The sequence below is a fragment of the Pontibacter toksunensis genome (genome assembly GCF_042686245.1).
Classification (GTDB): Bacteria; Bacteroidota; Bacteroidia; order Cytophagales; family Hymenobacteraceae; genus Pontibacter; species Pontibacter toksunensis.
The window spans coordinates 57,672-115,342 of sequence record NZ_JBHUOX010000006.1; the positions used below are offsets into that span (position 1 = coordinate 57,672).

Here is a 57,671-nt window from a genome sequence, read left to right on the forward strand (position 1 = left end):
TGGCTTTCTGCTTCATATCATAGATGTCTGCCATGGCTAGGTACAGATAGTCCCAGGTGGTGGTGTAATCTGATACCTGATAAGTGTCTGTTGATGCGCCAGCCGAAGGATTTGCCAGGTACTGCACAAAATAGGAGGTGATGTTCGCCACCCGCTGGCTGTTAAGACCAGTTTTCTGAGTGGTGGTGGACAGCATGGTTGCCAGTGGAGGATTGTTCACCAGGTTTGGGTTCTCATCCAGGTCAAAATAATCCTCACAACTCTGCAAGCCGAATAGCGCTCCCATCATGATAAAAGCGAAGGTGTATCTGAAAATCTTTTTCATATATCTTTCCATTAGAATCCAAGGTTAAGGGTGAACAGGTAGCTTTTTACCGCTGGGTATGTAAATCCGGCGAAGCCATCCACGCTGCTTCCGCTGGGCGATGAGCTGCTTTCTGGGTCATACCCGGAGTAATTCGTAGACAGCCACAGGTTGTTACCTGTAAGCGACACGGAGGCATTCCTGATAAAAATGCTCTCGAACCACTGATTGGGAAGGCTATAGTTCAAGGTCAGGGATCGTAAACGCACCCAGGAGGCGTCTTCTACAAAATTTTCTGACACGCCCCGGTGCAAGTTGCGGTAGAAGCCGTTGCCATAGTTTACGCCGTCAGGACCTACTCCCTGTCCAAGCCAGACCGGTTTCGTATTCGGAGTGCCATCTGCCAGTACGCCTTCAAACACGATCACATCATTACGGTTCTCCGTGTAGTCCGCTATGCCAAAAGCAGAGAAGAAGTTGTCCATCTGGTTATACTTCTCCTGGCCTACACGGGCATCAATTAAACCAGTCAAGCTCAGGTTTTTATAAGTAAAGGTGTTAGTGAAACCTGCAATCCAATCGGGTTGCGAGTTCCCTAGAACTTTTTGGCTTGTTGCACCTGATGCCCGAACCGGAAAGCCATCCTCTCCGATAACGATGGGCCTGGATTCGTCTAAATAAAGCGGGTCTTCCTCTTCACCAGGCCCGTAGTAACGCTTGTAATGGGTGCCGTAGATATTGCCATAAGGTTCCCCAGGTACCAGGTTCATGGTGACGGTAGAGCCAAGATAACCGAATTGTGACGCATAAGGAATAGTCTCCAGCCCTTCACGTATACTCAGGATTTTGTTGCGGTTAGCAGAAAAAATCAGCTTTGTGTCCCAACTGAAATCGTTGGACCTGACTGGAATTGCGTTTAACACAACTTCAATGCCTTTGTTGCGCATCTCACCGGAATTAACGGAGGCTTTTATAAACCCTGTAGAGTTAGCAATATCAATGTTGAGGATCTGGTCTTTGCTCAGGGAATAATAGTAGGTAAAGTCGAAGCCTAGCCGGTTATCCAGGAAAGACATTTCGAGTCCTGCTTCATAGGTGTTTGTAAATTCCGGACGGAGATCTTCGTTGCCTAATAGCTCAGACCTCGTGTAGCCGGTATAGCCAGTTGGAAAATCTGTATAAGGGGCGAAGCCGGAGGAGGTAGAGTAAGGAAGGGCATCTTTGCCTATCTGAGCATACGATAGCCTTAGCTTGCTTTGGTTAATGAAAGCAGGAAGCTGCAGGTGCTCTGAGAATGCATAGCTGAGGCTTGCTGAAGGGTAAAAGAAGGAATTGTTAGGCCGCTCCAGCGTAGAGGTGATATCATTTCTTCCTGTCAACGTCAGGAAGAGGAAGTCTTTATAATCAACAGAGAATTCTCCGAAAATACCCATCAACCTGTACTCCTCCTCTTCCTGCCGGGAGGACAGGAACCTTGCATTCGTCAGGTTAAAGTAATCAAATACCGCAAGCTCACGGCCCTCTACGCCAAAACTCTTTATCTTCCTGTCATACAGCTCGTGGCCGAGCCTCAAAGTTGCATTAAAATCTTCACCGAAAGATTTGTTCAGGGTAGCAATAAAAGTGGAGTTAAATGCTCTGAATTTAGACGTGTACTCGCGCACAAAGCCTTGTCCATTGTCTTCGTATACACGCTCATCGGCAAACCCACGTGGTCCCGGCGCTGTACCGGTACGATCATCATTGTACGTGTCCAGACCTATACGGTAGCTGAAATTAAGCCAGGTAAGAGGAGAATAGCCAAAACTTAAACCACCGATGAACCTGTTTACATCGTCCTCCAGCAGGTTAGTGGCTGCACCGTAGATCGGGTTGTTGTTGCCGTAGGTGTTCATGGTGCCGTCTGGTTTTCTGAAGTCCGTTACATCCCAACGAGGTGACCAGTAGCTGAGGCTTTCGCTGAAGCGGTCTGCGTTATAGCGATTTCCGCCGGAGTTTGTATAGTTGAAATTGGCGCCTGTCGTGAACTTATCACTTATTTTAACTTCTGTGTTCAGTCGGGCCGAGATGTTTTCATAGTCGGTGAATGGCAGCACACCTTCATGCCGCAGGTGTGAGATAGAAGAGAGGAACGTGATAGTTTCGTTTCCGCCGGCGAAGGACAGGGAGTTCCTGAATTGGTGGCCTGTTTCGTAGGCGTCCCGGAAATGGTTGTATAATTCAGCCGGGTGTGTCGGGTCAATCTGCCGTGCCTCTGCCACCGTTGGTCCCCAGGATGGCCAGAAGCTCTCCGGGTCATATTTGCCTCCAAATCCTTGGGTGTAGGTGTCCTGTATATCAGGGAATTTGTTTACCTCTTCAAAGCCGGCCGTGCTGGTGAGGTTCACACGAAGGCGCCCCTGCTCTCCTTTCTTCGTAGTAATTACCACCACGCCATTGGCCCCTCTCAGGCCATATAATGCAGTGGCCGCACCACCTTTCAATACGTTGATACTTTCAATATCATCCGGGTTCAGGTCGGCGAGCCTGTTGCTCATGCCCCGGAGTTCTGCGCCTTCTCCGAAGGTGGAGGTGGAGTTGTCCATCTGGATTCCGTCGATGACGAAAAGGGGCTGGTGAGGCCGGGATGGGTCAATGGAGTTAATTCCCCTGATCCGTATGTCAGTTCCCTGGCCGGGAGCGCCTCCTGTACTGGAAATAACGGCTCCTGCCACTTTGCCCTGCATTGCATTCAAAACGTTTGGCTGACGGTGCTGTGTTAGTTCTTCAGCTTTCACTGACTGGGCGGCATAGCCCAGAGCCTTCTTCTCGCGTGTAATACCCAAGGCAGTTACCACCACCTCAGAAAGCTGCCTGGAATCTGTTGCCAGGCTCACATTGATGACGGACTGGTTTCCTACCATCACTTCTTTGTTTTCGTAGCCCAGGTACCGGAATACCAATACAGCATCGTTGTTTGGTACCCTTATCTGGTAATTTCCATCAGCATCGGTGGTGGCGCCGGTGGTGGTTTCTTTCACAGTCACGCTAACGCCCGGCAGGGGTATACCATCTGCTGCGCCCGTGACTCTGCCGGTAATAATGCTCTCCTGAGCAAAAGCCGTGGTCACCCAGCACACCAGCAAAAGAAATGTATAGATTTTTTTCATAAGGAATAGAGTTAGACATGGAGGTAAATAATGTTACTTATATTTAAAAATTTCAATGTATGAAGGCTTCAGATGTCAGCCTCAAATAACAGAGCAGCTGAGTGAGATAAGGGTGAGACGGCTGATTGCTTTTGCTTTCAGCTCGCTGTATCTCATAGTAAGTGCAGTGGAATATATTCATTTAATATGTTAGTTGCTAGGATAGCGATATAAAATAATACTGTACTCACATAAAATACAACTGCAAAACATACTTACCCTGGGGATAACTACGGCTGCTTTTCCGGAGAAAGTGAGCTCGACCAGATGTGTAGAGGGATTGACTATCAAGGGGTACTAAACATGAACAGCGGATGCGTCAAATGGCTTCTGCCAATTGGTCTTAACCTGAACTGTTGGCAAACCGTCAGATTTTTAGCACATTTAGATAGTTATTCCTGTACAAGGCCCTATCCACACACCCATCATCCATGAAAAAAAAGTATCTGTATTGCTTCTATGCTAGCCTCGTCTTTCTGCTTCGAAGCGTTACTTCCCAGGCGCAGGACTTTACACTGGAGGCAGTTCGGAGTTATCCTTTCCCCAGTGGCCTGACAGCATCCGCGCCGGGGTCCCGAATTGCCTGGGTGTTTGATGAACAGGGCAAGCGCAATGTGTGTGTGGCAGAGGGCCCGTCTTTTGAACCACGCAAGCTCACTGAATACTACCTTGATGAGGGGCAGGAGATTACCAGTTTGTCTCTTTCGGCAGATGGCAAGTGGGTGGTATATGTAAGGGGAGGAGAGCACGGGGCCATTTGGGACGAAGGTGAAACGGTGAACCCCACTTCTGATCCTGTGCCACCTAAAGTGCAGGTATGGAGCATGCCTTTTTCAGGAGGAGAGCCAATACTTATAGGCGAGGGAGATGACCCGGCCATTTCTCCAAAAAGTGACAGAGTCGCCTTTATCAGAAACGGGCAGGTATGGGAAGCACCTTTGGATGGAGCAACCGAGGCAAAAAAACTATTTACAACACGGGGCACGAGCAGTTCCCTGGAGTGGTCGCCGGACGGGAAAGCGTTGGCTTTTGTCTCGAGCAGGGGAGGTCATGCCTTTATAGGAGTATACACCGACAGCAAAACCCCTCTTAACTGGATAGCACCTTCCTTTCACAGGGACCGCTCCCCACGATGGTCTCCGGATGGTAAGAGAATTGTGTTTGTGCGCACACCGGGCACAGGTGGCGCACCTGAAACCTATCTTGAGATGCACCACAGGCCCTGGGCCATCTGGACTGCCGACGTAGCCTCCGGAAAAGCGTCGCAGCTATGGCAAGCACCGGAAACGTTGGCGGGTTCTGTTCCAAATACGCATGGAGGTATCAACTTACATTGGGCTGCGGAAGACCATATCGTGTTTCTTTCTTACCACGACGGATGGCCGCACCTTTACTCTTTACCGGCATCAGGTGGGAAGCCGTTACTGCTGACAAAGGGGGAGTTTATGGCAGAACATATTCACTTAAGCCAGGATAGAAAATGGCTGCTGTTTAGTGCGAACACCGGACCTGACAAAGCAGATATAGATCGCCGGCATGTGGCACGTGTTCCGGTGGACAAGGCGGAGATGGAGGTGCTGACACCGGGGAAAGGACTGGAGTGGTCTCCGGTGTTAACGGGTGATGGTAAAACAGTAGCCTTGATAACTGCCACAGCGCAGCGGCCGCCGCTTCCTTCTGTCATGGCTTTTAGGAAGGGCTACATACAAGTACTTGCCGAAAAACATATACCTGCTTCCTTTCCGCAAAAGCAACTGGTAACGCCGCAGCAGGTTACCTATAAAGCGCCGGACGGTGTCACCATTCATGCACAGCTATTCCAGCCAAAAGGTGGAGCCGCTAAAAAGCCAGCTATTGTGTATGTGCATGGCGGCCCGTCGCGGCAGATGCTCTTAGGATGGCACTATTCCGACTACTACGCCAACGCTTACGCGATGAACCAATACCTCGCCAGCCTCGGGTTTGTGGTTCTGTCGGTGAATTATCGCCTAGGCATTGGGTATGGACATGCCTTTCATCATCCTGAAAAGGCAGGGCTCACCGGTGCTTCTGAATACCAGAACATACGGGCAGCGGCCACCTGGCTGGCAGCACAGCCGCAGGTGGACGCCGATCGCATTGGCGTTTACGGAGGTTCCTACGGCGGCTACCTGACTGCACTGGCATTAGGCAGGGATTCTGATTTGTTTGCGGCAGGCGTGGATATACACGGAATGAGCGACCGCACCGCAGGACGCACCACCGATCTGGTAGCACCAGATCGGTATGAGCGGGCACCGGATGCTGCGCTGGCTTCCAAAGTAATGTGGGAGTCTTCCCCGGCTTCCTCTGTCAGCACCTGGAGGTCTCCGGTGCTTCTTATTCATGGAGATGATGACCGCAATGTATCGTTCAGCAACAGCGTTGATTTGGTAAGACGCCTTGAGGCGAAAGGTGTTCCTTTTGAAACCCTCGTACTGGTAGATGACACACACCATTGGATGACCTTTTCTAATGTGCTGAAAGTAGGTAATGCCACCGCAGCGTTTTTCCAGCGGAAACTGCTGAAGAAGGAGCCGGGAAAGCGGTAACGAGAACCAGATGGTTGCCGGTTAGCAATTAATGCCTAAATTAGATAGAAACGAACACCCTCTATGAGACAGAACTTACCAAAGGTGCTTTTTCTGCTGCTGGCAGGCTTGGTGGCTGCCTGCTCTTCTAACCCTTATGCCGCTACGAACAGGGCACATAAAAAGCAGGTGAAGGCATACACAAAGGCGCTGCGTTCTTTTCCTGCATCCAACCCTGAAGCGGAAACACTGCAGCAGGGAGATTACTGGGTGGGCACCACCAACTTCAGTATGCGCAGGCCAAATTATGTCGTCATCCACCATACCGCTCAGGACTCAACAGGCGAGACACTAAAGACTTTTACGGAGCCGGCCACACAGGTAAGTGCCCATTATGTGATTGGAAAAGACGGTAAAGTGTATCACATGCTGCACGATTATTTGCGGGCCTGGCACGCCGGTGCCGGCAAATGGGGCAACAACACCGACCTTAACTCCTCCTCTATAGGTATAGAGCTCGACAACAATGGCGCTGAGCCTTTCACGGAGGCACAGATTAACAGCCTGCTGAAAGTGCTGGCTATTTTGAAGAAGAAGCACAGTATCCCGGCAGCTAATTTTATCGGCCATTCCGATATAGCACCGGTCCGGAAGGTAGATCCGAACCAGACATTCCCCTGGAAGCGTCTCGCAGATAACGGGTACGGGCTGTGGTACGATGAAGGAGTTCTGGATGACTATTTCCTGCACGCTGCAAAACTTTCACAGGACACGACAGCTGTTGATAGTACTGCTACGGCAGACAGTATGGCAATGCTGGACAGTGCTAATTTCGTAGCGCCTGAATTTTATCCGAAGCATTTTAACCCGCAGGAGGCACTCCGGATTATAGGTTATGATGTGCAGGATATGGAAGCGGCTATCAGAGCCTTTAAGCTGCACTTTATACAGACAGACATCACACCTGTGCTAACAGAGCAGGACAAAATAGTGCTGTACAATTTATATAAAAAGTACCTGTAACGGCTACTTGAGCTACTATATGCTAACTAAAAAGCTTCTCTATTCAAACCTCCGGCATTATACCCTTGCATGTGTATGTGCTTTCCTGCTGCTGGGCTGCAGTGCTTCCAGGCCTGCCACCAAGGCTGCTGCCCCGTATGGGCCGGCAGAAATTAAGCGGCAGGTGGAGGAGTCGGAGGTGCTGAAGCAGCGCTTTGTGGGTTTTGCCCTGTACGACCCGGAACTAAACCAGATGGTGGTGGAGCACAATGCTGATAAGTACTTTGTGCCCGCCTCTAATACCAAACTCTTTACTTTCTACGCCGCATCTAAAATGCTGGAAGACTCCATCCCGGCGTTGAAGTATGCAGTGCGGGGAGATTCGCTGCTGTTCTGGGGAACCGGCGACCCTACCTTCACCCACATGGATGTGAAGAACACCATTGCCTATGATTTTCTGAAGCACCGGCCGGAGAAGCTGTATTATATCGAGGCACCTTTTGCCAGTACGCCCTTCGCCGTTAACTGGGGCTGGGACGACTATAACTATTATTATCAGCCGGAGCGTAGTGTCTTTCCCATACATGGCAACATCGTTAAGTTTGCCCGCAAAGACTCCAGCCTCTATACCACGGCACCTGCCTCATTCAAGGCAATTGTAAAAGCAGATACACTGGGTGTTTCCGAGAGCGGTAATTTTGTGCGGGAGTGGCGCACGAACGATATAACATTTTATCCGAAGCAGGCCAGAGCTGATTTTTCTGTAGAGGTGCCCTTCATCACTTCGCCTGAAATGACGGTACAACTCTTAGCCGATACCCTGAACAGACCCGTGGAGTGGCTGAAGCAGCCTGTGCCGCAAAATGGGCAGACGCTGTATGGCTTGCCAGCGGACACCGTCTTCAAACGCATGTTGCAGGTCAGTGACAATTTGCTGGCAGAGCAACTCATGGCACTGGCGTCAGGCACTATCTCTGACACCATCTCTGTAGAACGCGGCATCGACTACGCCGTTAAGAACTACCTGACAGACCTGCCGGATGCCCCTGTGTGGATTGATGGTTCGGGCTTGTCTACTAAAAACTTGTTTACTCCGCGCAGCATCATTGCCCTGCTGCAAAAGCTGCGGCAGGAACGAGCTGATGAGCGTTTATTGCCCCTGTTAGCAACTGGCGGCAGGCCCGGCACTTTCCGTAATATCTATAAAGCAGATGTTCCTTTTGTCTTTGGAAAGTCGGGTACACTGTCGCATGTGCACAACCAAAGCGGCTATATTATTACGAAGAGCGGAAAGCTGCTGCTCTTTAGTTTTATGAACAACAATTATACGGCGCCTACGTCCGAAATCCGTGAAGAGATGGTGCGCATTATGACAAAAGTGCATGAGAAATACTGAGAGGAAGCTATTGATGATAAGAAGTCAGGCTTACTCACCTCAGTTGTGGCTTTAAGAATTAAAGTGCATATTTTCCCTATCCTAAATAAAACTATGATGAAACTGACCATTCGTGATTTCAACCTTCCCCTTAAACATACCTTTACCATCTCCTATGACTCGCGGGATGTACAGGAAACTATGATTGTGGAATTGCAGCAAGGGCAGTTCAGGGGCTATGGCGAAGCGACCAGCAATCCGTATTACGGCTTCACCATAGAGAACATGGCCGAGGCCCTGGAAAACGTTCGGGAGCAGGTTGAGGCAGCGGAACTGAAGAGCCCCGAGGCATTCTGGGCGCAGATGCAGCCTTTGCTTTTCGATAATCCTTTTGCCCTTTGTGCCCTTGATATGGCTGCTAATGACCTCTTTGGTAAGATGCAAGGCAAACCACTCTATAAAATGTGGGGACTCGATGCTGACCAGATGCCGCTCACTGACTATACTATCGGTATTGACACTATTGAAAACATGGTGAAAAAGCTAAAGGAATGCCCATGGCCCATTTATAAAATAAAGCTGGGCACGCCGGACGATGTCGCGATTGTGAAAGAGCTGCGCAAGCACACGGATGCTGTGTTTCGGGTAGATGCCAACTGTGCCTGGGGCGTGGCAGAAACAATTGAGAATTCGCATCAGCTTAAGGCACTGGGGGTAGAGTTTATAGAACAGCCTATGAAGGCCGACGATATGGAAGGCATGAAGGAAGTTTTCCAGCGCTCCGCGCTGCCGCTGATTGCAGATGAAAGCTGCATTACGGAAGATGACGTGAAGAAGTGCCACGGTCATTTTCATGGCGTAAATGTGAAGCTGGTAAAGTGCGGCGGCCTGACACCTGCCCGACGGATGATAGCAGAGGCAAAGGAATTAGGTATGAAGGTCATGGTGGGTTGCATGACGGAGTCCACTGTTGGTATCTCCGCTATCGCACAGCTCTTGCCACTGCTGGACTATGTAGATATGGACGGCGCCCTTTTGCTGCGGGAGGATATTGCCAGCGGTGTTACCATCGAGTACGGTAAAGTAAGCTATAGTACAGAAAACGGAACAGGAACTACGCTGCTTGCCTAATGTCAGACTCCGAACGTGTTCATGCTGACCACATGCCGGGGCGTACTTTAACGCTCAACGGTGAGGAATACCTTTACTGCAGCGGCACCTCTTACCTCGGCATCTCCTGCAATGAGGCGTTTCGGGAGTGTCTGGCAGAAGGGATGCAGCAGTATGGTACTAACTACTCCAGCTCCCGCCGTTCTAATCTTCAGCTGAAAGTGTACGAGGAGACGGAGCGTTATCTGGCAGCGTATACCGGGGTAGAAGCAGCCTTAACCATGTCTTCCGGCTTTCTGGCGGGCCAGTTACTGGTGCAGACACTGCAGGGCAGTGGACATTTTGTATATGCGCCCGGTACACATCCGGCGCTGTGGCGTAGTCCGACAGATGCACCGGATGCTGCACAGGAATTTGAAGAATGGGTAGACTGGCTGCTGCGAGAAATGCCCGCCATGCAGGAGCAGCACATCATACTTTTTTGCAATTCACTTGACCCGCTGCAGGCCCGAAACTATTCCTTTGATTGGCTGACTTCTCTGCCTCCTGAAAAACAGGTGACGCTTGTTATCGACGACTCGCATGGTTTTGGTGTAACCGGAAAAAACGGAGCCGGTATTTATAGGCAGCTGCAGCAGGTGCCACATGTTCGCCTGGTAGTGGTGACCTCTTTTGGCAAGGCTTTTGGCATTCCGGCAGGCGTTATTCTGGGTAACGAAAAACTAATATCGCTGCTGAAAACAAGCCCCTATTTTGGGGGAGCTTCACCTGCCGTGCCAGCTTACCTTTTTGCCTTTAGCCGTTGCCAGTCTGTTTTTGCGGAAGCCCGGCAGCAGCTGCTCTTCAACATCACATACTTTCGGGAGCGGCTCGAGCGGCCTGAGATGTTTAACTTCTTTGAACACTACCCCGTCTTTAGCACGCACAGAGAAAGCCTTTGCTCCTTCCTGCAGCAAAACAAAGTGCTTATCTCCAGCTTCCGTTACCCGACCCCCAACCACGAGCCTGTTACGCGGGTTATCCTGAACAGCCTGCATACCCAGGAAGACCTGCAGCGCCTGACCGACCTTATCAATAAGTTTAGCGCTGCACCCACCTAAGAGAGAACAAGTCTTCTACAACCATACTTATGCTGCTGAAAGGACTGCAGGCATTCAATTCTTCTGATTCTACACCAAACTATATGGAGCAAGTCTCTGAACAAACACCCCTTATTACGAACGATGCCGTTGTGCTTGGCATCCTGGTGCTCATATTAGCTTTTGTTTTTAAAACATCCTCGAGTAAGCATCCTTTCTTTAGTAAATTCTATTCTGTCGTACCGTCTGTTTTAATGTGCTATTTGATTCCCAGCCTGTTTAATTCCTTCGGTGTGATATCCGGAGAGCAATCAGGCCTGTACCATGTCACGTCGCGTTACCTGTTGCCAGCCAGTTTGGTTTTGTTTACCGTTAGCCTGGACCTAAAGGAAATCTGGAAGTTACGGCACAAGGCAGGGGCCATGTTTATAACAGGTACTATCGGTATTGTGATTGGGGGCCCGCTGGCGATTCTGATTGTATCTACTTTTGCCCCGGACATAGTGGGAGGAGCAGGGCCCGGTGCAGTATGGCGTGGCTTAACCACCATTGCCGGCAGCTGGATTGGAGGAGGCGCCAACCAATTGGCCATGTTCGAAGTATTTCAGCCTGACCCGAACCTCTTCTCTGCCATGATTGCGGTGGACGTGATTGTAGGGAATATCTGGCTGGCGGTGCTACTGTTCGGAGCGGGCAAAGCAGAAAGGCTGGATGCGTTTTTTAATGCAGACAGCACTGCTGTGAATGACCTGAAAAACAAGGTAGAGAAGTACAGGCTCAGCATCATGCGTATTCCAACCGTGCCCGACACCATGATGGTGATAGGAGTAGGCTTGGGCATTACAGGCATCTCACACTTTTTGGCAGATTTAATTGCCCCCTGGATTGAAACGAACGCACCCTACCTCGAGCAGTTCAGCCTGACGTCCGGCTTTTTCTGGCTGGTGGTTATTGCTACGCTTTTTGGCGTAATGCTGTCTTTCACGAAGGCCCGGGAACTGGAAGGGGTAGGGGCTTCCCGAATCGGCTCCGTTTTCCTGTACCTGCTGGTCGCCACCATTGGTATGCAAATGGACATTACCGCAATTGTGAGTCAGCCCGGCCTGTTCCTTGTAGGCTTTATCTGGATTATCATTCACCTGGTGCTGCTCGTTATCGTTGCCAAAATTATCAAGGCACCTTTTTTCTTCCTTGCTGTGGGGAGTGAGGCAAATATTGGTGGAGCGGCATCGGCACCTATCATTGCCAGTGCTTTTCATCCTGCGCTGGCCCCGGTAGGTGTGCTGCTGGCTATTTTTGGGTATGCCATCGGGACCTATGCAGCCTATATTTGCGGTATCCTGATGCAGATGGTGGCCCCGTAGCAGAAGAATGAACTGCTTGCCCTAAAGAATTCGTTAGAGCTTTGAATAAACTTCTTTCCCTTATGCAAAAGAGCCCGTTTATACTCCTGTTGTGCTTTCTTATGTCCTGTGCTGCCGGCAATTCTACGCTGCAACCTCAAACGCAGGAGACGGTTTCTACAGTACAGCCTCATATTGATGCGGTGCGACAGCAGTATGCTCCTGACAAGCGCGTTGCGCTGTTCCAGGTGGAGCAGCATGGCAATGTGCTTCGTGGCGAAACCAACATGCCTGAGGCGAAGGCGGCACTCTTGGAAAAGCTTCAGGGTACTGCTTATGTAGACAGCATACAGGTACTTCCGGAGGCCGGGCTGAATGGAATGCACCAGGCCGTGGTTACCATTTCGGTCGCCAACCTGCGCTCACAGCCAAAGCACTCGGCCGAACTAGCCACTCAGGCCACGATGGGTACACCCCTGCAGGTCTGGAAAAAAGACGATGGATGGTACCTGGTGCAGACGCCGGATAAATACTTGGCATGGGTAGACGCTGGTGGTATTACTTTGATGAACACCTCCAACTTTGATAACTGGCAGCAAGGCAGCAAACTGCTTTACACAAGCCCGTATGGCTTTGCCTATGCTATACCTGATGCCAAAGGAGCCACCGTTTCTGATTTAGTGTATGGCGATGTGATGCTGTTGCAAAACCAAACACAGGATTTCTATGAAGTCACCTTTCCGGACGGACGCAAAGGCTTTGTACCTGCCAGCAGTGCCGTAAAGTATAAAGATTGGGTTGCCAGCCGCAAGCCAACGGAAGAGAACCTGGTACAGACCAGCAAGGGTATGCTCGGCGTACCATACCTGTGGGGCGGTACTTCCTTTAAAGGTGTAGACTGCAGTGGATTTACAAAGACCGTCTACTTTATGAATGGACTAGTACTGCCGCGTGATGCGTCACAGCAGGTACATCTCGGAGAACTGGTGGATACCTCAGAAGGCTGGCAGAACATGCGCCCGGGCGATTTGCTTTTCTTTGGTGTTCCTGCCAAAGATGGCAAACCAGAGCGCGTGGTGCATGTGGGCATGTGGATTGGCGGAGATCAGGAGTTTATCCATTCTTCCGGAAAAGTGCGCGTCAGCAGCATGAACCCGGCCTCTCAAAACTTTGAAGAAAGCGAACTGAAGCGTTTTCTACGGGCAAAGCGCATTTCTCCACAGGAAACACTGGACTTACGGACTGCTTCACTTTATGAGTAGTTTTTATTTTTATATTACAGGTGTTGCTTGTCCTGAAGTTGGTTTATAAGCAAGTATAACAAAAGAGAAGCTGCAATTGTATTTTATCTAAAAGCTAATTGCAGCTTCTCTTTTGTATGCCGCTGTTGTGTGTTTTTATTAAAATTAAGATTCTCATTTTTGTCATCCTGAAAGGATCTTGTGGGTTGATTGTCGGTAACTTACAAGATCCTTTCAGGATGACAAAAATAAAGAACTTCTATTCCCCTTACTTATTTCAGTTAAGAGAACACTGCAAGAGCAGGCCTATCCAAGCTGTTCAGCCTTCTATAGCCTCAAATCAGAATGCAGCCTTTGTATTATATCCTACCTTGCCCTCTTAATGGAAGAAAAGATAAGCGATAAAGATAGCGGCAATCACACCAGCTAAATCTGCCAGGAGGCCACAGGTAAGGGCATACCTTGTTTTGCGAACACCGACAGAGCCGAAGTAGACAGCCAGCACATAGAAAGTAGTCTCCGTGGAGCCCTGAATAGAGGCAGCCAGGCGTCCTACAAAAGAATCTACGCCATAGGTGTTCATGGCCTCCACCATCATGCCACGAGCCCCGCTGCCGCTCAAAGGCTTCATAAAGGCAACAGGTAAAGCTGGCACAAAATCAGTGTTGAGTCCCGCGGCGGCAAAGAGGAAGCCCAGCCCGTCCACCAGCATATCCAGTGCGCCGGAGGCCCTGAACACTCCGATGGCCACGAGGATGGCCACCAGGTAGGGGATGATGGTGATGGCCACGGAGAAACCCTCCTTTGCACCTTCAATAAAGGCCTCGTACACGTTCACCCTCCGTATCAAAGCCAGCGCGATGAATGAGACGATGATGGTGAATAGTATCACGTTACTGGCCACCATCGAGATGACGCTAATCTGCTCCTGCGGGATGGTGCTGAAGTAGTAGATAAGCCCGCCAATGAGCAGCCCCAGCGTGCCCAGGTAAGCCAGGATGACGGGGTTGAGCAGGTTGATGCGCTGGTAAAGCGCCACGGCTATCAAGCCGGTTATGGTAGAAAAAAAGGTAGCCAGCAGAATAGGAATGAAGATGTCAGAAGGGTCGGCGGCTCCCAACTGCGCCCGGAACACCATGATGCTGATGGGGATGATGGTCAGGCCGGAGGTGTTGAGCACCAGGAACATTATCTGGGGGTTGGAGGCAGTGTCCTCACTGGGGTTGAGCTCCTGCATTTCTTTCATGGCTTTCAGGCCCAGTGGCGTGGCGGCGTTGTCCAGGCCCAGCATGTTGGCCGAGAAGTTCATCAGGATGGAGCCGAACACGGGGTGGTTCCTGGGGATGTCGGGGAAGAGGCGGTTGAAGAAGGGGCCGACGATGCGGGCGAAGATGGCGATGATGCCGCCTCGCTCGCCCACCTTCATGAGCCCCAGCCACAGGGTCATCACCCCCGTCAGGCCCAGCGATATCTCGAAGCCCAGCTTGGCGTTGTCGAAGGTGCTGGTGACCAGCTCCTGGAAGATGTCCACATCCTGGAAAAAGACAAGCTGGAATAAGGCAATGCAGAAGGCAATCAGGAAGAAACCTGCCCAGAGGTAATTTAGGACCATGCAAAAGAGGGTTGGTAGGGAATAAGCTTGTAAGTTACAAAGCCATTCTTCATAAAAAAACCGGTAACTTTAGAAGTAAAGCCACCGGTTTTATACTTTTTCTCTTGCGGGTGTGCCCGGTTAGTCCAAGACTTAGCAGGATAGCATGTTTATCTGTTATAGCACCAGGCCATGAAAAGGAGTTGGTAAGGCACCCTGCAAATCATAAACAAAACCATTCACAATGGCATACTTTACCTTTCCTCCCGCATCTTTCAGTACAAAGTTCGCATCGCCATACAGTTCCAGTTCATGGTTTACTTTTTTGGAAAGAGACGTAACATTAAGTGGCAGCTTTACAGGATTTACATTGGCGGAAGAGAGTTTCTCTACCCGAACGGTTGTATAGCCCTCCGAAAGTAACTCTTTCGCACGTTCTGGCGTCAAAGCGGCTGTACTTTTGAACGGCTTACTGTAAACTTTACCTGGCACCAAGGTTAGGCCTTCGCCATCTACATCCTTATACCCGTAAAAAACGTTCATATCCCCAATCTCCTGCACGCTGGCACGCTGGTAAAATCCTTTATCATTAGCAGATGGAACCTCATCCTGCATAATGCCCACGTCCAGGAGTATGTTCTTGTCATGATTCGAATAGCGTACATTCCGCACCACCACGTCAAACAGGTAGCGCTCGTTTTCCGGTATCTTAAAATAGTCTTCCAGTGCATAGTTGGTGTAACCTTCACCCGCTATCAGGTGCAGTGCGGAAACAATGGATGCAAAATTGAGCTGGCGGATTTTCTGCTTTTCCGGGTCGTCCTGGTAGCCGCCGGACTCAATGAGGATGACACTGGTGCCCCACTTCTGGATGTTGTCCCCAAAGGCCCGTGGCTCGTGCTCATCTGAGTACTTTGCTATCTGGCCCGGGATTAACTGCTGCAGCGCTTCGTTCATGCCTACGATGGTGCGCATCGCCCTTCCACGTACGGTGTCTACAGTCTGTGCATAATCGAAGGCGGGTGCAAGAAAGGAAATGGTGGCCGGTTTAGAGGTAGTGCCAACTGTGTAATAGCGGCTCTGGTCGTGCAGGTTAAACCCGAACTCCGGGTTCAGGCTATCGCGCAGGCTTTTGAGCAGGCGGGCTTCCGGGCTTTGTAACCGGAGGGCATCACGGTTCAAGTCAATATCCAGGGCATTCCGGCGCTGGAACTGTTCTGCTCCGTCCGGGTTTAGCATAGGCACGATGTAGAGGGTTGTATTTTGCAGTATCTGCTGCCGTACAGTATCCAACTGGTCTGACCCCTGCAGGAAATTAAACAGGTCAAACAAAGCCATGGTGGCAGTAGACTCATCGCCATGCATCTGCGACCAGAGCATCACTTTTATTTTCCCTGTGCCGGCTTTCACCATATAATTATCCCGGCCTTCCACAGACTTCCCCACTACCTGCACATCAAACAAGGGGTTCTGCTTCAGCTTTTCCAGAAGCGGAACAATGTCCTGGTGCTTAAACCGCCGGTCTTCCAGGGCAGGTTGTTTGTAAACAGCATGTTGTTGGTAGGCTTGCTGCGCAACCAGGGTGGAGGGCACAGTCTGGCACTGCGCTTCTAAAAGTGTCATAAACAGGAGTAAAAGAAGATGAAGTTTCTTCATAAGGCCATAAGTCGGATGGCTCTATTTTACGACAATTTAGTAAAGTTGCTCATGTAACAGCAGCACTATAGCCATTCTTTCACAAAAGCACGTGCAAGAAGGCTTCTGCCATTGGCATACATATTATCCGGAGGCTTTGGAAGAGTCAGGAAGGGGAAACCGGGAAACAGAGATTCCTGCCCGGCTTTAAAAGCTGGTAGCGTGGCCGCTGCAGCATCTCAGTTTCTTATGCTGTTTCGAGCTCTGATATGTCTATCATCTGCAGGTAAGGCTCCAGGTGCACAGCGCTTCTGAAACCAATGGTGTAGGTGATTTTATCTGCCTGCGGACTATACCACACTTCAACAAAGAAGCTCCCCATGTGATAGAGAGCCACGTAGTAGTCCTCCTCCGAGCGGATAGCCAGAAATGTGCCATGTACCCAGACTGCTTCTGCTTTCAGGTCTGAGGTCATGTAATGGAAGTCATTTAATTTCATGACAGCGATATACTTATAGTGTCTGTTTTATAAAGGTTAAAAAGGTAAGCGTAAACCGAAAATGTAAGCTATTATCTTAAAGTAAAATGTATCAGGCCTTGGCTGGGGCTGCCGTTCCCTTCGGGCAAGGTGAAAACTTTATACAGTGAAAGTGTCTCCTGTACCTGAAGGTATGCTGATTAAGAAGGTTTTACGTGTTTCTATAGAAATAGTTGAATATTCATCGTTCTTTATATTGCAATTGCAGCAATATCTGGAAACAACATGCAGAGCAGCTTAGGAAATACAACAGAAGCGTTGCCTGCGTCTGTGAAAATGCGCTGCCCCACCTCATGTTTCTTCGGCTCCTGTTTTGAACAAGTTGTGCAGTAAAAAGTATAAGCTCAGGACAAACAATACTACATGAAGCGAAACAATATGAAATGGGCTTTAGGAGTTCTGGCACTGGGTGCTGCGGGGCTTGTGCTGCTGGATTCCCTGTTCCTGGAGAAATACTTTTTTGAGGTAAAGCCGTTTGATATCGGAAACAAGAGCCGCGGCGGTAAAAAACTCAGGATTCTCCTCCTGACTGACCTGCATTTTAGGCATCATCTATTCCCTTATTACCGTAAGCTGGCTGCAAAAGTAAACCAGCTGCAGCCAGACCTGCTTTTTGTTACAGGCGACACCCTCGACTCGACGGGCATTATAAAGCCTATGGATGAGTTCTTCAGCCTGCTGGACCAGCAAATACAGAAAGTGGCCATACCCGGAAATAACGACTATAAGGCCGACAGAAGCCTGGAGCACCTGAAAGCAGCTTATGAAAAGCATCAGGTTGATTTCCTTGTGAATGAATCAAAAGCTTATTCGGTGCAGGGTACCCGGGTGATGGTAACAGGCTTAGATGATTTCATTGAGGGAGAAAGCCACTTCAAAAAAGTAGTAAAGGAGGTAGGCAGAGAAGAGCATCACCTGCTGCTGGTTCACAGCCCGCTCCAGCAGGAGGCGGTTAAAGAGAAGATAACGCAAATCAATAGGGAGAGAAGTGCTGCGGACCAGCTTAACATCCGCTATGTTTTTGCCGGCCATACGCACGGTGGGCAGATTCGGCTGCCGGGCTATGTGCCGGTGCTGCCCGGTATGTCAGGCGATTATGTGAATGGGTGGTATAACGACAGTGCACCCTTCCTGTATGTGTCAAGAGGTTTTGGTGCCTCCACCATTCCCATGCGTTTTGATGCCCGGTCGGAAGTCACGCTTTTTAACTATTATACCTGATTTCTCAGATAGGAAATGAAGTATATTTCCCGTGGAACGAATGGGAGGCGTTTATAAAATCCCAGTGGATATTCATTGTTGCAGCCGGTTGAATAACAGGTGAAAATGTGGTTACTTTGCAGCCTTATGCAATTGTCCATCACATCATTGAACTCCGGCAGTAACGGGAACTGCTACTACATCGGGAACGGGAAAGAGGCTGTTTTAGTGGATGCCGGTATATCCTGCCGCGAAACAGAGAAGCGGATGAAGCGCCTGGGGCTTTCGATGAGTAAGGTGAAGGCCATTTTTGTTTCGCATGAGCACTCTGACCATATCCGAGGCATACCGGTGCTGGCGAAAAAGTACCAGCTTCCGGTCTTTATCACCCCCGGCACCCTGCAAGGGTGCCGGCTGGATTTTAATGGTGTTACAGTTTGTTCTTTTCAGGCCCATGAGCCGGTGCAGATTGGAAGCCTTTCCGTTACAGCTTTTCCGAAGTTTCACGATGCTGCAGATCCACATAGCTTTATCGTGGGCTACAAGGGTATAAAAATCGGTATTTTTACAGATATCGGTGCGCCTTGCGATCAGCTTATTTCGCATTTCGTGAAGTGCCATGCGGCCTTTCTGGAAGCCAATTATGACGAGGAGATGCTGGACCGGGGCCATTACCCTTACTACCTGAAGCGGCGGATAAAGGGAGGCAGAGGGCACTTATCGAACAGGCAGGCGCTGGCGTTATTCGCTGCCTACAAGCCATCTTTCATGAGTCATGTGCTGCTTTCCCACCTGTCAAAGGATAACAATTGTCCTCACCTGGTAAAGGAGCTGTTCACCACGCACGCCGACGGAACAGAGGTTATTGTGGCATCCCGCTTCGAGGAAACACCGGTCTATAACATCGTATACGCAGCGGGTGCCCCTGTAAAAGCCGTTGTGCAACAGGGGAAACAAACCAGCTTGTTTGACGTGCTGATGTGAAATAAGCTAAAGCAACAAGCTTTTCCTGTTGACTTAGAGCTATGCCTCTATGGGTAGCTGCTCTTTTACAAGTACTTCAGCTTTTATGTTAAACAATGAAATGATATCAAACAGGTTCTCCTGTATATAAGACAGTATAGCTCTTATAAAAAGTAAAACACTAGTCATTTCCATAGCTTCCTCCACTATAACGCCTATGTTATAGGCTATTTTCTGGCTTTGGTACCCATCAGCTATCAGGTAACCGGTTATAGCCTCTACACCCGCAGACCCCAGCACAAAAATGACTCCTGAAGTTATGATGCGCATTCTCGTTGTAGTCGGTAAATGGAATAAAAATTTCAAGAAAAATGCACTACTCAATGCCGCGCATGCCGTTATCAGAACACCGGTAACAAAATGATTAGGCCCTGAAAACTCCAGCAGTTGCATTATATAGTCGTGTACAATTACTTCATGCAGGCTTATGTTCTCGTCTATTGACAAGAGTAAAAAACCAATCGACAATAAGCCCCAGTGTTTCCAGTATTTATCTGCCACACGTTCTTTTAATTTACATACCAGTGCTAACAGAGCAGATGCTATTAACAGGTTTATTGAAGAAATATAGGCGGGCAGAGTAGTCTCATTATCCATATTAAATTTCATCCATAAGCCGTCTCCTGTCAGGTTGCTATTTATATACATGGCACCTCCCCTTACAAGAGCCATGAAAATGCAAAAGCCAATAAGTGCGCCTAAAATGCGGATAATGGTAGTGGTGTCAAGTCTAAATGTGATAATAGAGTCCCCTTTCATATAATATCTGATTGTTGATCTTTCTCAGGCTTTGAATTTATCAGATCTTAAAAAATGTAGTTTCCGAGTCATACCTGATTGCTGCTTTACCTGGCTGCCGCTTTGGCTGCTGAGCAATGGACCGTATATAATAAATGATGTTTATTTTTGCTGCCGGCTATGATGGCAGACTCTGAACAGTATAAGGCTATACTTGAAGGTGAATGAAATTTGGCATCAGTTATGATTTAACGCTGTACCTTTGCAGAGGCTTTCGCTACAACAAAAGAATATAAAATACACAGCTTATAGAGGATCCTTGGTTATGTTAAATCTTTACTTTTAATATTATAAAATTGTTGTGAAGTTTTAGAGAAAATGTAATTCAGACTCGATTTAATAAGAATAAAATGAAAGATACTCCTAAAGCATTGCTGTTCGACCTGAACGGAACCATCATTGATGATATGCATTATCATGCCGAGGCATGGCATCATGTTCTGACAAAAGATTTGGGTGCCGATCTTACCTGGGATGAAGTAAAGGTGCAGATGTATGGTAAAAATGAGGAAGTGCTTGCCCGTATCTTCGGGGAGGATCACTTCTCTGATGAGGAAGTCCGTAAACTGTCTTCTGACAAGGAAAGCTATTACCAGGAGGCGTACAAGCCGCACCTGAAGCTGATAGACGGCCTGCACAATTTCTTGGCAGAGGCAGCCGCACATCCTGTTAAAGTAGCCATTGCTACAGCCGCTATCACCGGCAACGTAGACTATATAGTGGATAACCTGGGTATACGGCAGTACTTTGATGAATTTGTAAGTGCGGATGACGTGGAAAACAGCAAGCCAGACCCGGAAACTTTCCTGAAGGCTGCTGAAAAACTACAGGAAAAACCAGAAGACTGTGTTGTGTTTGAAGACTCCGCCAAAGGAGTGGAGTCGGCGAGAAATGCCGGCATGAGGTGCATCGTTATTACCACCGCCCATCCTAAAGAAGAATTTGAGGAGTACGAAAACGTAATCGGCTTTATTCAGGATTATAATGATCCTTTGATCAAGAACTTCTTTCAGAAAGACGATAAGTAAAGAGCCTATTTTTATCATAAAACAGGAAAGCAGGCTGTTGGGCCTGCTTTCCTGTTTTATGAAGGTATCAATTAACTCTTGTTTAGCTGGTAGTATACTTCGCTCCAGCGCAGTTCGTTCTGTAACTGGCGCAGGCGAGTCTCCTTGTCAATAGTCACACACTCTATACCGGCAATGTCAGCAAAATCTTGTAGCTGCTCTGCTGTCAGGTTCTGGCTATAGCAGGTATGGTGGGCACCGCCGGCCAGAATCCAGGCAGCGCAGCCTGTTTTCATGTCAGGAAGTGGTTTCCAGAGCACGCGTGCCACTGGCAGGTTAGGTAAATCATGCTGCGGTTCCACTGCCTCTACTTCATTCACCAGTAAACGGAAGCGGTTACCCATATCTATGATAGAGGCATTCAGTGCCGGACCACCGGCCACGTTAAACACCAGGCGCACCGGATCTGCTTTGCCACCTATACCCAATGGGTGCACTTCGCAGGAAGGCTTGCCGTTGGCAATAGACTCATCTATCTCCAGCATGTGCGAGCCCAGCACCAGTTGGTTGTTCGGGTCGAAATGGTAGGTATAGTCTTCCATGAAGGCGTTACCACCTTTCAGGCCGCTACCCATCACTTTCATGGCTCTTACCAAAGCAGCTGTTTTCCAGTCGCCCTCACCGGCAAAGCCATAGCCCTGGCCCATCAGGCGCTGGGCAGCTATACCTGGTAACTGCATCATACCGTGCAGGTCTTCGAAGGTATCGGAGAAGCCCTTGAAGTTGCCATCCTCCAGGAACGAGCGCAGGCCGAGCTCGATCTTAGCCGCATCACGCAGGTTCTGGTACTGCGCACCGCCTTTGCGCAGCGATTCCATCACGGCGTAACGCTCCTCGTACTCCTGTGTCAGTGCATCTACTTCGCGGTCGCTGATTTCGTTGATTACTTTTACAAGGTCACCGATACCATAGGTATTCACGGAGAAGCCGAACTTCATTTCTGCCTCTACCTTGTCTCCTTCGGTAACGGCTACATAGCGCATGTTATCACCGATGCGGGCAAACTTTGCGCCCTGCCAGTCGTGCCAGCCACAGGCCACACGGCTCCAGGCGCCAATCTGCTCCTGTACCGATTCCTCTTCCCAGTGCCCCACCACTACCTTGCGGTTAATGCGCATTCTGGACACCATAAAACCAAACTCGCGGTCGCCGTGTGCACTCTGGTTCAGGTTCATGAAATCCATGTCGATGGAGTTCCACGGAATGTCGCGGTTAAACTGCGTATGAAGGTGCAGAAGCGGCTTCTTTAGTATTTTCAAACCGCCAATCCACATCTTGGCAGGGGAGAAGGTGTGCATCCAAGCCACAACGCCCACACAGTTCTGGGCCACGTTTGCATCCTGGCAGATACTGTAAATCTCCTCTGTTGATTTTACTACAGGTTTAAAAACAACCTGTACCGGAATTTGAGCTGCCCGTCCTAAGCCATCGGCAATCTGCTGGGAGTGTTCTGCTACCTGGCGCAGCGTCTCTTCTCCATATAAATGCTGGCTGCCTGTCACAAACCAGATTTCGAATTTTTTGAGGTCTACCATATAAATAAGTGTGTTTTTAACAATAATCAGTTAGGTTAAAAAAGAAGGCGCTGCTTCAAAAACGTGCAGCGCCTTCTTTGGTTATTCTTACTTAGTACCAGAAGAAGTAGTATAGCAACCCGATGATGAGGATGATACCGGCTGCCCCTATATTAAACGGTGTTCCCGTGTTGAATAGTACCGGGTCCGAAACAATCGCTTTTTTATCAGCTACTGCCATTTTAGCATTTGTATATAGAATAATGCCCAGCATGATGAACAGAACCCCCAGGAAATAAGCCGACTCTACTCCTAAATACGTGTACTCACCGGAAAGCACTGCCGTTAAAATAAAGGTAATGATGCCAAGCGCGAAGAAGAAGTAAGAATAACCTGCAATCTTTCGCTGCCTTGCCGGCTCAGGAAGCGCGATGCTTACCCTGTGGCCTTTCTCCATAAAGGAAATAACGGAGGCGATAACACATAGTATGATGAACACATAGCCCATACGCATCAGGAACGGCATATCAGGCGCTGTCACCTTGAAAAGAATACCAGCTGGAATGGTGGCAATGGCAGTCCAGAGGGCAGCGTTAGGCGTAATCTGCGTCCAAAACAGTCCCATGCCAAACACAACCAGCACACCTGGATAAATATAACCGGTATACTCCTGTATGTACTGGAATACCTGGTCAAGAGAACTGAGCTGAGGTGCCACAGTCATGGCAATCAAAAGCGCTACTACTGCCACCACACGTCCTGCTCTTACTAACTGTCGCCCAGATGCATCCGGCTTAAAGTAAGGGCGGTAAATATCCATGGTAAAGATAGTAGAGGTACTGTTTACCATCGAAGCCAGTGAGGAAACGATAGCTGCAGCCAACGCGGCAAAGGCAAGGCCTCTCACGCCGGATGGAACGAAGTTCTTCAGTAACCATGGATAAGCCTGGTCAGACTTCTGAATGGTACCAACAGCATCTGCCGTCGTGCCAAGGGCAGCCGCCAGTTGCTCCGGCGTATACTCGTTTATCAATACATAAGCCGCAATACCAGGTATTACCACGATAAAAGGCATCAGAATTTTCAGGTAGCCAGCGAAAAGAAGACCACGCTTTGCCTCATTGATGCTCTTGGCTGCAAGACCTTTCTGGATGATGTACTGATTAAAGCCCCAGTAGCCCAGGTTGGTAGCCCACATGGCACCAACGATAACAGCTACGCCTGGCAAGTCTTTAAAAGCATCTCTTACACCACCGTTGCCATCAGGTACCATAATGTGTCCTTCCGGAACAATGAGGGTAAAGTGCTCACGGGCGCTTGTATACAAATTACCTAAACCGGCAAAGATACCTTCTCCGGCTCCTACGGCGTCCAGTGCCAAGAATGTCGTTACAAGGCCTCCGCCAATCAGTACCACCACCTGCACAACGTCTGTCCAGGCTACTGCCTCCAGACCACCGTAAATAGAGTAGATTCCGGAGAAAAGCAGCACGCCAATGATACCGTAAATAAGCGGAACGCCCATCATCTGCTCCAGCGCCAGCGCACCAAGGTAGCTCACAGAAGTCAGGTTCACGAACACGTACACCAGCAGCCAGAAAACAGCAAATGCCGTACTCACACCGCGGTTAAAGCGCTCGTTCAGGAACTGCGGCATGGTATAAATGCCCCTCTCGATGAAAACAGGCAGGAAGTATTTTGCCACTATAATAAGGGCTACAGCTGCCAGCCACTCATAAGCCGAGATGGCCAGACCGATGGCATAACCGGAGCCAGAGGTTCCGATAAAGTGCTCAGCAGAAATGTTAGCGGCGATAAGGGAGGCACCAACGGCCCACCAGGTAAGGGACTTATCTGCCAGGAAATATTCCTGGGCAGTCTTTTCAGTACCTTCTTTTGTTCTCGATACCCACAGTCCCATGAAGAGAATGACGATGGCGTACGCGATGAAAATTACGTAATCAAGTGTAGAAAATCCGACGGTCATTTAATGGTGGTTTAGTTTGGAACCCTTAATATAAAGGAATTATATTTTTCAGGAATATACTTAGGCTATATATTATAAAAGACTCCTGCTATTGGCCATAGTAGGAGTCAGGACCGTGCTTGCGCTCGTAATGCTTTTTAATAAGCGAATCCTGCAAGCGCGGCACATCCCCTCTTATTTGCTCCGTCAGGTAAGCCATACGAGCCACCTCTTCCAGTACCGCACTGTTGTACACTGCCTTCTTTGCCGTTTTACCCCATGTAAAGGGGGCATGGTTTCCAACCAGCACCATCTCCACTTCTTCGTAACTCATTCCTTTCTCCTGCAGGTAATTCATTATCTGGAAGCCTGTCTCATACTCATAGTTACCCTGTATCATCTCATCGCTCATCGGCGGGGCGCACGGAATGTCTACGGTATTATGGTCGGCGTGCGTGGTGCCGTATATCGGAATGTCGCGCTGCGCCTGTGCCCAGGACGTGGCATAGGTAGAGTGGGTGTGCACGATGCCGCTTATCTTCTCCCAGTGCTTGTATAGCACCGCATGTGTCTTGGTGTCTGAAGAGGGTCGCAGGTTGCCCTGCACGGTGTTACCATCGAAATCCACAATCACCATGCTGTCCGGTGTAAGGTCCTCATAGGGCACGCCGCTCGGTTTGATGGCGAATACGCCGAGGTCTCTGTCTGCGGCGCTTACGTTACCAAAGGTGAAGAGCACGAGACCCAGCTTCGGCAGCTGCATGTTGGTTTCGTATGCTTCTTCTTGTATATGTCTGTACTTGCTCATTATCTAAGATGGGTTCTATCTCACTACTTTTTCCTGAACATCAGTAGGTGCCGGCTTTTCAGGTGCTATCTCTTGCTCAATCAACGCGCCATGTGTTTTGTACTGCTCGTACCGCTCAGCATAGATGCCGGTGCGCTCCGGGTTTGGGTGATATTCTGCATCAAAGCCCTGGCCCATAGCGGCCATAGCGTCCTCTACACGCGGGTGAATGCCGGCTGCTGTGGCGGCAAACATAGCAGCTCCAATCGCGCAGGTCTGCTCCGAGCGGTGAATACGAATCGGCATGTTCATAACGTCTGCCATCATCTGCATGATGAACGGCGATTTACGGGCCACACCGCCCAAGCCTATCAGCCCTTTCACCGGAACGCCCTGCTCTTTGAAGCGGTCAACGATGCTTTTAGCCCCAAAGCAGGTGGCTTCTACCAGTGCTCTGAACACACGGGGAGCATCGCTTCCTAATCCTAAGCCCAGTATAGCGCCTTTCAGCACCTGGTTGGCATCCGGTGTGCGGCGGCCGTTAAACCAGTCGATGGCAAACTCACTGTCCTCTGTTAGGGGCAACTGCTCAGCCTGTTTCGTTAGCTCCGGAATGATTTTATCTGATAGCTCCTGAATAAGCGCACTGGCCGTTTCAGGGGAAATGGTCTCGGACAGGGAAAGCAGGTTCTGTACCGGCCACAGGAGCAGTTTCTTAAACCACGCGTACGTGTCACCGAAAGCAGACTGTCCCGCTTCAAGGCCCATCATACCCGGAATAACTGAGCCGGGCACCTGCCCGCAGATGCCGCGCACAAGCGTGTCTTCCACTTCTTCTATAGGGGCTACAAGCATATCGCAGGTAGAGGTTCCCATTACTTTGCTGAGGTAGTAAGGCTCAATCTGTCCTCCTACGGCTCCCATATGGGCATCAAATGCACCTACGCCTACCACCACGTCCGTAGAAAGGCCCAGCCGGTCTGCCCATTCCTGGCTCAGCTTGCCGGCAGGTTGGTCAGAAGGATAAGCATCTTTGAAAAGTCTGTCGGTGAAGCCTGCCAGCAGCGGGTCCAGGGAAGAGAAGAACTCTTCCGGCGGTAATCCTCCGAACTCTTTTGCCCACAGGGCTTTATGGCCGGCAGCACATACGCTGCGCTTCATTTGCGCTACATCGTTGCCGCCCATCAGCAGGAACGTCATCCAGTCGCAGTGCTCTACCCAGGAGTAGCAGGCATTCCGCACCTCCTCATCCACGCGTAGTATGTGCAGCAGTTTGGCCCAGAACCACTCCGAAGAGTAGATTCCACCCACATATTGCAGGTAGTTTGTGTCGAACTTAATGGCATGCTCATTTATCTGCTCCGCCTCCTTCACAGAAGTATGGTCCTTCCAGAGGATGAACATGGCGTTCGGGTTGCTTTCGAATTCTGGTAAAAGCGCAAGGGGAGTACCTGATTTATCTACCGCAACAGGCGTAGAGCCCGTAGTATCAACGGCGATGCCTTTCACTGCAGCGGCCGGTACTTTATCTCCGGCTTTGGCAAGGCACTCTTTAACGGTACGCTCCAGCCCTTCCACATAGTCCAGCGGGTGCTGCCGGAACTGCTGTTTTTCGGGTACACAGAAGCGCCCCTCTTTCCAACGGGGATAATAATAGACAGAGGAGGATACTTCCTGCCCGTTCAGGGCATTTACGAGAACGGAGCGTACGGAGTCTGTGCCGTAATCTACCCCTATTACATATACATCTTTGCTCACTTGCCTGGTGTTAAATTAATTTTGTGTCAAATTAACACTTATAATGAAATAAAAAAACTTTTAGATCTTAATCCTGTCAAACAAGCTGTATCAGGCGGTCAGGAATTTTTCCGGGTTGGGGATGAACTTTAGGAAAGCCTGGAAATCGTCTATGTATTTGTTCTGATCCAGCTTATAGTAGAAAGCCCCTTTCTTGGAGTTCTCTTTGTCCTTTTCCTGTTGTTTCACAAACAGCCCGGTAGACAACAGCTTGCGGTTAAAGTTGCGCTTGTCGAAGTTGGTGTCATACAGCCCTTCGTATAGTGCCTGTAGCTGTGGGAACGTAAACTTCTCTGGTAGCAGCTCGAACAGGATAGGGTGCAGGGCTGCTTTGTAGCGGAGCCTGTTCTTGGCCATCTCCACCATCTGGTTGTGGTCAAATATAAGCTCTGGCATCTCGTTCAGAGAAAACCACTCCGCATGATACTCTTTGCTTAGCTGCTTCTCATATTTCTGAATATCCACCAGTGCAAAATAGGTAACGGCAATGGTTCTTTCTACCGGGTCGCGGTTTGGCTCACCGAAGGTGTGCAACTGTTCCATGTATACGTTCTGCAGGCCGGTTAACTGTTTCAGAATGCGGTCGGCAGCATATTTCAGGCTCTCGTTAGGCTGAACAAAACCACCCATTAGGCTCCAATGCTTCTTCTCTGGCGCAAAGCCCCTCTGTATAAGCAAAAGCTTGTACTGTTCACCGTCGAACCCAAAAATGATACAATCAACGGCTACCAGTATTCTCGTCTGGCCTTGATATTTGATCATGTATAAAGTTTTTGCAAAGAATTAAATCCGGCTTTATCTAAATGATGCTTTGTAAAGAGTCGTGACCCATAAATCGTAAATTAAGGACAATATAGCTATAAAGTTCACAAATGAAAACCGTAACAGCTCCCTTTCCAAAAAGCAAGTGTATGTTTGACTGTTTTTGCCCCCCCTCCAGCCCCTGTAGTTGTAGCAGTATACCACGGGACTCCTATAAATGAATATGGCAGGCATCACCAGCCCTGCCCTCACGCTTTATTAGCAGGGGCAACAGTAGTTTTATGAGAGGCATACAAGGCTATTCCCCTTGTTTATGCCAGTAGGTGTTTAACCTAAATTGTGGTCCTGTTGATGCTGGTTGCCTGATGAAGGTGATACTGAGGTATTTGTTAAGTTTTTCCCTGTTACAATCCGGTTCATAACCCGATACTAACTCCTCCTCATTTGGCCTGAAAGGAACTTGTCTGAAGGGTGCCTATGCTTATGCTGCCCGGTAGATTAAGATGGACCTCTGGATAACAGAGCAGAAGTTAAGCTAAAGGAACCTTGCCTTGCTATACCGGAAACCTGAAACATTAATGAAAGCCGTCCGTTCATTGGCACAGCCTTGCAAAAATATTACCTGCAGGAGATAGGGTAGTAAGATGGGATGATAAGAGGCACATACTGCTGTGGGTAGTTAACTGCTATAGCATCCGCTGTTTATACAATTGAAATTTTCAGGGAACATGCAGCATCATACTTTTCTTCTCCAAATTAAGAATATCTTTAAGTTCTGGAACTTCACACATAAACAATGAGAATCAAAAAAGCTGTCATCACCGCGGCTGCCCGTGGCGAGAGGTTGTATCCTGTTGCCGATACCATTCAAAAAGCCATGCTTCCGATCATCGACATCGACGGGCTGCATAAACCAGTTATTCAGATCATCGCGGAGGAGGCTTTCGCCAGCGGTATTGAAGAGCTATGCATTATTTGTGCCCCGGGGGATGGCGAGCGTTATATCAGCGCATTTGCTTCGTTGCGGGATAACCTGGTGAAGTCCTATAAAGGGGTGGACTGGGCGAAGGAGGAAGCTGAAAAAATAGATCAGTTGCTGAGCCGTATTCAGTTTGCAGAGCAGGAACAGCCCTTAGGATATGGACATGCCGTGTACTGCGCCCGCGACTTTGTAAACAACGAGCCTTTCCTGCTGCTTTTAGGGGACTACCTGTATGTGTCTAACCTGCTGCAGAAACGATGTGCTGCTCAGCTGGTAGAGCTTGCCTCGCAGGAGAATTGTTCGGTGTCGGCGGTAAACCCGACCATTGAGCACCAGATCGGCCGCTACGGTACGCTCACCGGCAAACAGTTGCCCGGCAATACAGGCGTGTACCAAATCGATAAAATATTAGAGAAACCCTCTCTGAGTGTGGCAGAGCTGGAGCTGCAGACACCGGGCCTGCGGGTAGGCTACTACCTGTGCTTTTTCGGGATGCACGTTTTCACCCCTGCAATATTTGATATACTCGAGCAGCATGTAGCCCGGGACGGCAGCAACATTCTGCTGACACCGGCGCTGCAGGAACTTGCAGAAAATGACAAATACCTGGCACTGGAAGTGAAGGGGAACCGCTATGACCTGAGCAAAAAGCTTGGCTGGCTGCAGGCGCAGATTGCCCTTGGCCTGGCAGGTCAGGCACACGACGAGACGCTGACGTCGATGGTGGACCTGCTGGCCGAAGCGAACAGCCGGAAAGCCCTTTAACCATCAAACTGCAGACGGTAAGAACCCACTCCTCTCTAAGGTGGAGTAGTTAAAAAGGCTGAGTGTAATCAACAGCTGCAACTATCTGCAACCCGAAATTAAATAAAACTGCCTGCTGCTACCCTTAGCTCAGCGAGAACTAAAATGCTGCGAGAATAAAGCAACATGAATATCTTTATCCAAACTATTACTTCTTCGGATGCTGCCGTACGCAACCGTTCCTTCTTTGAGATAAGCAAAAAGCTTTCTGCCCGGGAATTGCTGGCGGTACTGCGCGAATTAGATGTTTTCCGGAAGACCACTCCGAACCTGTACGAGAAGGTAAGGGCCATCCTCTTTCTATATGCCGGCTTCCGGTTCTTCCTGATGCAGGCAAAAGAAACGCCGGCCGTCGGTAAGATTTCCTATGCCGGTTTTGAGGACCTCCTGGGCCGGCGCTTCGAGCATGCCATTGGTACTTTCCTGCACGAACTGGACAAGCATGGGCCGAACGCCTCCTTGTTCAGTGCGCTGGCAGATGCTTACCACCAACTGTCGTTCCAGATTCTGGCAGACCAGGTGCGGAAAAGCGTGCGATCCAGCAAGGGAAACCAGTGGATGTTCCGGGTGGGGCACCAGGAGGAACACCCGGTTCGCATTCATCCAAAGCTGTTGGAGCGGCAGGACAACTCGCTCTTTTACCCCATCCTGCACGAGCACACCTCTGTGCGCATGGACCTGACCCACAGCGGCTGGTCTGATATCTTCTTCCTGGGAATGGATTACCCGGAAGGGGCAAGGGTTATCAACGTATCCATCAACCTAGGCGTTTTTGGCCGTGATAAAGACATTCGGCCTCCGCTACACAGTTATGTTCGTGTTATTCAGGAGCCGGTCCTGCGCCTGACAAGCATCGACCTGAACACAACAAAAGACATTCATGACCTGGCCGACCTGTTCAACTTCGGAAATGATTACCTGAGCCTGGTAAAAGCCGGCGTCATTGCGTCCGGACTGATTCCGCCTTCTTTTGAGGGAACAAACCAGTCGTTGCCTGAGATACTCGCTCGTATCGTGTCACCGGGTATGGGCATTGAGCTCGTTACCAAAGTAAACGACATTCCAAAGGGCTCCCGATTTGCCGTTTCTACAAACCTGTTAGGCTCCATCATCAGCCTGCTCATGCGTGCCACCGGCCAGACACAGAAACTGGAGGGCGGCCTGGAAGAAAGCGAAAGACGTTTGGTGGCGTCTCGCGCTATACTTGGAGAGTGGATTGGCGGTTCCGGTGGCGGCTGGCAGGACTCCGGCGGCGTATGGCCGGGTATTAAAGCCATACAGGGTACCTTTGCGCAGGAAGGCGATCCGGAGCACGGCATCAGCCGGGGTACGCTGCTGCCGCGCCACCGGGTGCTGCAGGGCGAAGAAGTGCACCCGGAGATTGCTGACAAAATCATGAACTCCCTGGTGCTGATGCATGGGGGTATGGCTTCCAACGTAGGGCCTATCCTGGAGATGGTAACGGAAAAATACCTGCTCAGGGGAGAGAAAGAGTGGGCGGCCAGGCAGCAGACAAACCAGATATTCGATAACATTCTGGGAGCCATTCGGGAGGGAGATATTCAGAAGCTGGGCGCTAATACGGCCCGCAACTGGGAGCAGCCCATCAAAACAATTATTCCGTGGGCCTCCACCTATTTTACAGAGCAGATCATCGCCAAAGCCCAGAAAGCGTTCGGGGAGGATTACTATGGCTTCTTGATGCTGGGGGGTATGTCTGGCGGCGGTATGGGCATGTTTGTGAACCCGGAGAAACACGAGGAGTATAAGACAGGTGTGCTGGATATCCTCCGCCAGACAAAGCACGAGTTGTCTGACTCATTGCCGTTCGCGATGGAGCCGGTGGTGTATAACTGGAGCATCAATGACGAAGGTACATGGGCGACGCTGCACGAAGGAAACGAGGCGCTCATGCCGGAGCAGTATTATGCCATCCATGTCTCGGAGCTGGTGCGGAAAGACCCTGCTACTGTTTCGTACATCCGCCGTGCCGAGATGGACCTTTTTACAACCTACTGCGAAAAAAATAACCTGGCGTACCCGCTTCTGCGCACCATCATCAGCAACCTGTTCAAAGTATCTGACCCGTCCTCGCAAGGCAACCGCAGTTTGGAAAATGAGAAAGCAGACCGCATAAAGAAGGAAAACGGCTTCGACTACATTCAGCACGAAGACATCCGGGAAGAGCTGCAGAAAGGACGCATTGGCTTATCGCGTAACCGTTTGGCTGCCGAGACTTCTATTGAAGATGTGCGGCCTGAGGATATTGTGCACCTCGAGGAACTGATCGCTACTGAACGGACCGGTGAAGAGGCCATCAGGGCTGGCAAAGTAGCCGTTATGAGCCTGGCAGCCGGAGTAGGAAGCCGCTGGACCAAGGGGGCCGGTGTGATCAAAGCACTCAATCCTTTTGTGGAAATAGAAGGGGAGCACCGCAGTTTCCTGGAGATACACATGGCCAAAACGCATAAAGTGGCGGAGAAGTACGGCGTTAAGATACCGCACATCGTGGCCACCTCTTACCTGACCCAGGCACCTATCCGGAAAAAGCTGGAGAAGACGCAGATCTTTGGCTACGATGGCTCCATCTACCTGTCGGAAGGCCGTTCGATTGGCCAGCGCTTTGTGCCGATGGAGCGCGACCTGCGCTTTATGTGGGAAGAGATGCCGCAGGAAACGCTGGACGAGAACAAGCAGAAGGTGCGGGACGCCGTGCGGCAGAGCATGATCAACTGGGCCAAAGCGAAGGGAGAGGGCACGGATTATACCGATAACATTGCCGCACAGCGCTTCTCGCCGCTCGGCCACTGGTACGAAGTATCAAACCTGCTGCGAAACGGCACCTTGGCACAACTCCTGCAGGAGCAGCCGCAGCTACAAACCATCATGCTGCACAACATCGATACCCTGGGGGCGGATGTGAACCCGGCTGCTTTGGGGTATCACCTGGAGTCGGGGAATGCACTGACGTTTGAGGTGGTGCCCCGCCGCATCGAGGACAGGGGAGGCGGGCTGGCTCTTGTGAATGGCTACATACGTTTGCTCGAAGGCCTGGCACAGCCGCGTGAGGAAGACGAACTGAACCTGAGCTACTATAATTCCATGACAACCTGGATACAAATCGATCCGCTATTGAAGCTCTTCGGGCTGACACGCGCTGACTTACAGAAAGGAGATGAGTCGCAGCTGGCTAAAGCCGTCAGAAGCGTTGCACAACGCATACCTACTTATGTGACCATCAAAGATGTGAAATACCGTTGGGGGCACGGGCAGGAGGACATTTACCCGGTAGCGCAAATAGAAAAGCTCTGGAGCGATATGTCTGCCCTGGCTGATGTAAAGTGCGGCTACATTGCTGTGCCCAGGTACAGGGGCCAGCAAATGAAAGATCCCGCTCAGCTGGACTCATGGGTAACAGATGGAAGCAAAGCCTATGTTGCCTCATTAGGCACTTTTGCTTCTGAGTAGTTCAAAGCTTTGCACCATATAGTTTCTGAACTAAAAGCATCAGCAAAATAAAAGCAAAGGCGGGAGTAGTTAAACTCCCGCCTTTTTAGCTGTTAGACTGTTTTATCAATAGTACAACCCGGTAACCGAGTATAATCACGGCCGCCGGAAGGGCCAAAAGTTTCATTATTTTAAAAGGATCCATATCATTATAGTTTATTTCTTTGATACGGAACAGCCTTTTAATTGGATTGTTTTTTCTTCCTGCACAATATAGGTAACTTTCAAGGGCTTTCGCATGCTTAGAGCATCATTCAAACCGCTTTTTCTAAAGCTCTTTCCATTTTGTCCAAGCTGCCGTAGACTTAGCTTATCCAACGGTTCATTAGCAGCCTTTTCCATCTTATCTTCCTTCTCTCTAGGCCGAGCGGCCTCGTCCGGGCATCGCGCTGTGTAAAGAAGCTGCCGGGGGTAGGGGCCCCCTATTCGCTCTGCTCGGGCTGCTGTGCAAGCTCAGCACCGCCACATTTACAATAGAGGGCCCCTACCCCCAGGCGCTCAACTCAAAGACTGGAAACGCTTTCACTTCGTGCTGGCAGTTTTGTAGTAAAACATTGGCTATGGAAAAAGCCCTTGGCTGAAAAAGGAAGCAGGCTCCCATCCTTGGACAAGGAGGGGCAGGGGTGGTTGGACCCGGTGCATCAGAAAAAAAGAAGGTACTTTGGAGTTGGCATAATGTGATATGATCAAACATTTTATTTGAAGTAGCCATAAAATTAGAACAGCCTCACAACTTTTTGTAGTTGTGAGGCTGTTCGCTTTACAATTATTTTGCTAAACGGCTACGCTGGTATCATTTCTTTCAGTTCGCTCACTACTTTGGTCATAGAGGCTTTGGCGTCGCCGAAAAGCATGAGGCAATTCGGATAACCGAACAATTCATTCTCGATGCCGGCATAACCTGCACTCATACCGCGCTTACAAACAATCACGGTGCGGGCTTTGTCTGCATTCAGCACGGGCATACCATAGATGGGACTGCCGGGGTTGGTGCGGGCTGCGGGGTTCACCACGTCATTGGCACCAATAATCAGGGCGATGTCCGTATTCGCGAATTCATCGTTTATCTGGTCCATCTCAATCAGCTTGTCGTACGGCACGTTGGCTTCTGCAAGGAGCACATTCATGTGCCCGGGCATGCGGCCTGCCACCGGATGTATGGCGAATTTAACGGAGGTTCCCCTGCGCTCCAGCATGTCCGAAAGCTCCCGCACAATATGCTGCGCCTGTGCAACGGCCATACCATATCCTGGTACAATAATAACAGAAGAGGCTGACTCGAATAGCATAGCTGTTTCTTCCACGCCCACCTCTTTTACCACAATCTCTTCACCACCTTCAGCAGACGCCGACGAGTTCGTCTGTCCAAAACCGCCAAGCAGTACATTTACCAGCGAACGGTTCATTGCCTTGCACATAATCTGGGTGAGGATAATACCGGAAGCACCCACCAGGGCACCTGCTATTATGAGCACCTGGTTGTTGAGCACAAAACCCGTGGCGCAGGCGGCAATACCGGAATAAGAGTTAAGCAGGGAAATGACCACCGGCATATCGGCCCCACCAATCGGGATAACCGTGAGCACACCGAGTAGTAAAGCGATAAGTAATACACCCATCATCCAGAGTTCCACGTTTGGCTCCAGCACCACGAGTACAGACAGTGCAATGGCCCCAAAAAACAGGATAGCGTTGAGCGCATGCTGCCCGGTAAACATAATTGCTCTGCCGTTGATCAGGCCTTTCAGCTTACCGAAAGCCACGAGGGAACCTGTGAGGGTAACGCAGCCAATAATCACACTGATTACAATAGTCACACCAACTACCGTTTCCATGCTGTAGCCTTCGTCATGCGCCATGCGCCAGTATTCGGAGGTAGCCACAAGCACCGAAGCAGCACCACCGAAACCGTTGAAGATAGCCACCATTTCCGGCATAGAGGTCATTTCCACGCGCTGCGCAATCACGGTGCCTATCACGGAGCCAACAAGTATAGTCACAAGAATCTCCGTGAAACTCAGCACCTGGCTGTCAAGCAGTGTCACAAGAATGGCGATGAGCATGGCAACCGCAGAAATAAAATTTCCACGGCGTGCGGTGGATGTTTTGCCCAGCATTTTAATGCCCACAATAAAGAGCACAGAGGCAAGCAGGTAGGCAATTTTGATGATTAGATCTTTCTCCATTTGCTTACTTCTTTTTCTTCTTGAACATCTGCAACATCCTGTCTGTCACCACATAGCCACCCACCACGTTGAGGGTGGCCAGCAACAGCGCGGCAATTCCCAGCCACTTACTCACGGACATGGCTTCCGGGCCGGCCGCCACAATAGCACCCACAATGGTAATGCCGGATATGGCGTTAGAGCCCGACATCAGCGGGGTGTGCAGGGTAGGAGGCACCTTGGATATGAGCTCAAAGCCTACAAAGCTGGCTAGTACCAGCACATAAAGGAGTACAATTAAACTTTCTGCATTCATACTGTTTTAGCTAATATTTCCTTTGTAAATGGATGTACTAATTCTCCCTGGTGGGTGATCAGAGAACCTTTGGTCACGTCCTCCTCCATCTCCCATTTAAAGCCGTCTTTGGTGGCCAGGTGGAGGAGCAGCGTGCTGATGTTCTTAGCGTAGAGTTCACTGGCGTTTACCGGTACCATGGCAGGTAAATTAGACTCACCGATAATCGTAACGCCGTGCTTTACAACTGTTTTGTTAAACTCACTCAGTGCGCAGTTGCCGCCAGACTCCACGGCCATGTCCACAATCACAGAGCCTGGCTTCATGCTGGCCACCATCTCTTCTGTTACCAGGAGCGGGGCTTTTTTACCGATTACAAGTGCCGTGGTAATGACTATGTCGGCATCGGCCACGTGCCGGGAGACAAGCTCTTTCTGCTTTTGCAGGTACTCGGCTGATACCTCGCTGGCATAGCCGCCTTCTGTTTTCACGCCTTCTGCCTGCACCTCCAAAAAACGGCCTCCTAAGGATTCTACCTGTTCTTTTGTTTCCGGGCGCACATCCGTTACCTCTACTACAGCGCCTAAGCGTTTGGCGGTAGCAACGGCCTGCAACCCTGCCACGCCCGCACCAAAAATGAGAACACGTGCAGGGGTAATGGTGCCGGCGGCCGTCATCATGAGCGGGAAGATTTTGCCTAAGGCATTGGCGCCTAAAAGCACTGCTTTGTAGCCCCCCAGGTTCGCCTGGGAACTGAGCGCATCCATTTTCTGCGCACGGGAAATACGGGGAACAGCGTCCATGGCAAAAGCACTGATTTTCTTGCTGAGGCAAAGGTCTACCAGTTCCGGTACCGTATAGGCATACAGGAATGATATCAGGACACTGCCGTCGCGCACTAATTGCAGCTCATCGGCGGTGGGCGCATTAACCTTCAGGAGTACATCTGCATCTCCAAGTAAAGCGGCTCTGTCAGGAAAAATAAGCCCGCCTGCAGCCTCAAAGGCTTTGTCGTAAAAGCCTGATGCCACGCCGGCGCCACTTTCTATACCACATTTAAAACCAGCTTTAGTAAGTGATTTCACCACATCTGGTGTAAGAGCCACCCTTCTTTCGGATATTTTGCTCTCTTTGAGTACTGCTATGTTCAAGACTAATTGTGTTAAGTTATAACTCTTAAATATTCAGATGTATCAGGTTGGCCAGGCAGATACTGCCGGGGCAACAGGTAGTAGATTCTTCTTCTAAGCAAAAGACCATGGGCCAGTTTACCGGTTGTTTCTTATAAGATAAATATATAATGTTTTCAGGAAAAATGCGCACATACTTGTACATGGCCATCATCTGAATGAAAGGCCATCTTATATATTAAATTATTTGTTGTAACTTTGACACGTAAAAATCTGCCGGAAGTACGGCATTACAGGCAAAGCAGGAACAACTTTAGAAACAGTAGGCTGATTAAGATTTTGAGATGCAGCGCGTGCCAAGCGTATCTTTAGTGCTGTTTTTGAGTGCGAAAGTGCTTCTTTTCAGGTTCTGAGATGGCCCACTTAAGCGAAATAGCTGTGCTATTGCACTTAAAAAATAGCTGCCGTCAGGTTCTGAAAGTGCATCTTTACAGTTCAAAGTGTAGACGTTAGGGTACTCTTACCTACGCTGTAATTTTGTTGAGCTAATTTAGTGAAATTTTCATTAAATAAACTCAAAATTTAAATTTACTTTAGAAGCGGCGGTGTTGTTTTGGGATTTTGTAAATTATAAGCAGTTAGGCTGTTGCCTTTGTAATTTTCGGATTCTTCCCTGTGTGCAGCGTATAAGACGCCATGAGATCGGGCAGGAACCGCTTGCTACTTAATTCGAAATATGACTACTATAATGTAATTAGTTTTATCTTAGCTACAGATACCCGAATGCTGTACAGAACCTTTTAGTCCAGTATTTCAGTTATCTTGTGTGATTGTTCCGCTTACAGTATGTATTTTTAAGCGGTTGTTTGTATATACAAAGCAAAACCTTGTTCTCTGTTCAACATACCTGATAAAGGGCTATACCCTGGAGTAACAGAAGGGAGACAGAGCCTTATTTTTTCTACAATTTATTTGTAGATGAGTATCGTAAAGTTTCTAATCCTGTGCCAGGTGGCATGGTGTCTGATCGGATTATTAGAGTAGAGGCAACTAAATTTAATATTAAGATGCTTAAAACAAAGAAAGAAATTATTTTGGATACAGCCTTAACCCTTTTCGCTGACAAGGGCTATGATGCTACGCCCACCAGCTTAATTGCCAAAGAGGCCGGCGTTTCAGAAGGGCTTATCTTCAAACATTACATCAGTAAAGAGAACCTGCTGGAAGCAGTTGTGAAAGCCGGCTACAGACGTATCACAGACAGAAGCAAGGGCCTTGTTGTAGAGGAAGACCCTATCAAGCTAATCGGTAATGTGTTGGACATGCCGCTGAAACTTGTTGAAGAAGAGCGTAACTTCTGGCGGATGCAGTTTCGCCTGGTGGACGAGGAAATCTCGCAAAAACACCACATGCGGTACTCGCATTCTGTGATGCAGAAACTGGAAGGAGCCTTCAAAAAGCTTGGTTACGAAGAGCCGGAGCTGGAGACGGAAATCCTGATGCTGCTGGTGGAAGGCCTTTGGAGGCTTTACCTCACAAATGAAGATAAAGGGCATTTTATCAAGATGCTCGACCTGATCAAGGCAAAGTATAAGAGGTAAGTAGCACTGATAGTTTGATAAACCTGCCTCTGTTACAGCCTACTTTGAGATAGACAATTCGTCATACACGGCTTAAAAGTATACCCCCTGCCGTATTACATAAAACACAAGAAAGCCTCCTGATTTGGTTCAGGAGGCTTTCTTGTGTTTTATCTTTTGTGACTGAGCTCGGAAGGCTGGTATAGTACCACTATCAGCATGTTATGTCCTGTTCTTATAAACCAAATACTCTTGGCAACCAAAGGCTAAGTTCCGGCACATACGTTATCAGCAGCAGTGCCGCTATCATCGCAAGGAACAGCGGCACCAGCGGTTTTATCACTTTGCTAATGCTGATGTCAGCTACCCCACATCCCACAAACAGAACAGCACCAACAGGCGGTGTACATAAACCGATGCACAGGTTCAGTACCATAATAATGCCGAAATGAACCGGATCTACACCAAGCGCTGTGACAACCGGCAAAAATATTGGCGTGAAAATCAGAACGGCCGGTGTCATGTCCATGAAAATCCCCACAAACAGGAGAATCAGGTTAATGATGATGAGTACCACGATTTTGTTGTCGCTGATACCCAGGAGGACATCACTGAAGGCTTGCGGGATATTGGCATAAGACATTACCCACGACATTCCCATCGAAGTACCGATCAATAGCATCACAATAGACGTAGTGATCACCGTCTGAATCAGGATATCGGGGAGGTCGCTTACTCTTACCTGGCGGTAAACCACCATGGAGAGGATAATGGTATAGAGCACTGCTACGGCTGAGGCTTCGGTGGCTGTGAAAATACCCGCTATGATACCGCCGATAACCACAATCAGAAGCAGTAAGCTTGGAACAGCATCCAAAAACTTTATCAATACTTCCTTCAATGAGGTTCTGTCGCCTACCGGATATTTTTTCTTATAAGCGATAACGCCTGCCACAATCATCAAAGCCAAGCCTAGCAAAAGCCCAGGAATATACCCGGCCACAAACAACGCCGCAATGGAGACGCCGCCACTGGCCAGCGAGTACACAATCAGGATGTTGCTGGGAGGAATTATCATACCCGTTGTGGCAGATGTGATGTTCACAGCCGCACTAAAAGGTCTCGAATAGCCTTCTTTCACCATACGGGGATTCATGATACCGCCAATAGCAGAGGCTGCAGCCACGGCAGAACCCGAAATAGCACCGAACAGCATACAGGCTACAATGTTCACGTAAGCCAGGCCGCCAGGTAAAGTACCCACCAGGCTTTTGGCAAGGTCAATGAGGCGGGAGGCTATACCGCCCCGGTTCATCATTTGCCCCGCCAGTATAAAGAACGGAATGGCGAGCAAACCAAAGCTGTCGAGGCCCGTTGCCATGCGCTGGGCAAGTGTGGTGAAGGCAGGCTCCGGTGCAATACTTACCAGCATGGTCAGGAGAGCAGATATGCCAATGGAAAAGGCAATTGGCACCCCAAGGGAAAGTAAAACAACAAAACTGATGACCAGTACGAGTATCTCGATAATTTCCATGTATGCCTGTATGAGTTGGGAAGCCTGCCGGCCAGATGTGTGATTGTACGATTTTTGATAAAGCGGCAAAGGGGTGCTACGCTATCTCTTTGCCAAGTTCTACCGGGTCTTCTGGTTTCTCAGTTAGGTTCATGATGCTGTAATAGATGATGATGAGCCCGCTTAGTGGCACCACCAGGTATACATATCCAAGCGGAACGTTGAGGGCTGCCGAAGTTTGGTTCAGGGTGAGGGTGATGTAAACAAGTTTGATACCGCCCCACACCATCCCAAAAAGAGCAAAGGCAGCCACCAGTACATTTATCAGCACGTTCAGGTTGCGTTGCTTTTTGCCCTCCAGTTTCGAAGGAAGGATGTCGATAGCGAGGTGCATCTTTTTACCTGCTACATAGCTGGCTCCCAACAAACTAACCCATATGAGCAGGAACCTGGCTAACTCATCCGTATAGGAGCTTGGCGACCTCAGGATAAACCGGGAGCCTACCTGCCAGAGGACGTTCAGCACCATCACCGCCATGAGTGTAACCAATAACCAATACAAGGTACTGTCAAGCTTTTCTCTAAACTTCATGTCAGCTGTATTTCGTCCATCTATTTGTTGTCTTTTTGTGCTGTGTTGTCGTTAGCAGCACGTATTCGCTGGATAAGCGTGTATACCTCCGGCTCACTCCTGAAAGTCTCATACATTGGCTCTACCTTTTTTGCGAATGGAGCCTTGTCCGGGTACGTCACGCTTACGCCTGCCTTTATTACTTCTCTCAGCGCTTCCTCCTCAGCCTGGTGCCAAAGCTCCCGTTGTACTACCGCCGACTCATCTGCCGCTTCCTGCAGCCACTGCTGTTCCTGCGGAGATAAATTCTCCCATACCTTTGTACTAATGAGCAGGATATCAGGCACCATGGTGTGCTCATTTAAAGAATAGTGCTTGGCTACTTCGTAGTGGCGCGAGAGGTAAAAAGTAGGGTGATTGTTTTCGGCGCCATCCACCACACCTTGCTGGATGGCTGTGTATATTTCCCCGGTGGAGATAGGTGTCGCGGCGCCACCAAATGCGTTTATCATCGCAATGGCCGTGTTGCTTGCCTGCACTCTTATTTTCATGCCTTTCAGATCGCTGGGGGTATTGATAGGCTTGTTAGCGTAAAAACTCCGGCTTCCGGCATCGTAGTAGGTAAGGCCGCGCAGCCAGTATTGCTCTCCCTCTGTCAGCAGATCTGCTCCAATCTTGCCGTCCAGCACGCTGTAGTAATGCTCTTTGTCCTTGAAGATATAGGGCAGGCTCAGCACCTTGAAATTAGGAGAAAAACTTTCCATGGTGGCAGCGGATATCTTCGTCATGCCGAGGCTGCCAATCTGCAGCAGTTCCACCGACTCCCGCTCACTGCCCAGTTGGGAGTTCGGGTAAATATCGATTTCCATTTTGCCACCTGACTTTTCCTTTACCTTCTCAGCCATGTACAGCATGGCAATGTGCACCGGGTGCGACACCTCCAGACTATGTGCGAGTTTGATTTCCTTTTTATCAGTTATCTCTTTGCAGGAAGGTGCCGTGAACAGCAGCAGAAGCGCTGCGGCGCATAGGAGCAGTTGCCGGTAAGGCCACCTGCTATTTCGGGGGTAAAGGCTGAGGTGGTTCATTATTTACTCCTGACTTTTCTGATGGTTTCCAGTGCTGCACGCGTTAATTCTTCCAGTTTCCCATAGTTCTGCGAGGCGATGAGGTCTTTGCTGATGAGCTGTGAGCCCATGCCCACACAATGCACACCGGCAGCAAACCAGGCTCTCAGGTTCTCTTCTTTCGGCTCTACCCCGCCAGTCGGCATGATGCTCGTCCACGGGCAGGGCCCTTTGATAGCGGCTACGTAGTCAGGGCCACCTACCTGCTGGGCAGGGAATATCTTCACCACTTCTGCACCCAGTTCTTCCGCTTTGGAAATTTCTGACAGCGTGGCACATCCAGGTGACCACATGATTTTGCGCCTGTTGCAGACAACGGCCACATCAGGGTTCAGAACAGGAGACACGATAAAATCGGCACCGGATTGTATGTATAAGCCGGCCGTAGGGCTGTCTACCACTGAGCCTGCTCCCAGCATCATTTCAGGGAAAGAAGCACGGGCATGCTTTACCAGCTGCGCAAAAATCTCATGGGCAAAGTCGCCCCGGTTGGTGAACTCGAACACCCGGACACCAGCGTTGTAGCAGGCTTCCATCACCTGCTTGCATACTTCTACATCAGCATGGTAAAACACTGGTACCATACCGGTTTCAGCCATTTTTAATGCTACTTCTATTCTGCTAAATTTAGCCATGATTGATTAGTCAGTTATGTTATAAGTCAAAAAAAGGCTATCGTACCAACCTGCCGGAGGTATCGCCGTTTAAGAGCGCTTCCACTTCCTCTACGGTAGCCAAGTTCGCATCCTCTTTTATCGTGTGCTTCAGCACCGATGCCGCCACTCCGAAATCCAAGGCTTTCTGGTCGTCCTGGTAAGCCAGTTGGCCATAGATGAAACCGGCCATGAAGGCGTCTCCGCCACCGATTCTGTCCACAATCGGGTTGATGTCGTAAGTCTGCGTCTCCAGCATCTGCTGGCCGTCCCAGAGCATGCCGGAAAGGGTATTGTGCGTTGCGCTGACAGAGCCGCGGGTGGTGTTCACAATCTTTTTCACCTTCGGGAAGCGCTCCATAATCTGGCTGAACACAGAAGCAAGTTCGTTGCCACCAGACTCCTGTGGCCTGATGTTCAGAATGTCTTTTGCATCGCCTTTACCGGAAACTATAATGTCGCAGCCCTCTATCAACTCAGGCATCACATCAGAAGCTGTTTTGCCATATTGCCACAGGTTCTTTCTGTAGTTGATATCAGCTGAAACGGTCAGGCCTTTCTGGTTGGCTACCTCAATGGCTTTCTTGCAGCAGGCAGCGGCACCGGCAGAAATGGCAGGCGTAATGCCAGTCCAGTGGAACCAGCCCGCATCGGCAAATACTTCGTCCCAGTCAATCATATCCGGCTCCAGGCTGGCAAAAGAAGAGTGGCTGCGGTCATACACTACTTTGCTCGGCCGCACACTGGCACCTGTTTCCAGGAAGTAAATACCAATCCTGTCGCCGCCATAAATGATGTGCTGTGTCTCCACGCCATACTTCCGGAGCAGGTTGGTTGCCGCCTTGCCCAGTTCATTATCCGGGAAGCGGGTAACATGCCCGGCGCTGATGCCTAACTGGGCCAGCGACACCGCCACATTTGCCTCTCCGCCACCGTAGGTAGCATCAAAATGCGTGGACTGAATAATGCGTGCATAGTCAGGCGTAGATAGCCTGAGCATGATTTCTCCGAAGGTGATGACCTTTTTAGACATATCAGAAACCGAAGTAAGATTTAGCGTTGTGGTAGGAAATGTTTTCTACTAAATGGCCAAGCCAATCCATCTCGCTGGCAGGCAACTCGCCGTTTTCCACGTCGTTGCCTATCAGGTTACACAATATCCGTCTGAAGTACTCGTGCCGTGGGTATGATAAAAAAGAGCGTGAGTCGGTGAGCATGCCTACAAAGCGGCTCAGCAGACCCATGTTTGATAGGGCATTCATCTGTTTCTCCATGCCATCCTTCTGATCAAGAAACCACCAGGCTGATCCGAACTGGATTTTGCCAGGCGTGCTGCCGTCATTAAAGTTACCGATCATGGTGGCAAAAAGCTCGTTATGGCTCGGGTTCAGGTTATATAGAATCGTCTTTGCCAGTTGGTCTGAATTATCCAGTTTGTCTAAAAACCGGGAGAGCGGTTCGGCCACACCAAAATCGCCGATAGAGTCGAAACCTGTGTCCGGGCCGAGTTCGCGCAGCATGCGGGTGTTGTTGTTGCGGAGCGCGCCCAGGTGGAACTGCTGCGTCCAGTTTTTGGAGTGGTCGAGCAGGGCCATGTGCACCAGCATCGCAGACTTAAACTTCAATGCTTCTTCGTCCGTTAGCGTTTGCTTCTGCAAAGCCTTCTGAAAGATATTCTTTATCTCCTCATCCGTGTAATCAACTGCATACATGGTATTCAAACCATGGTCGGAGAGACGGCAGCCCTGCTCATGGAAAAAGTCATGCCGCTGCTTCAGCGCATCCAGCAGTTCCTGGAAGTTGCTAATGGAAACACCGGAGGCTTCTTCCAGCTTTTGTAGGTATGGCAGGAAAACCTCCTGATCTTCGATAGCCAGTATCTTATCGCATCTGAAAGCTGGCAGCACCTGTATACCGAAGTTATCGGCCTTTATCTTCTGGTGGTGCTCCAGGGAGTCAATCGGGTCGTCGGTGGTGCAGATAACCTCCACGTTCATCTGGCGCAGGATGCCCCTTACGCTGTACTCATCTGACTGCAGCATCTCCGTACAGGTGCTGTAGATTTCCTGCGCTGTTTCAGGTTTCAGGATTTTCTCTACCCCAAATGGCCTTTTCAGCTCCATGTGCGTCCAGTGGTACAGGGGGTTACGCACCGTGTATGGTACGGTCTGGGCCCACTTCTCAAACTTTGCATAATCATCTGCGCCGCCGGTGCAGTAACGCTCTGGTATGCCGTTGGTGCGCATGGCGCGCCATTTGTAGTGGTCACCTTCGAGCCAGATTTGGGTCAGATTATCAAACTTCCTGTCGGTGGCAATGGCCTCCGGCGACAGGTGACAATGGTAATCAATGATGGGCATACCTTTGGCATGCTCATGATATAGTCGTTGTGCTGTTTTTGTCTGTAGAAGAAAGTTTTCGTCTAAAAAAGACATAGAAGTGTAATGATTAGTAAATGACAATATAGGTTCTATTCGTTAGAAATCAATTTGGAGACACGGTGTGTGCTGATTCCTGCAGGCGTTTTACCTGTTCTTTCACCAGGGCTGTTAAGCCATTGATTTTCGTTAAGTCTGTACCCCAGAGATTAGTATTTGCAAGAACGGCCTCTACAACCTCAGGTGCATCCTGCTGTAGCCAGGTTTCCCTGAAAAAGCGCAGTACATCCGGGTCATCGTTCAAAAGGATATTTTTCCCTTTCCACTCGCCTTTGTAAAAGAGAATCAGGGCCGCCAGGGAATGCAGGAGTCTTTCCGGAAGTTTGCCGGTACGCTTGTGGTATTCCAGCACCGAAGGGAGCACGCGTACTTTGTATTTGGAGACAGAATTCAGCGCAATGGAAAGAAGCTCGTGGCGGATAAACGGATTCTGGAAACGCTCTATTACATCGTTTGCAAACTGCTCCAGCTCTTCTTTCGGCAAATCGAGTGTCGGTAAGATTTCCTGGGCTATAGCTTCCCGGATAAAGGTGCCTGTGTTTTTATCTTCCACTGCCTCGCGCACTGTTCTGAGCCCGTGTAGGTAAGCGACCGGCACTAAAGCGGTATGGGCACCATTGAGGATGCGCACTTTGGAGGTGCGGTAAGGGGTAAGGTCCGGCACAAACTTCACCTGCAGGCCTGCGGCCTCTGTAGGGAATGCTTTTTTAACTGACTCAGGCGCCTCAATCACCAGCAGGTGATATGGCTCAGCCGTCACTACCAGGTGGTCTTCGTACCCCAGTTCCTGCTGTACTTCTTTAATGGTGTCCTGCGGGAAGCCGGGTACAATCCGGTCTACCAGGGTGTTGCAGAAGATGATGCTTTCTTCAACCCAGGTGCTAAACTCCTTTGGCAGGTTCCACGTGTGGGCGTACTTCAACACGATGTGCTTTAAAGCCTCTCCGTTCTTCTCAATCAGTTCGGTGGGTATAACAGTTAATCCTTTGTCTGGCGCGCCGTTAAAGTGCTGAAAACGGTGGTAAATCAAAGCGGTCAGTTTACCTGGAAAACTGGTGGATATGGTGCTTGCGCTCTTGTCGCTTTCATCAAAAGCGATACCTGCCTCTGTGGTGTTCGAAAAGATGAACTGCAGGTTGGGGTTTTCGCCGCGCTTCAGGTAAGCAGCGTAATCATCATAGGGATTCAGAGCACTGGCAATGCATGTAATGAGCCGCTTCTCCTGCGTAGGCTTGCCGCCCTTTATGCCATTCAGTAGCACATGAAAAAGACCGTCCTGCTGTTTTAAGGCTTTGATGGTTCTCCTGTTGCGGTCTCTCGGTTGTACCACATCAACGGCACCGTTAAAATCAGTTCTTTCGTTCAGGATGTCAACCATCCAGTCTACATAGCCGCGAAGGAAGTTGCCTTCGCCATACTGGAGGATTTTTACCGGCCGCTGGGCTGATACACTGGCTGTTTGTCTGTTTAGGGGCTTCATATAGTATAGTTTCTGCAGTATCGAGACTTTATATGCTGTCAAACCACTGCTTTCTTAAAACATAACATGCCTTCTTTTGGGCAGGAAGAAGCTGAAAATCAAATCAGTTGTGCCTTTGATAAAGGTCAGGTGCCACTCTTGAGAGAAGATTCCCTGATAATCAGTTCAGGTTTAAGCACTACCTTTTGTGGCACAGCCGTCTTGTTGCCGGATTTTAGTTGTTCAAAGAAAATCTCCGCTGTTTTCTTCCCCATCGTCATGCTAAACTGGTCAACTGTGGTGAGTGCCGGATCGGTGAAGGAGGTAAACGGGTCGTTACTGAATCCCGCCAAAGCTACCTCCTGCGGAATCCTGAACTTGTTTTCTTTCAGCACCTGCATGGCGCCCATGGCGGCATAGTCACTGGCAGAGAAAACGGCATCGGGTCGCACTTTCAACTTCAGGAGCTGCTCCATGCTCTCGCGCCCGTCAACAAGCTGTAAGTTGCTTTTCACTACAAGTTCCTCGTCATACGGAATGTCATAATCCCGAAGCGCATCGGCATAACCCCGCAGGCGCTCTTTAAAGATGCTGACTTTCTTGGGGCTTGTAAAGTGGGCAATTCGACGGCACCCTTGCTGTATTAAATGCTCCACCACTTTGTAGGCGCCCAGGTAGTCGTCTATCATCACCTGGCTTACTTCCAGGGCATCTGTTGTGCGGTCGAAAAGCACCAATGGTATTCCTTTCGCCTGTATTCGCTTAAAGTGATCGAAGTTCTCGGTGTTCTTGCCAATGGAAGCAATAATGCCGTCCACGCGCGCGCTGAGCAGCGCATCAATGGTCTGTATTTCCTTTTCGTAATTGTCGTACGACTGGCAGATGATTACCTTGTAGTTCAGGTTATTGGCCATATCTTCAATGCCTCGCACCACAGAGGAAAAGAAAGCCCTGTCGGCGGTAGGCACAATAATACCAATGATATGGCTCTTGCCGTGGCGCAGGGCGGCGGCAATGTTATTTGGCTGATAATTTAGTTGCTTGGCTGTCTTCAGAACTGCCTTTCTCGTCAGCTCACTGATTCTTGGGTTGTTATTCAGGGCACGCGATACGGTAGAAGCCGTAATGTTGAGCTTCTCCGCAATGTCATGAATGGTTACCTTGGGTTTATTTTCCATTTCCCTTTTTTCAAAAATAATAATCAGTCAGACTGTCTGTGCCTCTATTCGTTGCTTGGCTTCCCGATGGTGGCCAGTATGCCACCGTCCACAAATATGATTTGACCGTTAACGAAGTTGCTCGCCTTGCTTGCCAGGAATACTGCGGCTCCCTCTAAATCCTCCGGATCTCCCCAGCGGCCTGCCGGCGTGCGGTTAATGATAAATTCGTTGAAAGGGTGCCCATCCACCCGAATAGGGGCGGTCTGGTCTGTTGCAAAGTAACCCGGCCCGATGCCGTTTACCTGTATGTTGTATTTTGCCCACTCCGTGGCGAGGTTGCGGGTCAGCATTTTCAGTCCACCTTTGGCAGCGGCATAAGCCGACACAGTGTCACGGCCCAGTTCGCTCATCATAGAGCAGATGTTGATGATCTTTCCTCTTCTTCTTTCAACCATGTAGCGGGCCACATGTTTCGACATGATGAAGGGACCTGTTAAATCCACGTCCAATACTTTGCGGAATTCCGACACCTCCATTTCGAGCGCGGGTACGCGTTTAATCATACCGGCGTTGTTCACCAGAATATCAATTGGGCCAACCTGCTGCTCAATGCGGGCAATGTTCTCCTGTGCCTGCGCCTCGTCCGTTACATCAAAAAGGAAGCCGTGCACATTGTAGCCCTCTTCCCTGTAACTCTCCAGGGCTTTCTCCATTTTGGCGGGCGTATTCCCGTTCACAACAAGCGTAGCGCCTGCTTTGCCTAATCCTTGTGCCATGGCCATTCCAAGGCCGTGCGTGGCGCCGGTGATGAGGGCAACCTGTCCTGTTAAATCAAATAAATCCTTCATGAGCTTTACTTTAAGTCTACAGGTTGCACTTTGTCCATATCATTATAGTCGAGGTTCTCACCGGCCATTCCCCATATAAAGGAGTAGTTGTAAGTGCCGGCGCCGCTGTGGATAGACCAGGGCGGAGAGATAACTGCCTGGTTGTTTTTGACGATCAGGTGACGCGTTTCCTGCGGCTCGCCCATAAAGTGCGACACCACCTGGTCTTCCGGTAAGTCGAAGTACAGGTAAGCTTCCATTCTACGGTCGTGGGTGTGGGCCGGCATGGTGTTCCACACACTACCTTTCTGTAGCTCCGTCAGGCCCATCTGCAATTGGCAGGTTTCCACAACAGAGTTGATGAGCAATTTCCGGATCAGGCGGTGGTTAGAGTTTTCCAAAGAGCCCATCTCCACTGTCTCCGCCTCTTCTAGCGATACTTTCTTGGTAGGATATGCCTTGTGTGCGGGTGCTGAGTTGAAGTAGAAAAGTGTTTTGCCGGATGCAGAAGGGTGAAATAAAACTTCTTTCACACCCTGGCCCACGTATAGTGCTTCCTTGTTGGCAAGCGTAATTTCTTTTCCATCTACTGATACCGTGCTTTCAGCCCCTATATTGATGATGCCAAGTTCCCTTCTGTCCAGGAAGTTCTCTGAGCGTAGTGTTGGGAAAGTCTCCAGTTTAAGCGGCTGCTCTACCGGTTGTGCACCGCCTACAATCAAACGGTCATACATAGTGTACACTACCTGGATAGAATTTTCCTGAAAAAGGTCTTCTATAAGGTAAGTTTCACGAAGCCTGGCGGTATCATATGCCTTGCTGTCCGAGGGGTGCGAGGCGTGCCTGGTAGAGTAAGATATGCTCATAGTATAGAGGTTAGTTTGTGTAAACGTTTGCGCAAATTACTATAATTTTCCAAAAAAACTAGTTTTTCATCACTTTTGCCTTTCTTAAGGTCTCTTGCTCGAGCTTGGTGAGTAAGTGCTGACGTTTTATTTATTTACTATTTCAGGCTCCTAGAGCCATAATTGAAATTTTTTATCTGTTTTATTTTTGTTTATGGTTGCAATAAAAGTAAAAGTTTTATAATATGCAATCGGTTGCGCAACAATTTGTACCGTTTGAAGTAAGTGATTAATCATCATAAAGTGGTTAATGAGTCAAAAAATAAGGCTAACCTGCCGATATGTAGGGTAAGGAGGAAGGGATAGAAAGCGAATCTGCCGAGAGGTGCCAAAGCCCACAGGCAAGGTGAAGGAGCATAGCATCTGGATTACTTAAAGAGGAATTACTACAGAATACAGTATTCATATATTTTAATTATAAATCTCATACTTAAAAAGTTTTCTATGCGACATGCTTTACTCAAGAAGACAAAGTTCTTGCTGACACTGCTTTTTGTCTTTACCGCAACCTTAGGGGCGTTTTCTCAAGGCTTTTCTGTAGCAGGAAGAGTGGTAGACGAAAATGGCACTGGCCTGCCGGGTGTTACTGTTGTGCTGAAAGGCACATCTACCGCTACACCTACAGATACTGAAGGTAATTATCAGCTCTCAGTACCTAACGGTGATGGTACACTGACCTTCTCCTTTATAGGTTACCGGCCACAGGATGTGCCTATCAAAGGCAGGTCCACTGTCAACGTGTCTTTAGCCCCTGATCAGCAGGCACTGGAAGAGGTGGTTGTGATTGGTTATGGTACTGCTAAAAGGCAAGACCTGACAGGCGCAGTTACATCCATGGCAGCGAAAGAAATAGAGAAGATCCCTGTTTCGAACATAGCTGAAGCCATGACGGGTAGAATGGCAGGTGTTCAGGTAACAACGACGGATGGTGCACCGGGTGCAGAAATCGTAATCCGCGTTCGTGGGGGAGGATCGGTGACACAGGATAACTCTCCACTCTATATAGTAGATGGTTTTCCGGTGAGCAGTATCAACGATATTGCTCCGGCCGATATTGCAAGCATTGATATCCTAAAGGATGCAGCTTCAGCGGCTATCTATGGTGCCCGTGGTGCAAACGGTGTAGTGATTATTACAACCAAAACAGCAAAGAGCGGCAAGACGTCTGTTTCCTATAATGGCTATGCGCAGGCGAGATCGCTGCCAAGAAAATTAGAAGTGCTTTCACCATACGAGTTTGTGCTGGCGCAGTATGAGTATGCCCGGTTAAGAGGGAACACTGATCTTGAAAACTTCACTAGGTATTTTGGAGTGTATGAAGACCTGGAACTCTACAAAAGACAAAGAGGCACCGACTGGCAGGAAGAACTGTTTGGCGACCCTGCTATCTCTCAATTCCATAATCTGAGTGTTACAGGCGGAACAGACAAGACAAAAATGAGCCTGAGTGTGACACACAATAAGGACGAAGGTCTGATGATTGGCTCTGCTTATGAGAGAACCTACCTGAACTTTAAGTTGAATCACGAGATTTCAAGCGCGTTGAAAATTGATTTGGCTTCTCGCTTCTCTAACACAAATATAGATGGCGCTGGTACATCCGGAAGCTCCAGCATCAGGATATCAGACGGTATCACAACACGTCCTGTTAACGGTATCGCCGACGCGATTGAAATTGACCCCTCAACAACGGTAGGAGCAGATGACGATTACGACCAGTTTTTAAGAAGCCTGATCAGCCCGACTGAGCTTGCTGCGCAGGATTACAGAAACAGGCTAACAAAGACGCTAAACATGAGCGCGGCTATGTCTTGGTTCATAACGAATAACCTGTTGTACCGCTCCGAGTTTGGCGCTGATTTTGTCTTTGGTGAAAACAAGCGTTTTTTCGGTCCATTGACAGGGGAGTCCAGAAATGTTGGTGGTAACCTGCCGCTAGGTGAAATCACAAATTCGCAAGGGCAGAAATACAGATGGGCTAATACCCTGAACTACACATTTAAAGCAGATGACATACATGACCTCAACCTGTTAGTAGGCCAGGAGGTGATTCAAAGCGCTGGTTTCTCCAGGTTCCAAAGAGCAAAGTACTTCGCAGAGCATTTAGAGCCGGAGGTGCTTTTTGCAAACATGGCGCTGGGAACCCCTGACAGGCAGTCAACGAACGTAGACGTAGACGATCACCTGCTTTCTTTCTTTGGGCGTGCCAATTACCAGTTGAAGAACAGATACCTGCTTACCCTGACGTTGCGTGCTGACGGCTCAAGCAAGTTCGGCCCGGGTAATCAGTGGGGCATTTTCCCTGCCGCTGCGGCTGCATGGCGTGTTTCAGAAGAGGACTTTATGCAAAGCTTCCCCTTGGTCTCAGACCTGAAAATGAGACTTAGCTACGGAAAGGCCGGAAATAACCGCATCTTCGACAATGCCTTCAGAAGAACGTATGCCATCTCAGATAACAGAACAATTGGTTTCGGGGATGTAGCACAGCCCTACTATGTGGCGGCATCAAACGTGCTGGTTAATCCTGATTTGAGATGGGAAACAACAGTAACGCGAAATGCCGGCCTTGACTTTGGTCTGTTCGACAACCGCTTGTCTGGTACATTTGATGTATATTGGAATACAACCAAAGATTTGCTCGTAGAGTCTGATATTCCGGCCTATTTAGGCTATACCAAACAGCTTCGTAACATAGGCCAAACGTCTAATAAGGGCTGGGAACTTGGCTTGAACGGAAGCATCGTTGAAACAGAGAACTTTACCTTGTCAGGGACCTTCAATGTTGGAGTAAACCGTTCTAATATTGATAAGCTGGATGGTGTTGAAAGCCGGGCATTTATGTCTAACTGGGCTGGTACTGACCTGAAGGGACAGGACGACTACCGGTTAAATGTGGGGCAGAACGTTGGCCTGATGTATGGCTTTGTAAACGATGGCTATTATACTGTGGATGACTTTCAGTCATATGACCCTGCAAGAGGTGTCTATATCCTGAAAGAAGGTGTTCCGAATGTGGCATCTTATCTGGGAGGCATCTCCTTAAGACCTGGTGTGATGAAGCTTCGCGACCTGGATGGAGATGGCGTGATCACCGCAGACGGAGACCGCCAGATCATTGGTAATGCCACACCAAAGCACAGTGGTGGTTTCGGCCTGAATGCTACCTTTAAAGGCTTCGACTTCTCTACCTTCTTTAACTGGGTGTACGGCAACGACGTGTACAACACGGGCAAGATATCCTTCAACATGCTGCACAGAACAACTTACGGTAACATGCTGAACACAGTTAATTACGAAAACCGCTTTCATTACATAAATCAAGCGGGCGAGCTGGTGACAGACCTGGAGGAGCTGCGTGCCCTGAACGCAAATGCAACCATCTGGTCTCCTTTCTCCATGGGAAATGCTTCGCCAGTGATGAACTCATGGGCGGTAGAAGATGGCTCTTTCCTGCGCCTAAGCAATGTAACGCTTGGGTATACATTGCCTAACCCTTTAACATCGAAAGTAGGCATCAAGCAGCTGAGAGTATACGGCACTGTTTATAATGCGTGGCTGTGGACGAACTACTCCGGATACGACCCGGAAGTAAGCGCCACCAGAAGCAGCTCTTACGCTGCCCTGACACCTGGTGTAGACTACTCTGCCTATCCAAAGAGCCGCACCTACACTGTCGGTGTTAATCTCAACTTCTAATCCCAATCATCAGATATATTAATTGTTCATACGATGAAAAAGATATTCTTATATAGCGCTGCGGCAGTGGCCATGTTCTTCGCTTCATGCGATGATTATTTAGAAACAGATTCCCCCTCGTCTTTCAGCCAGGATTACATCTTTAGTAACGAAGCCGATGCAGCAAAGGCTGTTTACGGTATCTATGCGCTCTTTAATCAGGATGCCTATACGTCCAGGCTCTCCAGTAACTTCATGGGGAATACGGACACGGAGATGGGAGGCGTGAGTGCCTCACCGGACAATAACCGGCGTGATATCTGGTCTTTTGAGGCTACGGCCGGTAACCCGGATGTGCGGGTGGTCTGGAACAATGCCTATAATGCCATCAACAGGGCAAACGAAGCCATCGAAGGAATTGAAAGCAGTGAGCTATACAAGCAGGGCAACCCCATGATGAAGCACCTACGGGGAGAGGCGCTGGCTTTGCGGGCGCACTGGTATTATTACCTGGTGAACCTGTGGGGCGATGTGCCTTTCAAGACAACTCCTACCAAGGCAGGAGATGAGTTTTACTTGCCTAAAACGGACAGAAACGAGATCCTGACGCACCTGATCAACGACTTAAGGGAGGCAGAGCCTGACATGTTGTGGGCTGACCAGTTGGATTACGGTATTGAGCGCGTGAACAGAGAGTTTGTGATGGGCCTGATCGCCCGTCTTTCAATGACGCGTGGCGGTTACGCTGTTTATCCTGATATGTCTGCAAAGAGAAGTGCGGATTATCTGGAGTATTATGCAATAGCCAACGAGTATGCCAAGAAGCTGATCAACCTGAAACCTCATGTGCTGACACCGGACTTCGGGAAAGTGTTCCGAAACCAGGTGGAGTACATCTCTCCTGAAAATGAGGATGTACTCTTTGAGGTTGCCTTTCACCCTGGTTTTGGTGACGTAGCCTGGAACAATGGTGTTCGTGTGGATGGCGGTACCCACCCCTATGGCTCAGGCTCTAACTATGTCAGCATTCCGGCAAGCTACTACTACTCGTTCGATACCTTGGATACACGCCAGGCAGTAACGGGGTCGCTGGTATACTATGATAAGGAACTGCTGGAGCAACCGGTAAATGTGGCCTCGATAGCACCTGGTAAGTGGAATCGCCTTTGGCTACAGACACCCCCGGGAGCAGCAACAGCCAAAGGTACCGGTGTAAACTGGCCTGTGATGCGGTATGCTGATGTGCTGCTGCTGTTGGCTGAGTCAGAAAATGAACTGAACGGACCAACAGGCGTGGCAGTAGATGCCCTGAAGCAAGTGCGCCAGCGGGCATTTAAGCAGGAAAACTGGGCAGAAAAAGTAGATGCCTATGTAAGTCAGGCAGCAGGCAGCAAAGACGCTTTTTTCCGGGCTATTGTAGATGAAAGAGCATGGGAGTTTGGTGCTGAGGGTATCCGGAAGTACGACCTGATCCGCTGGAACCTGTATGGTGAGAAGATAGCTGAGACAAAAGAAACCCTCATACAGATGGGACTGGATACCTATAATGGAGTAGGTAAATACAGCTATCTGCCTGAATTTCTTTATTACAAACGCAACGCTGATGGTAGTATCACTTTCTTGAATAAGTTCAGAGACGTTGACCCAGCCGCTATTCCTGTTGTTGATTCCCCGAACAAGGGAGATAACCCTGACGGGTACTTCAGGCACACATGGCTCAGAGGTAACATCAACACGACTACCATGGAACCTGCCGACTACATACAAAGAAACTGGAGAGGCTACCGCGATGATACAGGTGTATCGCCTGTGCGCTACATTCTGCCTATCCCGAGCGAGACTGTTATCGGTAGTTTGGGAGTGTTAACCAACGACGGCTATGGGTTCTAAATGACCCCTTTGTTCCGGTTAATCAACTATAAAGCAAGGCTCCGGTGCCAGCACAGTGTGTGCAGGCGGCACTGGAGAACATATGAAAGTTTGTCCGTCTACTAAAAACCATTGGCGATGAATAAAAAGTACTTTAAGATACAGAATATATTTTTCGGCTTGTTTGCAGCAGTGCTGTTGCTGACCGCCTGTGAAAAGGAAGAAGAACTGGTAGGACCTGACCGGCTTTTCAGGCCAGTACAGAAAGGGCTGATGGAGTCCCAGGGGAACTGGATCATGGCTTCCTGGCAAAAGAACAAGGATGCGGTGTCTTATAAAGTGGAAATCAGCCGTGACACGTTCAAAACAATCGATCTGTCACTGGAGGTTGACACGACCACAGTGTTGCTGGAAGATCTGGAATGGGATCAGCTGTATCAGATTCAGGTGCAGGCATTGGCTGCAGATCCGTCCAAGAACTCCGGAATGGCCTATCTGGGAGAAATGAAAACGGCGAAGTTTCCAACCATTCTCATCGCTCCTTCAGCGAATGATGTGACTGATGGTTCTGCTTTAGTGCGTTGGACCAACAGCGGGGAAACAGTCACCTCCCTTAAAGTGCTGCGGGCAGATGATCAGTCCCTGGTAAAAGAGGTAGCGCTAACGGAAGAGGATGTCGCTAATCAGTTTAAAGTCATCAATGGTTTAACAGGTGCAACAGAGTATGTAATCTATGCTTACAGTGGTGAAACATTACGTGGATGGGAGAATTACACAACGAAAGCGTCGCAGGTATACCCGGGTAGCCACATCATTGACCTGAGAGGCATTGAGGACAATCCGGCTATTCTGCAGGAAACACTGCAGGGCGATGTGCCTTCCGGTAGTGTGATCATTTTGCAGAGAGGACAGACCTACACCATATCTTCTACAACTTTATTGAGGGGTTCCGTTACGATTGTGAGTGGACTGGGCTTTGAGCCTGTTGCGAAAATCAAGTTCAGCAGCAACTTTGACTTTGAGGCTGGCAGCACAGTGGACTCTGTTAAATTCAGCAACCTGTCGATGAGTGGCGACTTCGGCGGCGGCTATGTAATGAATATCGACAAGCAAACCACTGTCGGCAAGATCATCTTCAATGCAACTGATATCAAAAGCTTCAGGGGTGTTGTTAGAATAAAGTCCTCTTCTCCGGTGCTTGTTTCAAACTTCACGATCAATAACAGTGTGATTGACAGCGTTAACGGCTACGGCATTCTGAATGTAGACAATACAGCTGCTAGAGTGGAGAACGTTAAAATTCTGAACAGCACCATCTATAAAGTACAAAACGTATTAGTGAGCAAGTCCGGTTCTAACTCTGTGCTCATCAAGAATGTCACGTTTAACGAGGCTCCTTTAAGCGGCAACTACCTGGTAAACTATAACAGCAACGATGTAACAGGCAACATCAAAATCCACGACAGCATATTGGGTATAGGCTGGGCTAAAGTTGGGGAGACAGCTACAGCTGTAAGAGGTGTGAAAGCCGGCGGCAGTACAAGTATCGATGCAATGGGTACCTATAGCACGTCAGACTACAGTGCAACATCGAACGAACTGCCGAACCTGATTTCCTATGGCAGAGAGCACACGTACCTGTTCCAGGATCCGGCAAACGGAGACTTCACGCTCATGGACAGAACCTTTGGAGGTTACAACAGTGCCGGCGACCCGCGCTGGAGACCATAAATCCTCTACGTGATAACATGGTGCAGCCCGAACTACTGCACCATGTTACTTTACTCCCGACACGAAAATGCCCTCACTTAAATTGAAGTATCTTTTCCTAGTGATAGCAACTGCCTTGTCTTTTACCCTGGCAAACTGCAAAAGCAAGCAAGATGAGCCTGCGCCGGTAGTAGAAGAACCTGTGGCGGAGGCTGGCCCTACACCTGTAAGCGAGAATGCGCTGGCCTTTCCGGGGGCAGAGGGCTTCGGCAAAGATGCCACAGGCGGCCGTGGTGGGAAGGTGATAAAAGTAACGAACCTGAACGATTCCGGAGCAGGCAGTTTACGGGCAGCCATTACAGCAACAGGTGCCCGCATCATCCTATTCGAGGTTTCTGGTACGATAGAGCTGAAATCAAACCTGAACATCGATAACAATGATATTACGATTGCAGGGCAAACAGCACCCGGCGACGGTATCACGCTTAAGAATTATCCTGTTGTTGTCAATGCTGATAATGTGGTCCTGCGTTTCATGCGTTTCCGGATGGGCGATGAGGCACAGCAGGAGGCGGATGCACTTGGAGGGAGGTTTCATAAAGACATTATAGTAGACCATTGCTCCATGAGTTGGTCTACCGACGAGTGTGTGTCATTTTACGGCAATGAGAATTTTACCCTGCAGTGGAGCATAATCTCGGAAAGCCTGCTTAATTCTGCGCACGCCAAGGGAGCACACGGGTACGGCGGTATCTGGGGCGGTAAGAATGCTTCGTTCCATCATAACCTGCTGGCGCACCACGACAGCCGGAATCCACGACTAGGTGAGGAGGCTGGCAAAGCCTATACTTTAACTGACCTGGTGGATTTACGGAACAACGTGATTTACAACTGGGGGAATAACAGTGCTTACGGAGGCGAAGCCATGAACGTGAACATGGTGAACAATTACTACAAACCAGGCCCGGTAACCACAAAAAAAGAACGCATCCTTTCTATCGATAAAAATAAAAATGCCGGCACCGAAGTGTATGATGTGTGGGGCAAGTTCTACATCAACGGGAATAATGTGGAAGGCAGCACCAGAGCCACAAACGACAACTGGACCTACGGCGTGGCCAATCAGTTCCACAACAGCTACGGAACAGTGCCGGAAGCTGAAAAAGCAGCCATGAGGCTTTCAGAGCCACATCCTATTCAAAACAACGTCACGACCCACACAGCAGAGACCGCCTACCAGCGGGTGTTGGCGTATGGGGGTGCTTCTCTTAAACGGGATGCCGTAGACAGCCGCGTAATAGAAAACGTACAAAACGGTTCCTTCACTGCGCCGGGTTCTAATGGCAGCAACAATGGCATCATCGACAGCCAACAGGACGTGGGTGGTTGGCCTGAACTAATATCACTTCCTGCACCAGTGGATAGTGATAAT

Annotated in this window: 42 protein-coding genes (2 of these 42 cut by a window edge); 17 read left to right on the top strand and 25 right to left on the bottom strand. The window is 49.4% G+C overall.

The genetic code is table 11. From position 1 onward, the window contains the following. On the bottom strand, window positions 1-325 hold the 5' end (the start) of the coding sequence (locus ACFS7Z_RS09760; protein WP_377483875.1) for a SusD/RagB family nutrient-binding outer membrane lipoprotein. Its footprint begins 1,094 nt before the window's first position; the window shows 325 of its 1,419 coding nt (coding positions 1-325); it begins with the start codon at window positions 323-325; the stop codon falls past the left edge of the window. 11 nt (window positions 326-336) lie between these two features. Next, window positions 337-3,453, bottom strand: coding sequence for a SusC/RagA family TonB-linked outer membrane protein (locus ACFS7Z_RS09765; RefSeq protein ID WP_377483876.1), 3,117 nt, complete (start codon window positions 3,451-3,453; stop codon window positions 337-339). A gap of 470 nt (window positions 3,454-3,923) precedes the next feature. On the opposite strand from ACFS7Z_RS09765, the gene ACFS7Z_RS09770 reads away from it, so the two are divergent. From ACFS7Z_RS09770 to ACFS7Z_RS09800, 7 genes are all read left to right on the top strand, one after another. Beyond that, window positions 3,924-6,062 carry a S9 family peptidase gene (locus ACFS7Z_RS09770; protein WP_377483877.1) on the top strand — a complete coding sequence of 713 codons (2,139 nt, stop codon included), beginning with the start codon at window positions 3,924-3,926 and terminating at the stop codon, window positions 6,060-6,062. A 63-nt stretch (window positions 6,063-6,125) separates the two neighbouring features. After that, the gene (locus ACFS7Z_RS09775; protein WP_377483878.1) at window positions 6,126-7,064 is read left to right on the top strand and encodes an N-acetylmuramoyl-L-alanine amidase; all 939 of its coding nucleotides are present in this window, start codon (window positions 6,126-6,128) and stop codon (window positions 7,062-7,064) included. A 19-nt stretch (window positions 7,065-7,083) separates the two neighbouring features. Continuing rightward, the gene (locus tag ACFS7Z_RS09780; RefSeq protein ID WP_377483879.1) at window positions 7,084-8,439 is read left to right on the top strand and encodes a D-alanyl-D-alanine carboxypeptidase; all 1,356 of its coding nucleotides are present in this window, start codon (window positions 7,084-7,086) and stop codon (window positions 8,437-8,439) included. A 96-nt stretch (window positions 8,440-8,535) separates the two neighbouring features. Beyond that, window positions 8,536-9,549, top strand: coding sequence for a dipeptide epimerase (locus ACFS7Z_RS09785; RefSeq protein WP_377484379.1), 1,014 nt, complete (start codon window positions 8,536-8,538; stop codon window positions 9,547-9,549). After that, window positions 9,549-10,628, top strand: coding sequence for an aminotransferase class I/II-fold pyridoxal phosphate-dependent enzyme (locus ACFS7Z_RS09790; RefSeq protein WP_377483880.1), 1,080 nt, complete (start codon window positions 9,549-9,551; stop codon window positions 10,626-10,628). Before ACFS7Z_RS09785 ends, ACFS7Z_RS09790 begins: the two co-directional genes overlap by 1 nt. 83 nt (window positions 10,629-10,711) lie before the next feature. After that, window positions 10,712-11,971, top strand: a complete 1,260-nt coding sequence (locus ACFS7Z_RS09795) for a DUF819 family protein (protein WP_377484380.1) — start codon at window positions 10,712-10,714, stop codon at window positions 11,969-11,971. A 62-nt stretch (window positions 11,972-12,033) separates the two neighbouring features. Continuing rightward, window positions 12,034-13,212, top strand: coding sequence for a C40 family peptidase (locus ACFS7Z_RS09800; protein ID WP_377483881.1), 1,179 nt, complete (start codon window positions 12,034-12,036; stop codon window positions 13,210-13,212). 358 nt (window positions 13,213-13,570) lie between these two features. On the opposite strand, the gene ACFS7Z_RS09805 is transcribed toward ACFS7Z_RS09800, so the two are convergent. The 3 genes from ACFS7Z_RS09805 to ACFS7Z_RS09815 all read right to left on the bottom strand — a co-directional run bounded on the left by ACFS7Z_RS09805 (window position 13,571) and on the right by ACFS7Z_RS09815 (window position 16,916). Then, on the bottom strand, window positions 13,571-14,803 hold the full coding sequence (locus ACFS7Z_RS09805) for a nucleoside recognition domain-containing protein (RefSeq protein WP_377483884.1): 1,233 nt from the start codon (window positions 14,801-14,803) through the stop codon (window positions 13,571-13,573). A 156-nt stretch (window positions 14,804-14,959) separates the two neighbouring features. Continuing rightward, window positions 14,960-16,405 carry a M14 family metallopeptidase gene (locus ACFS7Z_RS09810; protein ID WP_377483886.1) on the bottom strand — a complete coding sequence of 482 codons (1,446 nt, stop codon included), beginning with the start codon at window positions 16,403-16,405 and terminating at the stop codon, window positions 14,960-14,962. Between the two features lie 259 nt (window positions 16,406-16,664). Then, window positions 16,665-16,916: a hypothetical protein gene (locus tag ACFS7Z_RS09815; protein ID WP_377483888.1), complete on the bottom strand. Its 252-nt coding sequence runs from the start codon at window positions 16,914-16,916 to the stop codon at window positions 16,665-16,667. 402 nt (window positions 16,917-17,318) lie between these two features. Here ACFS7Z_RS09815 and ACFS7Z_RS09820 point away from each other — a divergent pair, with 402 nt between their 5' ends. Further along, window positions 17,319-18,176 carry a metallophosphoesterase gene (locus ACFS7Z_RS09820; RefSeq protein ID WP_377483889.1) on the top strand — a complete coding sequence of 286 codons (858 nt, stop codon included), beginning with the start codon at window positions 17,319-17,321 and terminating at the stop codon, window positions 18,174-18,176. Window positions 18,177-18,302: 126 nt separating this feature from the next. Further along, window positions 18,303-19,139 (top strand): MBL fold metallo-hydrolase, encoded by an 837-nt coding sequence (locus ACFS7Z_RS09825; protein WP_377483891.1) that lies wholly within the window; start codon window positions 18,303-18,305, stop codon window positions 19,137-19,139. 39 nt (window positions 19,140-19,178) lie between these two features. On the opposite strand, the gene ACFS7Z_RS09830 is transcribed toward ACFS7Z_RS09825, so the two are convergent. Continuing rightward, window positions 19,179-19,937 carry a hypothetical protein gene (locus ACFS7Z_RS09830; RefSeq protein ID WP_377483892.1) on the bottom strand — a complete coding sequence of 253 codons (759 nt, stop codon included), beginning with the start codon at window positions 19,935-19,937 and terminating at the stop codon, window positions 19,179-19,181. A gap of 389 nt (window positions 19,938-20,326) precedes the next feature. Here ACFS7Z_RS09830 and ACFS7Z_RS09835 point away from each other — a divergent pair, with 389 nt between their 5' ends. Beyond that, window positions 20,327-21,004: an HAD family hydrolase gene (locus tag ACFS7Z_RS09835; protein ID WP_377483893.1), complete on the top strand. Its 678-nt coding sequence runs from the start codon at window positions 20,327-20,329 to the stop codon at window positions 21,002-21,004. 71 nt (window positions 21,005-21,075) lie between these two features. On the opposite strand, the gene araA is transcribed toward ACFS7Z_RS09835, so the two are convergent. The 5 genes from araA to ACFS7Z_RS09860 all read right to left on the bottom strand — a co-directional run bounded on the left by araA (window position 21,076) and on the right by ACFS7Z_RS09860 (window position 27,869). Further along, the gene (araA, locus tag ACFS7Z_RS09840; RefSeq protein ID WP_377483894.1) at window positions 21,076-22,578 is read right to left on the bottom strand and encodes an L-arabinose isomerase; all 1,503 of its coding nucleotides are present in this window, start codon (window positions 22,576-22,578) and stop codon (window positions 21,076-21,078) included. 91 nt (window positions 22,579-22,669) lie between these two features. Beyond that, window positions 22,670-24,544 (bottom strand): sodium:solute symporter family transporter, encoded by a 1,875-nt coding sequence (locus ACFS7Z_RS09845; RefSeq protein ID WP_377483896.1) that lies wholly within the window; start codon window positions 24,542-24,544, stop codon window positions 22,670-22,672. An 88-nt stretch (window positions 24,545-24,632) separates the two neighbouring features. Continuing rightward, on the bottom strand, window positions 24,633-25,331 hold the full coding sequence (locus ACFS7Z_RS09850) for an L-ribulose-5-phosphate 4-epimerase (RefSeq protein WP_377483897.1): 699 nt from the start codon (window positions 25,329-25,331) through the stop codon (window positions 24,633-24,635). A gap of 15 nt (window positions 25,332-25,346) precedes the next feature. Continuing rightward, on the bottom strand, window positions 25,347-27,068 hold the full coding sequence (locus ACFS7Z_RS09855) for a ribulokinase (RefSeq protein ID WP_377483900.1): 1,722 nt from the start codon (window positions 27,066-27,068) through the stop codon (window positions 25,347-25,349). Between the two features lie 90 nt (window positions 27,069-27,158). Next, on the bottom strand, window positions 27,159-27,869 hold the full coding sequence (locus ACFS7Z_RS09860) for an NUDIX hydrolase (protein ID WP_377483902.1): 711 nt from the start codon (window positions 27,867-27,869) through the stop codon (window positions 27,159-27,161). A gap of 796 nt (window positions 27,870-28,665) precedes the next feature. Here ACFS7Z_RS09860 and ACFS7Z_RS09865 point away from each other — a divergent pair. Continuing rightward, window positions 28,666-29,616, top strand: a complete 951-nt coding sequence (locus ACFS7Z_RS09865) for a UTP--glucose-1-phosphate uridylyltransferase (protein WP_377483904.1) — start codon at window positions 28,666-28,668, stop codon at window positions 29,614-29,616. A gap of 165 nt (window positions 29,617-29,781) precedes the next feature. After that, window positions 29,782-33,123, top strand: coding sequence for a UTP--glucose-1-phosphate uridylyltransferase (locus ACFS7Z_RS09870; protein WP_377483906.1), 3,342 nt, complete (start codon window positions 29,782-29,784; stop codon window positions 33,121-33,123). A gap of 195 nt (window positions 33,124-33,318) precedes the next feature. On the opposite strand, the gene ACFS7Z_RS09875 is transcribed toward ACFS7Z_RS09870, so the two are convergent. From ACFS7Z_RS09875 to ACFS7Z_RS09890, 4 genes are all read right to left on the bottom strand, one after another. After that, window positions 33,319-33,504, bottom strand: a complete 186-nt coding sequence (locus tag ACFS7Z_RS09875) for a hypothetical protein (protein ID WP_377483908.1) — start codon at window positions 33,502-33,504, stop codon at window positions 33,319-33,321. A 440-nt stretch (window positions 33,505-33,944) separates the two neighbouring features. Next, entirely contained in the window at window positions 33,945-35,348 is a 1,404-nt protein-coding gene (locus tag ACFS7Z_RS09880) for an NAD(P)(+) transhydrogenase (Re/Si-specific) subunit beta (RefSeq protein ID WP_377483910.1), read from the bottom strand. A 4-nt stretch (window positions 35,349-35,352) separates the two neighbouring features. Further along, on the bottom strand, window positions 35,353-35,643 hold the full coding sequence (locus tag ACFS7Z_RS09885) for an NAD(P) transhydrogenase subunit alpha (RefSeq protein ID WP_377483912.1): 291 nt from the start codon (window positions 35,641-35,643) through the stop codon (window positions 35,353-35,355). Next, entirely contained in the window at window positions 35,640-36,773 is a 1,134-nt protein-coding gene (locus ACFS7Z_RS09890; RefSeq protein WP_377483914.1) for a Re/Si-specific NAD(P)(+) transhydrogenase subunit alpha, read from the bottom strand. Before ACFS7Z_RS09890 ends, ACFS7Z_RS09885 begins: the two co-directional genes overlap by 4 nt. 1,046 nt (window positions 36,774-37,819) lie before the next feature. On the opposite strand from ACFS7Z_RS09890, the gene ACFS7Z_RS09895 reads away from it, so the two are divergent. Next, window positions 37,820-38,353, top strand: coding sequence for a TetR/AcrR family transcriptional regulator (locus ACFS7Z_RS09895; protein ID WP_377483916.1), 534 nt, complete (start codon window positions 37,820-37,822; stop codon window positions 38,351-38,353). A 214-nt stretch (window positions 38,354-38,567) separates the two neighbouring features. Here ACFS7Z_RS09895 and ACFS7Z_RS09900 read toward each other — a convergent pair whose 3' ends face one another. The 10 genes from ACFS7Z_RS09900 to kduI all read right to left on the bottom strand — a co-directional run bounded on the left by ACFS7Z_RS09900 (window position 38,568) and on the right by kduI (window position 48,946). Then, complete coding sequence (locus tag ACFS7Z_RS09900) at window positions 38,568-39,866, bottom strand: TRAP transporter large permease (RefSeq protein WP_377483917.1); 1,299 nt, start codon at window positions 39,864-39,866, stop codon at window positions 38,568-38,570. Window positions 39,867-39,942: 76 nt separating this feature from the next. After that, window positions 39,943-40,437, bottom strand: a complete 495-nt coding sequence (locus ACFS7Z_RS09905; RefSeq protein WP_377483918.1) for a TRAP transporter small permease — start codon at window positions 40,435-40,437, stop codon at window positions 39,943-39,945. A gap of 20 nt (window positions 40,438-40,457) precedes the next feature. After that, window positions 40,458-41,504, bottom strand: a complete 1,047-nt coding sequence (locus tag ACFS7Z_RS09910; RefSeq protein ID WP_377483920.1) for a TRAP transporter substrate-binding protein — start codon at window positions 41,502-41,504, stop codon at window positions 40,458-40,460. Further along, on the bottom strand, window positions 41,504-42,178 hold the full coding sequence (locus tag ACFS7Z_RS09915) for a bifunctional 4-hydroxy-2-oxoglutarate aldolase/2-dehydro-3-deoxy-phosphogluconate aldolase (RefSeq protein WP_377483922.1): 675 nt from the start codon (window positions 42,176-42,178) through the stop codon (window positions 41,504-41,506). Before ACFS7Z_RS09915 ends, ACFS7Z_RS09910 begins: the two co-directional genes overlap by 1 nt. Window positions 42,179-42,215: 37 nt before the next feature. Then, complete coding sequence (locus ACFS7Z_RS09920) at window positions 42,216-43,229, bottom strand: PfkB family carbohydrate kinase (protein WP_377483923.1); 1,014 nt, start codon at window positions 43,227-43,229, stop codon at window positions 42,216-42,218. A gap of 1 nt (window position 43,230) precedes the next feature. Beyond that, window positions 43,231-44,631: a glucuronate isomerase gene (gene uxaC / locus ACFS7Z_RS09925; protein ID WP_377483925.1), complete on the bottom strand. Its 1,401-nt coding sequence runs from the start codon at window positions 44,629-44,631 to the stop codon at window positions 43,231-43,233. Window positions 44,632-44,680: 49 nt separating this feature from the next. Next, window positions 44,681-46,114, bottom strand: a complete 1,434-nt coding sequence (locus ACFS7Z_RS09930) for a tagaturonate reductase (RefSeq protein WP_377483927.1) — start codon at window positions 46,112-46,114, stop codon at window positions 44,681-44,683. 125 nt (window positions 46,115-46,239) lie between these two features. After that, window positions 46,240-47,271 (bottom strand): LacI family DNA-binding transcriptional regulator, encoded by a 1,032-nt coding sequence (locus ACFS7Z_RS09935; RefSeq protein WP_377483928.1) that lies wholly within the window; start codon window positions 47,269-47,271, stop codon window positions 46,240-46,242. Window positions 47,272-47,315: 44 nt separating this feature from the next. Continuing rightward, a complete protein-coding gene (locus ACFS7Z_RS09940) occupies window positions 47,316-48,101 on the bottom strand; it encodes a gluconate 5-dehydrogenase (protein WP_377483930.1) in 786 nt (261 codons plus the stop codon). A gap of 5 nt (window positions 48,102-48,106) precedes the next feature. Further along, window positions 48,107-48,946 (bottom strand): 5-dehydro-4-deoxy-D-glucuronate isomerase, encoded by an 840-nt coding sequence (kduI, locus tag ACFS7Z_RS09945; protein ID WP_377483932.1) that lies wholly within the window; start codon window positions 48,944-48,946, stop codon window positions 48,107-48,109. 483 nt (window positions 48,947-49,429) lie between these two features. Between kduI and ACFS7Z_RS09950 the strand changes: the two genes are divergently transcribed. From ACFS7Z_RS09950 to ACFS7Z_RS09965, 4 genes are all read left to right on the top strand, one after another. Then, complete coding sequence (locus ACFS7Z_RS09950; RefSeq protein ID WP_377483934.1) at window positions 49,430-52,681, top strand: SusC/RagA family TonB-linked outer membrane protein; 3,252 nt, start codon at window positions 49,430-49,432, stop codon at window positions 52,679-52,681. 33 nt (window positions 52,682-52,714) lie between these two features. After that, window positions 52,715-54,550, top strand: coding sequence for a RagB/SusD family nutrient uptake outer membrane protein (locus ACFS7Z_RS09955; protein WP_377483937.1), 1,836 nt, complete (start codon window positions 52,715-52,717; stop codon window positions 54,548-54,550). A 117-nt stretch (window positions 54,551-54,667) separates the two neighbouring features. Continuing rightward, window positions 54,668-56,260 (top strand): DUF5123 domain-containing protein, encoded by a 1,593-nt coding sequence (locus ACFS7Z_RS09960; protein WP_377483939.1) that lies wholly within the window; start codon window positions 54,668-54,670, stop codon window positions 56,258-56,260. A 67-nt stretch (window positions 56,261-56,327) separates the two neighbouring features. Beyond that, window positions 56,328-57,671, top strand: partial view of a pectate lyase family protein gene (locus tag ACFS7Z_RS09965; protein WP_377483941.1) — the 5' portion only. Its footprint extends 150 nt past the window's final position; only the first 1,344 of its 1,494 coding nucleotides appear in the window; it begins with the start codon at window positions 56,328-56,330; its stop codon lies beyond the right edge, outside the window.

Excerpts from the sequence above, each read along its gene's own strand:
- ACFS7Z_RS09875 (WP_377483908.1), bottom strand. The coding sequence starts at position 33,504 with ATGGAAAAGGCTGCTAATGAACCGTTGGATAAGCTAAGTCTACGGCAG.
- ACFS7Z_RS09805 (WP_377483884.1), bottom strand. The coding sequence starts at position 14,803 with ATGGTCCTAAATTACCTCTGGGCAGGTTTCTTCCTGATTGCCTTCTGC.
- ACFS7Z_RS09940 (WP_377483930.1), bottom strand. The coding sequence starts at position 48,101 with ATGAAGGATTTATTTGATTTAACAGGACAGGTTGCCCTCATCACCGGC.
- ACFS7Z_RS09825 (WP_377483891.1), top strand. The coding sequence starts at position 18,303 with ATGCAATTGTCCATCACATCATTGAACTCCGGCAGTAACGGGAACTGC.
- ACFS7Z_RS09960 (WP_377483939.1), top strand. The coding sequence starts at position 54,668 with ATGAATAAAAAGTACTTTAAGATACAGAATATATTTTTCGGCTTGTTT.
- araA (WP_377483894.1), bottom strand. The coding sequence starts at position 22,578 with ATGGTAGACCTCAAAAAATTCGAAATCTGGTTTGTGACAGGCAGCCAG.
- kduI (WP_377483932.1), bottom strand. The coding sequence starts at position 48,946 with ATGAGCATATCTTACTCTACCAGGCACGCCTCGCACCCCTCGGACAGC.
- ACFS7Z_RS09910 (WP_377483920.1), bottom strand. The coding sequence starts at position 41,504 with ATGAACCACCTCAGCCTTTACCCCCGAAATAGCAGGTGGCCTTACCGG.
- ACFS7Z_RS09935 (WP_377483928.1), bottom strand. The coding sequence starts at position 47,271 with ATGGAAAATAAACCCAAGGTAACCATTCATGACATTGCGGAGAAGCTC.
- ACFS7Z_RS09790 (WP_377483880.1), top strand. The coding sequence starts at position 9,549 with ATGTCAGACTCCGAACGTGTTCATGCTGACCACATGCCGGGGCGTACT.
- ACFS7Z_RS09870 (WP_377483906.1), top strand. The coding sequence starts at position 29,782 with ATGAATATCTTTATCCAAACTATTACTTCTTCGGATGCTGCCGTACGC.
- ACFS7Z_RS09785 (WP_377484379.1), top strand. The coding sequence starts at position 8,536 with ATGAAACTGACCATTCGTGATTTCAACCTTCCCCTTAAACATACCTTT.
- ACFS7Z_RS09950 (WP_377483934.1), top strand. The coding sequence starts at position 49,430 with ATGCGACATGCTTTACTCAAGAAGACAAAGTTCTTGCTGACACTGCTT.
- ACFS7Z_RS09830 (WP_377483892.1), bottom strand. The coding sequence starts at position 19,937 with ATGAAAGGGGACTCTATTATCACATTTAGACTTGACACCACTACCATT.
- ACFS7Z_RS09955 (WP_377483937.1), top strand. The coding sequence starts at position 52,715 with ATGAAAAAGATATTCTTATATAGCGCTGCGGCAGTGGCCATGTTCTTC.
- uxaC (WP_377483925.1), bottom strand. The coding sequence starts at position 44,631 with ATGTCTTTTTTAGACGAAAACTTTCTTCTACAGACAAAAACAGCACAA.
- ACFS7Z_RS09775 (WP_377483878.1), top strand. The coding sequence starts at position 6,126 with ATGAGACAGAACTTACCAAAGGTGCTTTTTCTGCTGCTGGCAGGCTTG.
- ACFS7Z_RS09810 (WP_377483886.1), bottom strand. The coding sequence starts at position 16,405 with ATGACACTTTTAGAAGCGCAGTGCCAGACTGTGCCCTCCACCCTGGTT.
- ACFS7Z_RS09780 (WP_377483879.1), top strand. The coding sequence starts at position 7,084 with ATGCTAACTAAAAAGCTTCTCTATTCAAACCTCCGGCATTATACCCTT.
- ACFS7Z_RS09885 (WP_377483912.1), bottom strand. The coding sequence starts at position 35,643 with ATGAATGCAGAAAGTTTAATTGTACTCCTTTATGTGCTGGTACTAGCC.
- ACFS7Z_RS09920 (WP_377483923.1), bottom strand. The coding sequence starts at position 43,229 with ATGTCTAAAAAGGTCATCACCTTCGGAGAAATCATGCTCAGGCTATCT.
- ACFS7Z_RS09815 (WP_377483888.1), bottom strand. The coding sequence starts at position 16,916 with ATGAAATTAAATGACTTCCATTACATGACCTCAGACCTGAAAGCAGAA.
- ACFS7Z_RS09770 (WP_377483877.1), top strand. The coding sequence starts at position 3,924 with ATGAAAAAAAAGTATCTGTATTGCTTCTATGCTAGCCTCGTCTTTCTG.
- ACFS7Z_RS09930 (WP_377483927.1), bottom strand. The coding sequence starts at position 46,114 with ATGAAGCCCCTAAACAGACAAACAGCCAGTGTATCAGCCCAGCGGCCG.
- ACFS7Z_RS09795 (WP_377484380.1), top strand. The coding sequence starts at position 10,712 with ATGGAGCAAGTCTCTGAACAAACACCCCTTATTACGAACGATGCCGTT.
- ACFS7Z_RS09800 (WP_377483881.1), top strand. The coding sequence starts at position 12,034 with ATGCAAAAGAGCCCGTTTATACTCCTGTTGTGCTTTCTTATGTCCTGT.
- ACFS7Z_RS09820 (WP_377483889.1), top strand. The coding sequence starts at position 17,319 with ATGAAGCGAAACAATATGAAATGGGCTTTAGGAGTTCTGGCACTGGGT.
- ACFS7Z_RS09835 (WP_377483893.1), top strand. The coding sequence starts at position 20,327 with ATGAAAGATACTCCTAAAGCATTGCTGTTCGACCTGAACGGAACCATC.
- ACFS7Z_RS09895 (WP_377483916.1), top strand. The coding sequence starts at position 37,820 with ATGCTTAAAACAAAGAAAGAAATTATTTTGGATACAGCCTTAACCCTT.
- ACFS7Z_RS09865 (WP_377483904.1), top strand. The coding sequence starts at position 28,666 with ATGAGAATCAAAAAAGCTGTCATCACCGCGGCTGCCCGTGGCGAGAGG.
- ACFS7Z_RS09900 (WP_377483917.1), bottom strand. The coding sequence starts at position 39,866 with ATGGAAATTATCGAGATACTCGTACTGGTCATCAGTTTTGTTGTTTTA.
- ACFS7Z_RS09845 (WP_377483896.1), bottom strand. The coding sequence starts at position 24,544 with ATGACCGTCGGATTTTCTACACTTGATTACGTAATTTTCATCGCGTAC.
- ACFS7Z_RS09905 (WP_377483918.1), bottom strand. The coding sequence starts at position 40,437 with ATGAAGTTTAGAGAAAAGCTTGACAGTACCTTGTATTGGTTATTGGTT.
- ACFS7Z_RS09880 (WP_377483910.1), bottom strand. The coding sequence starts at position 35,348 with ATGGAGAAAGATCTAATCATCAAAATTGCCTACCTGCTTGCCTCTGTG.
- ACFS7Z_RS09860 (WP_377483902.1), bottom strand. The coding sequence starts at position 27,869 with ATGATCAAATATCAAGGCCAGACGAGAATACTGGTAGCCGTTGATTGT.
- ACFS7Z_RS09765 (WP_377483876.1), bottom strand. The coding sequence starts at position 3,453 with ATGAAAAAAATCTATACATTTCTTTTGCTGGTGTGCTGGGTGACCACG.
- ACFS7Z_RS09850 (WP_377483897.1), bottom strand. The coding sequence starts at position 25,331 with ATGAGCAAGTACAGACATATACAAGAAGAAGCATACGAAACCAACATG.
- ACFS7Z_RS09915 (WP_377483922.1), bottom strand. The coding sequence starts at position 42,178 with ATGGCTAAATTTAGCAGAATAGAAGTAGCATTAAAAATGGCTGAAACC.